The 57,671-nt window shown below is 36.0% G+C and carries 43 protein-coding genes and 1 tRNA gene (2 of these 44 cut by a window edge); 21 read left to right on the forward strand and 23 right to left on the reverse strand.

What is annotated here, in order from left to right; translation table 11 throughout:
* The 3 genes from ACFSTE_RS07600 to cdd all read right to left on the reverse strand — a co-directional run.
* Positions 1 to 987, reverse strand: the 5' portion of a protein-coding gene (locus tag ACFSTE_RS07600) for a FecR family protein (protein WP_378257255.1). 150 nt of this gene lie to the left of the window's left edge; only the first 987 of its 1,137 coding nucleotides appear in the window; it begins with the start codon at positions 985 to 987; the stop codon falls past the left edge of the window.
* 106 nt (positions 988 to 1,093) lie between these two features.
* Positions 1,094 to 1,675, reverse strand: coding sequence for an RNA polymerase sigma factor (locus ACFSTE_RS07605; RefSeq protein WP_176028610.1), 582 nt, complete (start codon positions 1,673 to 1,675; stop codon positions 1,094 to 1,096).
* A gap of 487 nt (positions 1,676 to 2,162) precedes the next feature.
* Positions 2,163 to 2,645: a cytidine deaminase gene (gene cdd / locus ACFSTE_RS07610; protein WP_176028611.1), complete on the reverse strand. Its 483-nt coding sequence runs from the start codon at positions 2,643 to 2,645 to the stop codon at positions 2,163 to 2,165.
* Positions 2,646 to 3,122: 477 nt separating this feature from the next.
* Here cdd and ACFSTE_RS07615 point away from each other — a divergent pair, with 477 nt between their 5' ends.
* Both ACFSTE_RS07615 and ACFSTE_RS07620 read left to right on the forward strand, forming a co-directional pair.
* Complete coding sequence (locus tag ACFSTE_RS07615; RefSeq protein WP_378257250.1) at positions 3,123 to 3,998, forward strand: alpha/beta fold hydrolase; 876 nt, start codon at positions 3,123 to 3,125, stop codon at positions 3,996 to 3,998.
* Between the two features lie 54 nt (positions 3,999 to 4,052).
* Positions 4,053 to 4,277, forward strand: coding sequence for a methyltransferase family protein (locus tag ACFSTE_RS07620; RefSeq protein ID WP_378257248.1), 225 nt, complete (start codon positions 4,053 to 4,055; stop codon positions 4,275 to 4,277).
* A gap of 105 nt (positions 4,278 to 4,382) precedes the next feature.
* Here ACFSTE_RS07620 and ACFSTE_RS07625 read toward each other — a convergent pair whose 3' ends face one another.
* Positions 4,383 to 5,015, reverse strand: coding sequence for a LysE family translocator (locus ACFSTE_RS07625; protein ID WP_176028614.1), 633 nt, complete (start codon positions 5,013 to 5,015; stop codon positions 4,383 to 4,385).
* 133 nt (positions 5,016 to 5,148) lie between these two features.
* Between ACFSTE_RS07625 and ACFSTE_RS07630 the strand changes: the two genes are divergently transcribed.
* Positions 5,149 to 5,634: an Lrp/AsnC family transcriptional regulator gene (locus tag ACFSTE_RS07630; protein WP_378298050.1), complete on the forward strand. Its 486-nt coding sequence runs from the start codon at positions 5,149 to 5,151 to the stop codon at positions 5,632 to 5,634.
* 67 nt (positions 5,635 to 5,701) lie between these two features.
* Here ACFSTE_RS07630 and ACFSTE_RS07635 read toward each other — a convergent pair whose 3' ends face one another.
* The 5 genes from ACFSTE_RS07635 to ACFSTE_RS07655 all read right to left on the reverse strand — a co-directional run bounded on the left by ACFSTE_RS07635 (position 5,702) and on the right by ACFSTE_RS07655 (position 15,011).
* Positions 5,702 to 10,606 (reverse strand): DNA repair ATPase, encoded by a 4,905-nt coding sequence (locus tag ACFSTE_RS07635; protein WP_378257243.1) that lies wholly within the window; start codon positions 10,604 to 10,606, stop codon positions 5,702 to 5,704.
* Between the two features lie 405 nt (positions 10,607 to 11,011).
* Positions 11,012 to 13,147 carry a flotillin family protein gene (locus ACFSTE_RS07640; protein WP_378257241.1) on the reverse strand — a complete coding sequence of 712 codons (2,136 nt, stop codon included), beginning with the start codon at positions 13,145 to 13,147 and terminating at the stop codon, positions 11,012 to 11,014.
* 16 nt (positions 13,148 to 13,163) lie between these two features.
* Positions 13,164 to 13,886 carry a hypothetical protein gene (locus ACFSTE_RS07645; RefSeq protein ID WP_254884121.1) on the reverse strand — a complete coding sequence of 241 codons (723 nt, stop codon included), beginning with the start codon at positions 13,884 to 13,886 and terminating at the stop codon, positions 13,164 to 13,166.
* Between the two features lie 12 nt (positions 13,887 to 13,898).
* Positions 13,899 to 14,612: a PspA/IM30 family protein gene (locus ACFSTE_RS07650; RefSeq protein ID WP_176028618.1), complete on the reverse strand. Its 714-nt coding sequence runs from the start codon at positions 14,610 to 14,612 to the stop codon at positions 13,899 to 13,901.
* 3 nt (positions 14,613 to 14,615) lie between these two features.
* Positions 14,616 to 15,011, reverse strand: coding sequence for a YbjN domain-containing protein (locus tag ACFSTE_RS07655; protein WP_176028619.1), 396 nt, complete (start codon positions 15,009 to 15,011; stop codon positions 14,616 to 14,618).
* 314 nt (positions 15,012 to 15,325) lie between these two features.
* Between ACFSTE_RS07655 and ACFSTE_RS07660 the strand changes: the two genes are divergently transcribed.
* Together ACFSTE_RS07660 and ACFSTE_RS07665 are read left to right on the forward strand one after the other, a co-directional pair.
* On the forward strand, positions 15,326 to 16,084 hold the full coding sequence (locus ACFSTE_RS07660) for a helix-turn-helix domain-containing protein (protein ID WP_176028620.1): 759 nt from the start codon (positions 15,326 to 15,328) through the stop codon (positions 16,082 to 16,084).
* Between the two features lie 241 nt (positions 16,085 to 16,325).
* Entirely contained in the window at positions 16,326 to 16,907 is a 582-nt protein-coding gene (locus ACFSTE_RS07665) for a hypothetical protein (RefSeq protein WP_378257238.1), read from the forward strand.
* 9 nt (positions 16,908 to 16,916) lie between these two features.
* Here ACFSTE_RS07665 and asnS read toward each other — a convergent pair whose 3' ends face one another.
* The 9 genes from asnS to rplM all read right to left on the reverse strand — a co-directional run bounded on the left by asnS (position 16,917) and on the right by rplM (position 28,497).
* Complete coding sequence (asnS, locus tag ACFSTE_RS07670; protein WP_378257236.1) at positions 16,917 to 18,359, reverse strand: asparagine--tRNA ligase; 1,443 nt, start codon at positions 18,357 to 18,359, stop codon at positions 16,917 to 16,919.
* A 561-nt stretch (positions 18,360 to 18,920) separates the two neighbouring features.
* On the reverse strand, positions 18,921 to 21,323 hold the full coding sequence (locus ACFSTE_RS07675; RefSeq protein ID WP_176028623.1) for an efflux RND transporter permease subunit: 2,403 nt from the start codon (positions 21,321 to 21,323) through the stop codon (positions 18,921 to 18,923).
* 83 nt (positions 21,324 to 21,406) lie between these two features.
* On the reverse strand, positions 21,407 to 23,848 hold the full coding sequence (locus ACFSTE_RS07680) for a DUF5686 family protein (RefSeq protein ID WP_378257234.1): 2,442 nt from the start codon (positions 23,846 to 23,848) through the stop codon (positions 21,407 to 21,409).
* A gap of 83 nt (positions 23,849 to 23,931) precedes the next feature.
* Entirely contained in the window at positions 23,932 to 24,495 is a 564-nt protein-coding gene (frr, locus tag ACFSTE_RS07685) for a ribosome recycling factor (protein WP_378257232.1), read from the reverse strand.
* Positions 24,496 to 24,543: 48 nt separating this feature from the next.
* Positions 24,544 to 25,251: a UMP kinase gene (gene pyrH / locus ACFSTE_RS07690; RefSeq protein ID WP_176028626.1), complete on the reverse strand. Its 708-nt coding sequence runs from the start codon at positions 25,249 to 25,251 to the stop codon at positions 24,544 to 24,546.
* 424 nt (positions 25,252 to 25,675) lie between these two features.
* Complete coding sequence (gene tsf, locus ACFSTE_RS07695) at positions 25,676 to 26,497, reverse strand: translation elongation factor Ts (RefSeq protein ID WP_176028627.1); 822 nt, start codon at positions 26,495 to 26,497, stop codon at positions 25,676 to 25,678.
* Positions 26,498 to 26,699: 202 nt separating this feature from the next.
* Positions 26,700 to 27,491, reverse strand: coding sequence for a 30S ribosomal protein S2 (rpsB, locus tag ACFSTE_RS07700; protein ID WP_176028628.1), 792 nt, complete (start codon positions 27,489 to 27,491; stop codon positions 26,700 to 26,702).
* Between the two features lie 164 nt (positions 27,492 to 27,655).
* A complete protein-coding gene (gene rpsI / locus ACFSTE_RS07705) occupies positions 27,656 to 28,042 on the reverse strand; it encodes a 30S ribosomal protein S9 (protein ID WP_176028629.1) in 387 nt (128 codons plus the stop codon).
* Complete coding sequence (gene rplM / locus ACFSTE_RS07710; protein ID WP_176028630.1) at positions 28,042 to 28,497, reverse strand: 50S ribosomal protein L13; 456 nt, start codon at positions 28,495 to 28,497, stop codon at positions 28,042 to 28,044. Before rplM ends, rpsI begins: the two co-directional genes overlap by 1 nt.
* 314 nt (positions 28,498 to 28,811) lie before the next feature.
* Between rplM and ACFSTE_RS07715 the strand changes: the two genes are divergently transcribed.
* Positions 28,812 to 30,008 (forward strand): serine hydrolase domain-containing protein, encoded by a 1,197-nt coding sequence (locus ACFSTE_RS07715; protein WP_378257228.1) that lies wholly within the window; start codon positions 28,812 to 28,814, stop codon positions 30,006 to 30,008.
* A gap of 79 nt (positions 30,009 to 30,087) precedes the next feature.
* Here the strand turns inward: ACFSTE_RS07715 and polA are convergent, their stop codons facing one another.
* Positions 30,088 to 32,898, reverse strand: a complete 2,811-nt coding sequence (gene polA / locus ACFSTE_RS07720; RefSeq protein WP_378257226.1) for a DNA polymerase I — start codon at positions 32,896 to 32,898, stop codon at positions 30,088 to 30,090.
* Positions 32,899 to 33,415: 517 nt separating this feature from the next.
* Between polA and ACFSTE_RS07725 the strand changes: the two genes are divergently transcribed.
* On the forward strand, positions 33,416 to 34,654 hold the full coding sequence (locus ACFSTE_RS07725) for a metallophosphoesterase (RefSeq protein WP_378257224.1): 1,239 nt from the start codon (positions 33,416 to 33,418) through the stop codon (positions 34,652 to 34,654).
* Between the two features lie 80 nt (positions 34,655 to 34,734).
* On the forward strand, positions 34,735 to 35,031 hold the full coding sequence (locus ACFSTE_RS07730; protein WP_176028634.1) for a thioredoxin family protein: 297 nt from the start codon (positions 34,735 to 34,737) through the stop codon (positions 35,029 to 35,031).
* Here ACFSTE_RS07730 and ACFSTE_RS07735 read toward each other — a convergent pair whose 3' ends face one another.
* Positions 35,032 to 35,673, reverse strand: a complete 642-nt coding sequence (locus tag ACFSTE_RS07735) for a polysaccharide deacetylase family protein (RefSeq protein ID WP_378257222.1) — start codon at positions 35,671 to 35,673, stop codon at positions 35,032 to 35,034.
* 92 nt (positions 35,674 to 35,765) lie between these two features.
* Entirely contained in the window at positions 35,766 to 39,077 is a 3,312-nt protein-coding gene (locus tag ACFSTE_RS07740; RefSeq protein ID WP_378257220.1) for a glycosyltransferase family 117 protein, read from the reverse strand.
* A gap of 196 nt (positions 39,078 to 39,273) precedes the next feature.
* Here ACFSTE_RS07740 and ACFSTE_RS07745 point away from each other — a divergent pair.
* Together ACFSTE_RS07745 and ACFSTE_RS07750 are read left to right on the forward strand one after the other, a co-directional pair.
* Positions 39,274 to 39,346 (forward strand) — tRNA-Gln (locus ACFSTE_RS07745).
* A 379-nt stretch (positions 39,347 to 39,725) separates the two neighbouring features.
* A complete protein-coding gene (locus ACFSTE_RS07750) occupies positions 39,726 to 41,051 on the forward strand; it encodes a DUF1028 domain-containing protein (RefSeq protein WP_378257218.1) in 1,326 nt (441 codons plus the stop codon).
* Between the two features lie 170 nt (positions 41,052 to 41,221).
* Here the strand turns inward: ACFSTE_RS07750 and ACFSTE_RS07755 are convergent, their stop codons facing one another.
* Positions 41,222 to 42,064, reverse strand: a complete 843-nt coding sequence (locus ACFSTE_RS07755) for a universal stress protein (protein WP_368660074.1) — start codon at positions 42,062 to 42,064, stop codon at positions 41,222 to 41,224.
* 188 nt (positions 42,065 to 42,252) lie between these two features.
* Here ACFSTE_RS07755 and rimP point away from each other — a divergent pair, with 188 nt between their 5' ends.
* Genes rimP through infB form a run of 3 tightly spaced genes read left to right on the forward strand, consistent with a single transcriptional unit; the run spans position 42,253 to position 46,913 of the window.
* Positions 42,253 to 42,717 (forward strand): ribosome assembly cofactor RimP, encoded by a 465-nt coding sequence (gene rimP / locus ACFSTE_RS07760; protein WP_378257216.1) that lies wholly within the window; start codon positions 42,253 to 42,255, stop codon positions 42,715 to 42,717.
* Between the two features lie 12 nt (positions 42,718 to 42,729).
* The gene (nusA, locus tag ACFSTE_RS07765) at positions 42,730 to 43,962 is read left to right on the forward strand and encodes a transcription termination factor NusA (protein ID WP_176028639.1); all 1,233 of its coding nucleotides are present in this window, start codon (positions 42,730 to 42,732) and stop codon (positions 43,960 to 43,962) included.
* A gap of 41 nt (positions 43,963 to 44,003) precedes the next feature.
* Positions 44,004 to 46,913, forward strand: coding sequence for a translation initiation factor IF-2 (gene infB / locus ACFSTE_RS07770; RefSeq protein WP_176028640.1), 2,910 nt, complete (start codon positions 44,004 to 44,006; stop codon positions 46,911 to 46,913).
* Between the two features lie 72 nt (positions 46,914 to 46,985).
* Here the strand turns inward: infB and ACFSTE_RS07775 are convergent, their stop codons facing one another.
* The gene (locus ACFSTE_RS07775) at positions 46,986 to 47,441 is read right to left on the reverse strand and encodes an SPOR domain-containing protein (RefSeq protein ID WP_378257213.1); all 456 of its coding nucleotides are present in this window, start codon (positions 47,439 to 47,441) and stop codon (positions 46,986 to 46,988) included.
* A gap of 222 nt (positions 47,442 to 47,663) precedes the next feature.
* On the opposite strand from ACFSTE_RS07775, the gene ACFSTE_RS07780 reads away from it, so the two are divergent.
* The 8 genes in view from ACFSTE_RS07780 to ACFSTE_RS07815 are tightly spaced (at most 57 nt apart) and all read left to right on the forward strand, a layout consistent with a single transcriptional unit that may run on beyond the window.
* On the forward strand, positions 47,664 to 48,986 hold the full coding sequence (locus tag ACFSTE_RS07780; protein ID WP_378257211.1) for a c-type cytochrome: 1,323 nt from the start codon (positions 47,664 to 47,666) through the stop codon (positions 48,984 to 48,986).
* Between the two features lie 57 nt (positions 48,987 to 49,043).
* Positions 49,044 to 52,160, forward strand: coding sequence for a TAT-variant-translocated molybdopterin oxidoreductase (locus tag ACFSTE_RS07785; RefSeq protein ID WP_378257210.1), 3,117 nt, complete (start codon positions 49,044 to 49,046; stop codon positions 52,158 to 52,160).
* 35 nt (positions 52,161 to 52,195) lie between these two features.
* Complete coding sequence (nrfD, locus tag ACFSTE_RS07790; protein ID WP_176028644.1) at positions 52,196 to 53,671, forward strand: NrfD/PsrC family molybdoenzyme membrane anchor subunit; 1,476 nt, start codon at positions 52,196 to 52,198, stop codon at positions 53,669 to 53,671.
* Positions 53,672 to 53,673: 2 nt separating this feature from the next.
* On the forward strand, positions 53,674 to 54,213 hold the full coding sequence (locus ACFSTE_RS07795) for a DUF3341 domain-containing protein (protein ID WP_176028645.1): 540 nt from the start codon (positions 53,674 to 53,676) through the stop codon (positions 54,211 to 54,213).
* A gap of 5 nt (positions 54,214 to 54,218) precedes the next feature.
* A complete protein-coding gene (locus ACFSTE_RS07800) occupies positions 54,219 to 54,893 on the forward strand; it encodes a c-type cytochrome (RefSeq protein WP_176028646.1) in 675 nt (224 codons plus the stop codon).
* A 28-nt stretch (positions 54,894 to 54,921) separates the two neighbouring features.
* The gene (locus tag ACFSTE_RS07805) at positions 54,922 to 56,295 is read left to right on the forward strand and encodes a quinol:cytochrome C oxidoreductase (RefSeq protein WP_378257207.1); all 1,374 of its coding nucleotides are present in this window, start codon (positions 54,922 to 54,924) and stop codon (positions 56,293 to 56,295) included.
* A gap of 32 nt (positions 56,296 to 56,327) precedes the next feature.
* The gene (locus ACFSTE_RS07810; protein ID WP_176028648.1) at positions 56,328 to 57,401 is read left to right on the forward strand and encodes a cytochrome c oxidase subunit II; all 1,074 of its coding nucleotides are present in this window, start codon (positions 56,328 to 56,330) and stop codon (positions 57,399 to 57,401) included.
* A gap of 43 nt (positions 57,402 to 57,444) precedes the next feature.
* Positions 57,445 to 57,671: the 5' portion of a cytochrome c oxidase subunit I gene (locus tag ACFSTE_RS07815; protein ID WP_176028649.1), read on the forward strand. Its footprint extends 1,600 nt past the window's final position; the window shows 227 of its 1,827 coding nt (coding positions 1-227); it begins with the start codon at positions 57,445 to 57,447; its stop codon lies off the right edge, out of view.

A 57,671-nucleotide genomic window follows, 5' to 3' on the forward strand; every position in this document is an offset into this window, starting at 1 on the left:
TATATCAAAATGCCTTTCTAGCGTCTCTGCAATGTGTATAAAAGACATTTTTTTAAAGACTAATTTTCCTTGTATCCATGCTATATAAGGTTGAACATCAACGCTGTCAACAATTATTTTTTTTGCGGTTTTATTCCAGCTTCCCTTTTGTCCAGGGGTAAGTTTAACACGGGTAGAAGAAATAGCCGTTTTTGGGGTATTGTATAATTCAATAGCTCCTTCTACTAAAACTGTTTGGATGTCAGGGGATGTCCCATAATGTGATACATTAAATTGAGTTCCAAGTACTTTTATGTGAATTTGGTTAGCGTCAACAATAAAAGGGCGGGAGGGATCTTTGACAACATCAAAATACGCTTCTCCCTGGATCGAAACATGTCTTGTTTCTTTGTCGGAAAACTGTGTCGGATAACTAATAGTACTTCCTGAGTTTAGTTTTACCTTTGTTCCATCAGATAAGACTAAGTTGAGACGTTTACCGAAAGGAATAGATAACTTGTTATATGCAGTATTGGTGGCTTTTTTATTTTTAAAATATTTTATTTCATTCCCTTTCTTTTCTCCAATGACATTGCCATCCGTATCCACTATCTTATGAATTCCATCTTCTGAAAGTGTTTCTATTTTCCCATTGTCAAGTGTAAGGGTGATATGGTCCCTTTTGCTAATTAGGCTATCAGTATTCGAAGAAGTTGCTAAATTGATAATGGTGTTTTTAAAAAAATATAGACTTCCTATCAAGCCTATGAAAACAGCAGCATATTTCAGAAGGTTATTTATGCGAATGCTATTTTCGTCCTGCTGTATTTGATTTTTTATTTTAGAATATATTCTTTTTTTTATTTCGTCTTCTGATTCGATCTGTTCATTCCATAAAGCTTTTTCCTGAAAACTTTCGTAATAGTCCATCAGGATTTGCTCCTCCTCAGGAGTTGCCTTTTTTGCGAGATATTTCTCTAGCAAGAATAAAAAATGTTTATCATCCATTTTTTAAATAGATTTCATAGTTTATTATGAGCGGTATAATAGAGTAGTGTTTAAAAAAAGAAAGTACCCCTACTTGAAACTTCTTTTTTTTTGAGAAAAGTGTAAATCAAAATGTTTGATGTAAGAGCCATAGAGTGATTGTAGAGTACCAGGTGTTTTTTTTAGAGGCTCTAATAATTTGTAGCGCTTTGGATATATGATTCTCTACGGTTTTTGTAGAAATGTTAAGTTTATGAGAAATCTCTTTATAACTCATCTGTTCTACACGACTTAACCGAAAAACATTTCGACATTTTTCGGGAAGGGACTCAATGATGGTATTGATTTGTTCAGATAATTCTTTGTGCAGTAATGCAGAATCAGTAGAAACATTTAGAGATCTGTTATCTAGTTTGTTGATGTATGGAAGGTGGATATATTTGTTGTTTTTCTTAAGCTGAGCAAAAACTTTATAACGAGTACAGGCGTATAAATACGATTTTAATGAAGTGGTTATTTCTATTTTTTTTCGGTTGTTCCATACGTCTACGAAAACTTCTTGAGTGATGTCCTCACAAAGCGCTTTATTCCGAAGAACATTATAAGAGGAACTGTATAGTAGTTTCCAATACCGATTATACAGTTCTGTCATTGCCGAAGCATCGTTTTGGCTTAAACGTTCAAGTAATAAAACATCGGAATTTGACATAAAATTGACTAAAAAGGGTGTAGTAAATATATAAAAAAATATATGCAAAGGTTATAGGAAAATAATTCAAGTGGATTATCCCAGTATTAATTTTATGGGGTTGTGTCTTATTTTTTATTTAATTTATTTGTAGTTGCTTATCTTTTTTTGAGAAAGATGAATTTCAGTTTTTAGAAGAATAACAATAAAAAAACAAAATAGGAATAGGTTGTGTTATTTATAGAATGAAGTTTAAATAAAGCAGTTTTTGAAGATAGGTAAATACAGGATTATATATGCCCGGTCCCTCTGATATCCAGAGGATGTGTCAGGAGATAATGAGGGATGCGCAATAAGGAGGTTTCCTCAATAAACCTAGCTGTAATATTCAGGGAACCTTGAAATTAATATTCTAAATTCTGCTATAACATCCGGAGAGCTGGTTGAGGTTGTCGATTTCTTTTACGAGAACCTCTTATTTGTTTATAAAGACATAGGAGATTTTCTGTTATACAAAAGAGCTGTCAAATGAAAAAGGTAATAAGGATATGATAGAATCCACTTTATACACTTCTCCTACGGCTCCCATAAACAAAATTTCGATAGCTGAGTTTTGATTGATTTCATATTCAGATAATGTCTGTCGGCAGGCTCCACATGGGCTAATAGGTTTATTCACTACATATGTCGAAGAACTGGCAACGATGGCTAGTTTTTTTATGGTTACTCCGGGAAAATCAGATCCTGCTTTCCAGATGGCAACACGTTCTGCGCACATGCCAGATGGATAGGCAGCATTTTCTTGGTTATTTCCCAGAATAATTTGACCATTTTCCAATAACAAAGCAGCACCTACTGAAAACTTGGAGTAAGGAGCATATGCTTTGTTTTTGGCTTCTATAGCGTTGTTCATTAATACTTGGTCTTCCTGCGGAAGCATATCAATATTCTTATAGATATAAGCTTCGGTAGTGTGTTTGATCTCTTTCATACGAATACGGGATAAGAGGTATTGGTTTTATATTGTTTTGGAAGGGCTTTTATATGTTGAAGCCTGTTTCCGATCATCATATTCTAAGGTGATTTATACCTGCAGAAATGACCTTGTTCCAATAAAAAACATCCGGTCGACACAAGTGTTCTTTTTAGAGCAAGGGAATAAAAATAACAAATAATAAGCTACTTTTTGCAAATTATTAGCAATTTTGCACAATCGTTTGTTCTGAGTGTTTGTTTTTTGCGTTTTTCTCTGATCAAAGTGCCGCTTTTTAGGAGGATGGATGTTTTTGGTTGAGGTTGCTTTTTTTATTTCTATCATCCCGATGTATAAATTATCAGAAAGAAAGTATACAATTGCAAATCATACTAAAAAGAGATGATATGACTTCATTTTTAATTAATTTATTGTTATTTCATAAAAAACCATAAGGTGTTTTTGTGCTTATAATTGTTGTAAAAACAGTAACATATGGGGAATACGATTAAGAAAGAAATTAAAATTGGGGAAAATATACTGGAATATAAAGAGGTTGGTCAGGGGATTCCAATGTTGTTTATTCATGGAGCATTTTCGAGTGGAAATACCTGGAGGAAGGTAATTCCTGCACTCGCGAGTCATTTTCGGTGTATCATTCCGGAATGGTCATTAGGGGGACATAAAATCCCGGTAACAAATAACATGAACCTTGATCCGGAGGGAGTTGCTGATATTATCTCAGCAGTATTGGAAGCACTTTCTATAAATAAAACTATCTTGATAGCTAATGATACAGGAGGAGCATATGCTCAGGTTTTTGCAGCACAATGTCCTCAAAAAGTAATTGCGCTTGTCTTGAGTAATTGCGAAGGGTTTGAAGTTTTTCCTCCTAAAAAGTTTGCATCACTAAAAACAATGGTGAAAGTTCCGGGATATATGTGGATTATGGCTAAGTTGTTTTCCTACAAACCATCGCTAAAATGGGATATGGCATTTGGGCTGTTATCGCATCAGTTGACAAAGGAAGAACTTTATGAATATTATGTAAAGAACTTTTCTGAAAATAAGCACATACGAGAAAATTTTAAACAATTGGCCTTGGGCTGGGATCCAAAATATACACTAAACGCGGCGGAAAAATTAAAAGATTTTAAAAAACCTGTGTTGCTGCTTTGGGGAATGGATGATACAGTATTATTTCCTGTTGAATTGGGTAAAAGGATAGCATCTATTTTCCCAAATGCTACTTTTATAGCAGTTGATAAGGCAATGACTTATGTTCAGGAAGATGATCCGGATACATTTATTGAAGGGATTCTATCCTTTACAAAAGAACACCAGCTGGAAAGAATATCTGAAGTTTTATAAGAGGGTTTATGACTAACGTTTTATTTATTGAGTATTCGTATTATGAGTATATGAGTGAAAGAAACACAGAGCAGTCTGTTTTTTGAAGAAAAACTTATTTACCGTTTTAGGAGAAAACCTATAAAGCAAAGTAGATATAGTATCTTTGAAGGAATACTTGGTGCGGTTCTATGGCCATGGGTAGTTCGTCAGATAGAAGAGAAAGATATGAAGAATAGGTTTGGAGATGAATATGAAGTATATAAGAAGAAAGTACGTTGTTGGATACCTAAAAGGTAAATTTCTTCAGAAATAATACGGGACGTTTATATCTTGATCATAGGATAAAGTATACGCATTGTATTTTTTGAGTTTTAGAAAGGGAAGTAACCTATTAGAGGGGGATTAAAAAAACGCAAGTTTACTTGCTAAAATGATAAAAACAACGGCTGTTACGAGGTCTAATTTCTTTTTTATAGACGGATTTTTTCTGATGCGATCAGATGCTTTGGAAGCAAAAAAGACAAGAGAAAAGCACCACAGCACTCCAGTTGTAATAAATGTGGCGCCAAGCAATACAAAAGGAAGAGCTTCTTTGGAATGACTAGTCGCTACAAATTGAGGTAAAAAGGCAAGAAAAAACAATGCAACTTTAGGGTTCAGCAGATTGGTGAGCACCCCTGAAAAGTAAATGTCTCGCCCTTCAGGAATAGGAGATGCAGATTGTACTGTTGTGGTTTTTGTTGTAAAGAATTCAGTATAGAGAATTTGTCCTCCTAAATACAGCATGTATAGGGCTCCTGCATATTTTATGATATCAAAAGCGACCGGAGATTGAGCAATTAATAATGAAATGCCAAAGGCGGTAAATATACAGTGAAACAACGCTCCGGTAGCTATGCCCATTACGGATAAAAAACCTGCTTTTTTACCTTGAGAAATACTTCTGCTCAAAATATACATAGTATCTGTTCCAGGAGTAATATTTAATAATATTCCTGATAGGATAAATACCTCATAATTAATAATACCGAACATATTTGTTTCTTTTTTTGATGATTATTGATTGCGTAAAATTAATTGTAGTAGCTGGTAAAACACCACGGAAAACATGGTTTTTGGTTTGTTATACAAAAAAAGCAAGCGTATTTTTGGAAAAAAACAATGGATTATGATTAAAGATGATTTGGATTGGAAAATACTGGAAGTGTTGCAGCAAAACTCCAGGACTCCCTATGCCGTGATAGGAAGAGAGATTGGGTTATCTGCCTCTGCGGTAGCAGAGCGGATTCAGCGTTTAGAAGATTCAGGAGTTATCGAAGGGTATGCCACAACGATTAACTTAAAAAAAGCAGGCTTACCCCTTTCGGCTTATATTTCTATTCAGGTACAAAAAACGAACCATGCTACTTTTGTTTCATATATAAAAGAGTTTCCCGAAGTAATTCAATGTAGTCGTGTTACAGGAAAGGATTGTCTGATAATGAAATGTGCCTTAAAGGATAGTAGTCATTTGGCGAATGTAATTGACCGGTTGGCCGTTTATGGAGATCCGACAACTTTGGTTGTTCTGTCTGAAGTGATCAGAAATGGAATGATTTGTAAAGAAATTATAGAATTGGCAGCAGCATTGGAGGCAGGTGATATGCCAGATTAATACATATGATGATATAAAAGCCCTTGTTATGAGCATAACAAGGGCTTTTTGTATAAGAGAAAGGAAATTATTTTTCTAACCCTTTTTTTAGTACGTCCTGTATCCCGGAGAGATGCTCACTGAATTGCATCATCTGAGCTAAGACTTGTGCCATCTCATTCTTATTACCAAAACCTTTGAGTTTATTGTTTTTTACAAAGGTCTCCTTGATGGTGTTCCATCGTGTTATTTCTTCTGTAGAAATAGTTTCTGTAAGCTCTTTGTATTTTAGAAGGTTAGCTTCTGCTGCACTTGTCAGGGTTTGAGATTCGCTCTCATAATGAGAAAGAAGTAGTGTTTCCAATTCTTTTTGGTTCATAATAGGTACTACTTTCGCGACGAGTTTGTTCATATCTCTATAAGAACCTTGTAATTTGAAAGAAGGCTCTGTACGGTAGGAGTCCTCCATAGCAGCAGATTTAATATACGTAGCATTCACCTGCATTACTGTGTTTCGGATGGTTACAACTTTTTCTAGTACAGCCAAATATTCTTCGGTTTCCTGTTTGGTGTAATTCCCCTGTAATTCGATTCCTTCTCTATTTCCGGTTTCTATGATTTCTACGAAACGATACAAATCCTCAAAGTTTTTATTACTTAGCTGATGTAATATCGGGTTGGAAGTCATCGCATTTTCTATTAAGCTAAGCTTAAACAAGGCGGCAGTATCTCCTATAATATCTCCCAGATTATAGATATCGGCTCTGTTTGCTAACATATCGGGAATCTGGAATTTCTCTCCACTTTCGGTATATGGGTTTCCAGCCATGATCACACAGAATTTTTTACTTCTGAGGTCATAGGTTTTTGGAACACCATTATATACCCCTTCTATTTTCCGGGTTCCGTCAGCCAGGGATATGAATTTTTGTAAAAACTCAGGATTACAGTGTTGAATATCGTCTAGATATAACATCACATTGTTCCCCATCTCGAAGGCGAGATTCAGTTTTTTTAATTCTTCTCTTGCGGCAGCATTAGTAGCGGCCATCGGATCTACAGAAGTTACCTCATGACCAATTGCAGGACCGTTTATTTTCATAAAGACGAGCCCTAAACGATTCGCCATATACTCCATTAAGGTTGTTTTTCCATATCCAGGAGGAGAGATGAGAAGCAACATTCCCATTCTATCAGTACGTTTACTATCTCCGATACTTCCTAATTGCTTGGAGAGGTTATCTCCAAAAAGAGGAAAATAAACCTGATCTATTAATTTGTTCCGGACAAAAGAAGAAAGAACTTTCGGCATAAACTCCGTTAGCTTTATATCTTCTTTTAACTGCTCCGTTACCTCATGTTTTGCTTTTCGATATGCTTCATATGAAGGTACTTCGATAGTTGCAAATTGCTGAAGTTTATTGCTGAAATGGTGATAATCGAATATAAATTGCCCTTCGATAACTGTCGGATGACTGCCTGTTAAGCCTTCGATTTTTTGTATAGGGCTTACATGAATGATATTGGTATTTGATTCATGTAAGTATAAAAACAGGCATACGACCTCGTGTGCATATTGTTCTTTTTCTGGGGTTGTCGTTTTGATAAAAGACGAGACCCACTGTAGAGCAAGCTGAATCCGGTCTGTGGCATGGGTTTGTGCAATGTCTTCGGGAATAGGCTCATGTAACTTTTGATATAGCTTAGAATACATGTCCTTTTTTTTCAGGGTGGTACAGAAAGCTTCGTAAAGCTCATGAGCTGTTTGACTATAACAAAAGAAATCATTGTTTTTTAGTTCGTCAAAAATGTAAGAAGCAACCATCTCCGGTTCGAATATGGTCATTTCATCTATAAGTGAAGTCAATAACAGACTTTCTTTTATGTCCTTAGTTAGCGAATGAATTACTGTTTTATATGCTTCACTATCCGGAAATATACGCAGTACTTCTCCCGAGGATTTGATGCGGTGGTTCCAGTATGTTTGTGCCTCTTCTGCTAGGTTGTTCCAATAATACTGTGCAAAAGCCCTGATTGTAGCAGGATATCGTAATAAACCGAGATCATGATCTTTGGTAATCAGTACTTTTAATATTTTGGCAGCATCTAAATCGTGTACTCCCTTTACATAGCCTTCGGCATAATTTTTACTGCTTTCTTCCCTTATCAGTCCTAATAAGCTTTCTTCTGACATGCTGAGTAACTGGTCCGCTGTACCGGTTTGTTGTTGCCTATAGATTTTATATGCTAAATAACAGGCACGGTAGATACTATTGTTTTCAGAAATGAGTTCCTGATCCCAATATTTTTTAGAATTCAATAAGATTTCATTCTGTATCTCCTGATAGAAGTCGGTTCCTGTCAGATGGTATTGTAATTGCTGATCTTTATATACAATGGTAAGGTCCAGCGGCTGTTTGTTTACACCAAATTTATGTTTCCCTAGTTTGATTACATTCTCTCCATCTTCATAGAGGTCTTGTTTGTCTTTTAACTTACGGGTAGCATCTTCTTTAGAAACTTTTAGAGCTGTTTCAATAGTTTCTGCTTTTCCGACATCATCAAGCTCTTTTAGCTGATCGATAATATCTCTTAGTTTGGCGATCATTAAATCAGAGGCAAAGTACCCATTGATATCTGTAACGCTACTAAAACTTAATGCCTTTTTGCTTACTCCTTTCAGGATTCGATTGGCAGCATTTTCTAAAGCAACGGCTTTTTTGTTTCTGGCTTCAATCAGGCTGTTTTTTCTAGCTTCAAAAGCATTATAGACTTCTTCTCGTTTTTCAATAATCTGAGTGATAAACTGATCAAAATCTGCAAATCGCCCTTCAAGATCTTCTAGTTGTACAGAAACTTTATTCATTAACTCATCCGTTTTTTCAGGTGTTTGTGCAATATCAAGATAATTGATAATACTCTGGTCTACCAGCTTTAATTGAGCAGCGAATTCTGCACTGGCTTCTCTACTTCCAAGAGATTTTATTGCATTTTTAATTCCTGCTTTTAATTGGTTAATTGTCGCAAAAATTAATGAGATATTATCGATGATTTTAGTAGAGTGAGCGGTATCTTCAATTTGTAAATTGGAGACGATATCAATAAGCATCTCTAAATCTGTGGCTATTTGATTGACGGCTTCTTCGAGTTTTTTTGCCTCAATAACCTTTTTGATAGTATCTAATTCGGCTTGTTTTTCTTCTACCCGTTGATGATAGGGAAGTAGTGCCTTATCATCTAATAAGAATTGTACACAGCGATGAGATATTTTTTCAGTTTGCTCTTCTATTGCGTTTTCCAGATCTGTAATAAAAGTTTTATCTACATATCGAATGTCATTAAGACTGATTACTTCTCCTCTCAGGGTTCTGAGTTGTGCTAGTATCTGTACAAAATCATCAATAGATCTAAAAGAACTGCTCTTTATCTTATTGAATACCTGATCGGCTTTTTCCTGTGTTTCCTTGGTGCTTTGTTTGGCAGTTTTGCGTAGTTGCACTACCTTATCGAATTCATCAATGGCTGCATTAGAGGCATTTTTGATTTCTTCTAAAGGAATATCCAGTCTACAGGTTTCTTCTTCGCGAATCCAATAATAGCTATCGATAATGTCCAGAGATGCTTGAGATACATCATTGTATAGACCATCGTAATTGTCTTCTTTGTTAAGCAAGGTGATTAGGGCATTACACTCTGCCATTGCTTTGACAATATCTTTATTACCGATTTTGTATAAAAGAGTGTCAGTATGTTCTGATGGAATGGCATCTCCTTGGATAAATGGAGTCTGCCATATTTGAATTACATGATGCTTGGTTTGCTCATCTTCTGTTTTGAAATAGCAGAGTTCTCCATGTTCTAACAGTGTAAATCCAGTACATACAATAGGAGTTTTGACTTCCTGTTCTATGACATTGTATGACATTAGTACATAATGCCCGTTTTCTTCTTCATAGAAAATATACAGAAAATCTTCTCCGTTAGGGGAACTTAGTTTTTTTTGAAATTTTAATTCAGAGATAGAAAGTCCGAATAATTTAAAAGCTCCTGATTGGAGATAATATCCATTAGGGAAAATGATTCCCTGATCATCAGGAAGGAGAATACAGGATTCCCCAATGCTTTCGATTTTCTTAACCTCTTGTATTTTGTGATTGTATACGAAATATCGAGGAGCTTCCTGAAAAGGTTTTATTTCCAGAGCGATGAGGTTTCCGAGGTCAGCGTATCTGAATTGCCCGTCGTCTAATGTCTGATCTACATGTACTACAGGTTCATCCAGGATTCCTTTGCCATCATCTGTATTATCTTCTATTTTTATGGTGAGATCTCCTCCGATCGTTTCTACAAAAACTTTGTCCATGATAGAAATATGGGAATGCGTTCCGTATCGGTGCATATCTCTGTTTACTTCTGTCCATTGAAAGTCATGTTGTGTAGGGAAGGTATACTCATGATCGCTTCGATTATCAATATAGGTTAAGGTTCCTTCATTGATCAGCCATTTAAATGTTTTAATGTCTGTTGTACTCTCACTTAATTGAAAGACCATGTGTAGGTAATTGCCTATGATGGCAAATTTGGAAAAAATGGTATTTCTATAATATTTGTAAAGATTGGTAAAATCATTAATGAAGAGTTCATCTTCAATGCTGGTCAGGGGTTGGGCTACAAAGTGATCTTCCTCGTAAGTGTAGATACTAAAAACATCTTGTAGTGTGATTTCAGTTCGTAGTCCAAAGTGTACGTTATAGCCGAATAAACAGTGATTTCCAATCGTAACAATATCTCTGGCGATACAGTTGTTTTCTGTATTGATTCTGTTATTGGCAATGAGTTTGGTTTCTACGCTTCCGAAAACATCTTTTCTCGCTGTGTTGAGTTCTTGCAGACGTTTTTGTAGTTCCGTTTTTTGAGATTGCAATCGCTTTTGAATAATCTCATAGGTTCCCCCGTCTAATGATAGATGCGTATTGTCTTTATTTTCTTCCATAATAGCAATTGCCGCTAGATGTTATCAAAATTAGTATAGAAGTGATGTTTGTCTTATCGGATGGTAATCGTTATAAGTGGGGTGTCACTTCTGGTTAGCTTATATGTTTGATCATATATTTAGTAAACTCCTCATTATATACGAATGATGTGTATATAAAAACAAGATGGAAACATGGATATATGCTTGTCTACCTGTTGTTTTTTGAGTACTTGTGTAGTGTACCCGCTTTTATCATACCAAGGACTTCTTTTTTAATATTGCTGTTTTGACTTTCCCCGTACCCCATCATCGGGAAAAGTTGTTGAAATCTGGATATCAGAAGTTAAAAAACATTGGTAAAGTTCACATAGGATTCTCTGGATGTATCCTTGTTTTTGTAGGGATACATCCAGAGAAGTTCTGTTATCTAAGCTTTTTATCTGATAACCCCATTCCTTTGGCAAGATTAAGCAGGTTGCTGAACAAGTCATTTTCTGACGGGTCATTTGATTTCTGCTTTAACGTTGTCAGTAGGTTAGCAATTGTCAGGTTCTTAATATCTTCTGTAGAGATATTGTATTTCGTAGCAAACTCTTTGACTTTGTCTAATAAGTTTCCTTTGATGTCATCGCTTCCCAGGATCGCATCTTTTACATCCTGAATGTTGTCTGAGTGTTGAACCAGTCTGTCGAATCCTTTGGCTTTGGTCACTTGTCCTATAATCTGATCAAAGAACATTGTCTCTCCTCCAACAATATCAATATTCGCTGCTTTAAGTGCTTCTGCGATTACGTGTGCTTGTGCATCGGCGATTTCTTTCTGGATATTGATTTGAGCAAGGTCTACTTTTAATTCTTTTTCTAATTTTAGTTTGAACTCTTCGTGCTCTTTTCCAACTCCGTCTAGTTTCTTCATCGCTTCGGCTTTTTGTTCGATTCCGGCAGCTTCTGCTAATGCGATTTCTTTATCTCCTTCTGCTTGTGCTAGTGCAATTTCTTTGTTTCCGGTCGCTTGTGCTAGTGCTTTTTCTCTGATTATTTCTGCTTCTGCGATTCCTTGAGATTTAAGTGCTTCTGCTTTGGCTTCTATTCCAGCCGCTTCTGCTTTGGCAGTTTTTTCGATAATGCTAGCTTCTACAATTCCTTGTCTTTCGTTAGCATCAGCCTTGGCATGCATCACTTGTGCTTCAGACATTCCGATGGTTGCTTCTTCTTTTGCTTGTGCTTCTGCTAATGTTTTTCTAGCTTCTGCTTCTTTCTCACTAGCTTCTTTCTGTGCCTGTGCTTCAATATTAATTTCTTCAGCTTTTTGTTTTGCTGCTTCTTTTTGAGCCTCAGCCTCTTTGATTGTTTTAATCAGTGCTTCTTCTGCTTCTGCCTGAGCAATCGTAATTTTTACTTGCTTTTCTCGATCAGCTCCCTTGAATGCCTGAATATCTTTCATATTCTCTTGTTCTTCAACTACTCCTTTTTCAAGCATTACTCGGTCTCTGATTACATCCTGAATGTTTTTCTTTTCTACTTCGACAACTTTTTCTTTTTCGATCTGTGCCAGTGTCACAATACGCTCTCTTTCGGTAGCTTCTAACATTCTGTCTTTTTCTACTCGTTCTGATTCAACGGCATTGGTACGTTGCTTGTTTTTCTCAGCGACAATTACCTGACGTTGTTTATTTTCTTCTGCAACCTGAACTTTTTCTTCGGTTGAGATTCGGGCAGTCTCAGATTTTAGACGCTCTTCTTCAGCGACTTTTAACATTTCAGCTTCTTCTCTTGCCTTGATGTTGGCAATTTCTCTTTTTTGCTGTTCTTCTTTTTCTGCTAACTGCTTGTCTAATTCCAGGATAGCTTCTCTGGCTTCTACATCTTGTTTGCGGATTACTTTTTCTTCATCTCTTTTGATGAGATTGGCTTTGATGTTTTGAGTAGCGGTTAGCTCTGTAATTTTCTTGATCCCTTCTGCATCGAGAATATTATCAGATTTAAGGAAACTAACTGGGGTTTGTTCTAAGTAATCAATAGCACAATCTTCTAGTGTATATCCGTTGAGGTCAGTTCCGATGATATCTACAATTTCATCTCTGAATTCACGTCTTGCTTCATATAATTCTGTAAACTGGAATTTTTTTCCAACTGTTTTTAATGCTTCAGAGAATTTTGCTTCGAATAAGTCTTCTAGGGTAGAGATGTGAGAAGCTCTTTCACAACCTATGGTTTGTGCTACTTTTTTAATGAACTCCACATCGTTGTTGACTCTGACGAAAAAAGCTACTTTGATGTCAGCTCTCATATTGTCTTTACATACCAATCCGTCATTTCCTAATCGTTCTATCTGGATTTTCTTAACAGAGATATCCATAATCTCTACTTTGTGAAATACAGGGACTACGTATAGTCCTCTGTCTGTGGCTACTTTGGTTCCCTTAAACCCGGTACGAACAAGTGCCTGCCCTTGTGGCACTTTTTTGTAAAACATTGCGATGATGGCAAAGTATACAATAATCAGAAATAGAATGAGCCCTAATCCAATTACAATGAATGGTAATATTTGTTCTAACATTTTTTGGTTTATTTATTTAGTCATTATATGATTGTACGAAATAGTGATTGTGATCTTCTGATTGTTTGATAATCAGTATTTTTTCCTTATAGTTTATTTGCTCCCCATGAAGTGATTTTATATATATTGTTATTGGATTTTTGTCAATTACAATTTCTGCGGTACCTAATTTACTTTCAGCAATAGTAGATTGTGATATTCCAGTTCTTCCTATTAGATCATAGGCTTCATCTCCATCCTGATTCAGGTTTTTAAAGAAACTCTTAAATGGAGTGGTAAAGAATTTTGTTAGCAGTAATGAGGGAACAATTCCTGCTAAGAAAATCACGTATCCCATACTGTGATCATAGGTATGCGTTATTGTTGTTGTTATTGTCGTACATAACCACCAGATAAATATCCAGGCAGAAAATGTAAACATGAAGGGAAGTCCGACAAAATTAAAATAAATTAATAATATTTGCCACCATTTTAGAGGTTTTCTCTTTTTGCCAATAACATCTTCTTTATTGATTTCTGTATTGGCAATATCTTCAAAATCCAGGTTTCCCCCTTCTATACTTGTGTCTGTATCGATTTCGAAATCCGTATCGATATCTGCGTCTATATCTACGTCGACATCCAGGTCAAAATCAATTCCAGAAATCATGGTAAATATCCAGTATATAACGAGAAGGAGCATTAACAGCGTTAATACCAGGTTTACAGGTGAAAATATGATGTTGAGAAAATTGTCCAAAGGTGTTCGTGTTTACTGGTTGTCTTTATTGAATCCTAATTGTTCTTTAAGTTTGGCTAAGTCATCTTCTGCATTGGCTTCGGTAAGGTCAATCGCTTTATCAATTTCTTCATCAATAGACTTTGATGTATTAGCAATATCTCCATATGCCTCTGCAAGTGCTTCTTCCTGTATTACTTTTTCTTTCATACGTTCTAACATACTAACAGTACTTGAGCTGTCAATTTCAGCCATTTGCTTGTTTAGGTTTTTGGTTGCTTTAGAAACCTTTACTCTGGCTTTTAATGTTTTTAGCTCGTTTTCGTATTTGCTGATAGTTTGTTTGATTTCCTGTACATTTTTTTCGAGTTGTGCTACAGACTTATCAAATTTTTCGGACTCTTCTTTAGTTCGAGATGCATGCTTACTTGATTCTTCTTTTTTGATCAAAGCTTCTTTAGCCAGCCGGTCTGCTTCTGTAGCTGCGATATCTCCGCTTTGTGCTTTTTTTAGAATTAACATGGCTTTTTGCTGATAATCTTGTGCCTTTACCAGGAATTCTTCGGTTTCATTTTTAGAACGAATAGCCAGGGCTTTTACCTGCGCCAACGCTTCCAGGCTTTTTTCCAGATCAGATTTCATATCTCTGATCCCTTGTTCGGTCATTTTTATAGGGTCTTCCATTTTATCAATTGCGGAATGCGCTTCTGCCTCCCCAATTTTGAATAATCGTTTGAAAAAGTTCATAGCTTAATATTTTGAAAAATTGATAATTTGCTCAGAGTATTCTCCTAAAAGAAGACTAAGTGAATTTAAGGAACCTTCCAGTTCATTAAGGTCTAAGTTTTCTACTTGTAGAGTGTCTCTGAAAATAACGCGCTCTCCAGTTTGGTCTAATACGAATGCCCCATGGACAATGTCTCGATTCTTTTGTAAGAGGCTTTTGTATACCTGTTCATTTTTGTTTTTAATATCAAAAACATGTTGCTCTATAATTAATATGGGAGTGGCAATCCCTAGGATAAGGTTACTAATACCTTCACTTTCTTTACTAATCATAATGATCCCGTCCCCTTGGTTCTCATGCGTGATGTTGTAGTTGAGTTCTAGTATATAATCCTTTACCTGTTGAAAGTGATTCTGCATAAATTTATGTTTGATTGATTATTTGTAGAATGTTTAGTATGTGTATCAATATTACAAAAAGTTACATAAATGTTCTGCGAGATCCATAGCCTTGTGTGCTAAAAGACATAATATGACAATCATTGGTTTTATTGTTTTTAATTAGTGATTTTGTTTTCATGCTAAAAATTTTAGTAACGTAGTAGCTTTTCCCCCGAAAAGAAATACAATAAGAAAGTATTTCTACTAAAATTAGCATTATTGAATTATATTAGCTAATATTGTTAGTGTAAAAGTACAATATTTTTTTGTATTTGCAAATAAAATTAGCAAAAATGTCATTTTTTGGAAAAAATATAAAGAAAATAAGAAGTGTTAAAGGATTAAGTCAGCAGGCTTTTGCAGAGATTTTTGACTTAAAAAGAGGTACTTTAGGGGCTTATGAAGAAGGAAGAAGTGAGCCTAAAATAGAAACCATTATTAAAATAGCTAATTATTTTAGCATCCAAATAGATGATTTATTGACCAGTGAGTTGACGGTTAATGAATTGTTAAAGTTTAAAGGAGATCTTACAACACAGGCAAAAGATATAAAAAGAGAACAATTTGCGATGGTCCCATGTATTACAGATGCTACTGCGAATGATTATATTTCTTTATTTGATAAGGAAAAATTTATAAATGAATTGCCAGTTCTTCAGTTGCCACTAAACCCCGAGAAAGAATTTAGAGGATATACAGTGTCTAATCTGGAGATGACCTCTCATGACGAAGGATTTTTTCCCAAAGATATTGTGATCGGAGAGAAGGTGCCTTCTTCGGTAATTAAGAAATTAAATAATGGAACCCTGGTCTTTGTGGTAGTAGAAGGAGAGATTGTTTTTAGAAGATTATACATTACTAAAAATAATGTGGTCTTGAGGGCTGATCATAAGAATATAGATGACCTGGAATTTTCTATTGGATCTATAGAGGAATTGTGGAGAATTCGCTATGCTTTTTTTAGACGTATTCCTGAGTTTTCTGATGGGGTAGAAGAAAAATTAATGATGATCGAACAGGAATTATTGAATATGAAGAAGAAGATGAAGTAACTATTTTATAAAATTTAGTTATGATAAAATAGTGATTATCAATTCAACTGAGATTTAGAATGCTGCTTTTATAATTACTTTTATAAATAATGTTTAATGAACAAGTATATGTTTGTTAGATGAATATAGAAAGAGATATAATGTATTAGTGAGTTAGGTAGGTTATTTTCTTTGGGTATTGATCTGTCTGTATATTATAAATGTATACTAACAGCTACACTGATATTTATAATAGTTAGTAATGATGAATATGTCAGAAACATATAATATCAGGTCAGTAAGTGTTCGGTCCAGACAAACAAAAATGAGATTATTAATGCCTTCTTCAATGGTAGAGATGTTTCAGCAATTTCTGAAAGAAACTATAGAGAATGAGGTGGTAGTGGTGAACACCAACATCAGTATGCAGATTTATTATTATTCAAAGAATGATTATAGCCATTTTATAAGAGAAAGTGTATTGCTATATGTGATGAAAAGAGTAGGAGGTACTGAATTGAAATTTCAGTACGGAAATGATAAGCAAGAGGTTTTTGAGCATTTTTCTGCCGCTATGTACAGCTTTGCAAAGTATCCTCAACTTTTTTTAGCCTATAGCAAGAAGATTTTATACATAAAGAAGAAGTATCCGGGGAGTCGTTTTATTATGCCAGTTTTAATTGATTTTTTCGAAGATGTTTTGCGTGTTTTGGGGGAGGCTAATAAGATACCGCATATCGATAAGATCAAGAGGGCGAAAAATAAATCTCAGAGTCCGGAAACTCAAGAAGATATTCTTAGGAGACTGGTCTCTGAGATTTTATTAAAAAAGCATAATAATTAATGCTGTGTATTAAAATTCCGCGCTTAGTGGTGTTCTGGGGTATGGAATTACGTCTCGAATATTGCTCATTCCTGTAACAAATAATACGAGTCGTTCGAAACCAAGACCGAAACCACTATGTGTACAGGTTCCAAACCTTCTGGTGTCTAAATACCACCATAAGTCTTCTTCCGGGATGTCTAATGCAGCCATTTTTTCCTGTAGAACTTCTAATCTTTCTTCTCTTTGAGAACCTCCTACAATTTCTCCAATCCCAGGGAATAGAATATCCATAGCTCGAACTGTTTTTCCGTCCTCGTTAAGTCGCATATAGAATGCCTTGATATTCGCTGGATAGTCAAAAAGTATCACCGGGCATTTAAAGTGCTTTTCTACCAGGTAGCGCTCATGCTCACTTTGTAAGTCAGCACCCCATTCTTCAATTGGGTACTTGAACTTTTTCTTTTTATTGGGTTTCGAATTTTTCAAGATTTCTATTGCCTCAGTGTAACTAACACGTTTAAAATTGTTATCTAATACAAATCGAAGCTTGTCTCTCAATAACATTTCTGAGCGCTCTGCCTGTGGCTTTTGTTTGTCCTCCTGAACCAAACGGTTTTCTAAAAAAGCTAAATCGTCCTGGCAGTTGTCCAATACGTATTGAATGACGTATTTTATAAAATCTTCTGCTAGATCCATGTTTCCGTCAAGATCACAGAAAGCGATTTCTGGTTCGATCATCCAAAACTCTGCCAGGTGACGAGAGGTGTTTGAATTTTCTGCTCTGAAAGTTGGTCCAAAAGTGTATATCTGTCCAAGACCTATTGCATACGTTTCTCCTTCTAACTGTCCAGAAACAGTTAGGTTGGTTTCTCTCCCAAAAAAGTCCTTGCTATGATCAATATTCCCATTTTCGTCCTTGGGAATATTATTTAGATCCATATTGGTCACTTTAAAAGCTTCTCCAGCACCTTCTGCATCACTTCCTGTTATTATTGGTGTGTGTACATAGTGAAAATCATTTTTCTGAAAATAGTCATGTACAGCGTACGATAATTTAGATCGTAGACGCATGATGGCACCAAATGTATTTGTACGTACTCTTAAATGAGCTTGTTCTCTCAGCTTTTCTAAACTATGGCGCTTAGGTGATAAGATGGTTTTTTTTACCTCTTCAGGATTGGCATCTCCTTCTATCTCTATTGCCGATACCTGGATTTCTACACGTTGTCCTTTTCCTTCACTTTCTACTAATGTCCCAGAAACAGCAATTGCAGCACCAATATTAATTCTATCCACTATTTCTTGATTAATTGTGTTGTCTTCAATAACACATTGGATATTATTTATAGTGGACCCGTCATTTACAGCTATGAATCGATCATTACGAAATGAACGTACCCATCCTTTTATGGTAACTGGCTGTAATAGTTGATCACTTTGTAGTACTTCTATTACTTTAGTGTGTTTCATTTGTATTTAGTTTTCTTTTTTATATCGTTTAATTTTTTACCCTATTGCATTCAGAAAGGTATAATTATTCCGAAGGGTAGAAATTAAGGTAGCAAATATAATTTTTTTAATCTGATTGTCATAAATAGATTGTGTAGTTAAAAAGGAATAAAGTGAGGTTTTATGATTCTCTAATTATGGATTCTATCTCGTGATTTGACGTTTTTTGGAAAGGTGATTCGATAAAAAAAGAGAATGTAAAAGAGAATTTCATACGAAAATGATAAAAAAAACGACTTTTTTGTAAAAGTCATACGCTTATAATGTCCTGAAAGTCAATATAATATAATTTTTTTAAAGTTTTTTTGACATTTTTTTAAAGCCAAATGTAAAAAAGGGGATTTTTCCCCCCTTCAAACTATTTTATTTATGGCGTGCTGCATTTATATTGCATATGCAATTGTGACGATAAGTGCATTAAGTTAAGTTAAGTTTAGTTAGGTAGGTTTTGGGGTAATCTATCTTACAAAAAGTCCCACCAAGTTCTTGGTGGGGCTTTCTTTTTTATAGAGATGTATTTTCTTATTTTTCTTTTTGTTCTGGTAGTTCTTCGTCATTGGCAATAATGCGAAGCTTCGGCTCTTTTAATGTTTTCTTATTGGCAATGCTTCTTTCTAGAGATAATAATAAAGAAGGGAGTAAAAGAAGGTTTGCAAGCATAGCAAATATTAGGGTGATGGAGATAAGTCCTCCCAGAGCTTTGGTTCCTCCAAAACTGGAAATCATAAATACGGAGAATCCAAAGAATAACACAGTAGATGTGTAAAACATACTGACTCCTGTTTCTCGTAAGGCTCCAAACACTGATTTGCGTATTCTCCAGTGATTTGACTTTAGTTCTTGTCGGTATTTTGCTAGGAAATGAATCGTATCATCTACTGAAATACCAAAAGCAATACTAAAGACAAGAATGGTCGAAGGTTTTATGGGAACTCCTAAGAATCCCATTAATCCTGCTGTCATTAATAATGGAAGTAGGTTGGGGATTAAGGAGATAATAATCATTTTAAACGAGCGGAACATCCAGGCCATAAATAAAGCGATAAGCAGAATGGCTAATCCTAAAGAAAAAACCAGATTCCATACAAGATAGGTGGTTCCTTTTTGAAATATTAATGCTTTTCCTGTGAAGGTAACATCATACCTGTCTTCTGGGAATATCTTTTTTATTTTAGGAGTAAGGTTAGCTTCGATTCGTTCCATTTCCTCTGTGCCAACATCTTTCATAAAAGTAGTAATTCTGGCATATTGTCCGGTAGAATCTATGTAGCTTTTCATGACTCCAGCTTTGGATTCAAAACTCTTTGCATAAGGTAGAATGAAATTCCGCTCCTGACTTGTTGGGATTTGATAATATTTTGGATTTCCATTATAAAATGCCTGCTTGGCATACTTAACCAAGTTAACAATCGAAATTGGTTTTGATAACTCAGGGGTTTCTTCGATAAGTTCACTGAGTTTCTCCATTCGTTTTAATGTTGGGAGTTTTAAAACTCCTTGCTTTCTTTTCGTATCAATGAGAATCTCCAGTGGCATGATACCATCAAATTCTTTTTCGAAAAATGTAATATCTTTAAAGAAAGGGGCTTCTTTTGGCATGTCTTCCAGTAAGCTTCCGGAAACTTTTATGGTGTAAATACCAATGATACTTCCTATAAGAATCATTACTGACCAGGCATATATGGTTATTCTTCGAGTTTTAACCATATGTTCCATCCAATCCACGAGTCTTTCGATCCATTGTTTTCCTAAATGCTTGAGATGCCTTTCTTTTGGTGGAGGCATATAGCTGTAGATCACAGTAATTACCAGTAAGCATAAAATAAATAAGGCAACAATATTCAAAGAAGCGACAATACCAAATTCTTTCAGAAGTTTACTCTCTGTTAAGGCAAAAGTGGCAAAACCGGCAGCGGTAGTGATGTTAGTCATCAGAGTGGCATTTCCTACCTTGGTGATAACACGTTGAAGGGACTTGGCTTTGTTTCCGTGTTTTTTGATTTCCTGTTGGTATTTATTAATAAGGAAAATACAGTTTGGAATCCCTATTACAATAACAAGAGGGGGAATAATGGCGGTTAGTACAGTTATTTCATATTTTAATAATCCCAGAATACCAAAAGCCCACATGACTCCAATGATAACTGTAGCCATGGATATAAAAGTAGCTCGGAAGGATCTGAAAAAGAAAAAGAAAATAACAGAGGTGACTAAAAGAGCACCAAGTATAAATATTTGTATCTCGTCCATGATGTTTTGAGAGTTCATGGTACGGATATATGACATTCCAGATACTTTAATGTCAATATTGTGTTTTTTTTCGAATGCTTCTACTTTAGGAACTAGTACTTTTTCGATAAAAACTTTTCGGATGCTGGTGTTTACAATTTCTTTTTTTAAATATAGAGCACTTTGTACTGTTTCTGAGTGCTTGCTATATACCAATCCCTGATAGAATGGAAGCTCGTTAAAAAGTTCGAATTTATATTCTGAAACCTGATCCTTGGTAAAGGTTGAGTCCTTGATAAATGGAGTGAGTTCGAATCGGGGAGGGTTGTCCTTTTTTTCTAACTTCTGCAGGTCTCCGATAGAAATAACCAGGTCTATCTCATCGTGTGTTTTGAAAGAATTGTTAAAGTTGTTCCATGCTTTTAATTTTTCTGGAGAAAAAAGAGAACTGTCATTAACAGCCATTACAATAAGATTTCCTTCTTCGCCGAATTTATCAAGGAATTTTTGATATTGTAAGTTGATTTCGTGGTCATCAGGTAATAAATTAGCTTCTGTAAAAGAAAACCTCATATGTTGCCATTGAAAACCAAGAAAGACTGTAATTCCTACAATTAGAATAATGATTGCCGGTCTGTTGCGGAGAATGATGCCTGCCAGTGCATTCCAAAACCCAAAACTTAATAACTTTGCCATGCTTTATTTTAGTTGTGCAAATGTAAGGATTTGAGCTTTTACTGTTAAGTGCTTTTAGGGAAATAATTATTTTTAATACTAAATTATAATTTAAGATAGAAGGTAAATTTAAAAGCGATGTTGTCTCCGAAATTAGGGAGGTGATATGCTCCGTACCTGTATGAAAAACTCAATCCAAAACCAGCGAACAATTTATTGATTTCGATTCCTGATTCTTGATATCCGTGTTTTAATGATTTGAATTCAATGCCTTGATGGTCTTCTATGTTGTCAACATCTCCGATAGCATAGCGATTGATAAATGATAGTTCTGGCTTAAGCCAGCTGGTAATTTTAAAAGGTTTGAGTGTATGACGAATTTGTAATGAAGCAAGTTTGTTGCTAAAAAATTCACTGAAATACATGGTTTCGAAGCTACTTCTGCCTGCGACAGAGAATCGTTGCATGATGGTTTCCTTAGTAGGTGCATTTGGGTATGCGTGATAGAGATGTGTGAGTGGAACATCTCCACTGGCTAAATTCCCTTCCAATAAGAAACTAGTGCTGGATTCGTTTAGCCTGTTGATGGTGTATTCCGCTTTGATGCCAAATTTGGCATATTGAAAGTCACTGTTCAGGACTCCCTTATATGCCTGAGTGTATTGTGCTGTGATTTTTGGGAACCCTTCCTGTACTTCTCTGTAGCCATCTGGTGTTTTGAGGAATTCGCTAAAGGGAGACCATCGTATCGCTATGGTTGATTCTGCAAGTTTGTATGAGGAATGGGCAATATTATTTTTTACATATCTGTAACCTCCTGTTTGATAAATATCTCCTAGAGATATTTGTGCTTCAGAGAGAAGTTTGGGAAGAATTTGATACTGTAGACTACTGCTCCAGGTTTGGTGTTTGTAATAAAAATCAATGTTAACAAGTCGGGGTTCAAAGAGGGAATAAACTCTTCTGTCTGTTAGGTATAAAAAGCTTCCTACTTCACTTAAGTCGTCTGTGTAATTGAAGTTTAACCAGGTTCTGGCGTCTTTGTTTAGTAAAATACCTGTTCCGACACCATACTTAAAAGCATTATCTCTGAATCCATAGGTTAGATATCCTTCTATCCTAAACCTTTTAGAGAGCTTTTCGTTGCTAAGCATTCCGATTCCGAGACGTAACCCTTCGTAATTGTTATACTTAATCGGATAAGTAAGGTCAAAATTTATAATGCTAAGTGGGTAATACCCTAAATTGAAATTTTGGATAACCCTGATCTTATGTTCGATATTTTGTTTTTTTACAATATCTGCGATAACAGGAAAAGAGTTTTCGTCTTTTTCGGTAATTTCACTAGTTCTGTATTGTTCCCAGTATGTGTCAGGTCTATTAGAAGCTTCTGGGTGGATTTCGATTGCTGCTCGTTTGGCAGAAAGTTGTATCGGGGGGTTTAGGGTAATGTCAAAATAATCAGTTTTTGAAATTAAAAACCCGTTGTTTTCTTTGCTTGTTTTTTTAGTGTTCCCTAATCTTCCAATAGAAATTCTTCCTCCAAAAAGGGCTACTTTCTGTCTCCCTTTTCCGGATTGAATGGAGACTTCCTGGTTTGAAGGAAACCAGAGATTTTGTTCTTCGTAGTAATGATAGTTATGAGTAGCCATTATATTGAGTTCGCCTCTTACTTCTGCTATTGCTTTTTGGATAGCCAGGGTCTCCATGTCCAGATATAAAACTCCTTCCAGGCTGGCCACACGTTTGGATCGTCTCGGTTGGAAAAGAATAACGTAGGCAGGTCTTTTTCCTTTAGTGGTGTCTAGGATTTTGAAATAGTAATTCTTAATAGCTCTTTTGGATAAGGGACCTGCGTATTTATTGTCTAATATGGTATAGTCTTCCTCGTACAATGTGTTGGATTGGATTTTGATACCTAGGACATTGTAGACGGGTTCTTCGAAACCTGTCATTCTGGTAGCGAGGATCGTTTCTTTTTCTCCTTTGTTTTTTAAGTATTGGTATTCGCTTATTTTTTCTGAAAGAAAAGAATGGGTTTCATTGAATATATGTTCAATATCTACATCGGCGGTATCTTTGCTTTCTAATTTTCCTTTATTTTTTCCTGTGATTTTGAATTTGTTATAGGTTTTGTAGCTGTAACTGTTCAATTTGCTTTTAGGGTTGTTTAGGGGGCGTTTTCGGATGGCTTTGCGAATAATTTTGGAAGCAATATTTCCATCGCTATCAATTTCTATTGGGTCGAGTTTCTCGGTTTTTGGAGTTAGGTAAAACTCAATTTTGTCAATATCTGCAGATGCAATTGTCAGGTTTTTGGTGATATACCCTATGTAGCTAACGGTGATTTTTAATGGTAGTTCCTGACAGTGAATCGAGAATTCTCCTGTAGAATCACTTAGTGCATAATCAGAATGATTGGTCTTTATAGTGGCAAAGGGAAGTGGGTTATTGGTGGATTGATCTATTATTTTTCCAGAGATATTTATTTGAGAACATAAAAGAAATGGGGTAAGAAAAGATAAACAAAGGAGTATGTTTCGCATTATCTGAATGAGTTCAAAAAGGGGTAATATACAAAAAAAAGCGCCTTGTCGTATATAGGCGCTTTTTTAAAGGTGTAATAGACTTATATTGTCATGATTTCTTTTTCTTTGATAGTAAGCATTTCATCTATTTTTTTGATAAAAGCATTGGTCAATTCCTGAATATCAATTTCAGTATTTTTGGCAAGGTCTTCAGATAATCCGTCCTTTTCCAGTTTTTTTACTTCATTATTGGCATTTTTTCGGTCATTTCTGATTCCCACTTTAGAATCTTCAGCTTCCATTTTGGCTTGTTTTACCAAATCTCTTCTGCGTTCTTCTGTTAATGGAGGAACGGTGATAATAACGCTTTCTCCATTGTTCATAGGGTTGAAACCAAGATTAGCAACTAGGATTCCTTTTTCGATTTCAGGAATTAAGGATTTTTCAAACGGTTGAACGCTGATTGTTCTTGCGTCAGGTGTGGTTACGTTTCCTACCTGATTTAGCGGAGTAGGAGCGCCGTAATATTCTACCATAACACCTCCTAGCATAGAAGGTGTTGCTTTACCAGCTCTAATGTTTAGAAGTTTCTTTTCTAAGTGTTGTATCGTGTTGTTCATGGATTCTTTGGTGGAATCGATGATAAAATTAATTTCTTCGTTCATTTTTTTAGTCTTTTCTTTTGATGGATCAAAAAATGAGTTAATTAGTACTTATAGGTTTACTTGAGTTCCTATGGTTTCTCCTGAAACCACCTTGAATAAATTACCTTCTTTGTTCATGTCGAATACTATGATAGGTAATTCATTTTCCTGACTTAGTGTAAAGGCGGTGGTGTCCATTACCTTTAATCCTTTTCTCAGGACATCATCAAAAGTAATAAAATCAAATTTAGTAGCGTCAGCATCTTTTTCTGGGTCAGCGGTATAGATACCATCAACTCTTGTTCCTTTAAGAATAACATCAGCATTAATTTCTATAGCTCTAAGAACAGCTGCAGAATCTGTAGTGAAGTAGGGGTTTCCTGTTCCTCCTCCAAAAATAACTACTCTCCCTTTTTCCAGGTGCCTGATAGCTTTTCTTCTGATAAAAGGTTCTGCTACTTCATTTATCTTTACAGCGGATTGTAGTCTGGTAGGGATTTCTGCATCCTCAAGGGCGCTCTGAAGAGCGAGTCCATTTATTACCGTTGCAAGCATTCCCATGTGATCCCCTTGTACCCGATCCATCCCTCTACTAGCTCCGGCAACCCCTCTAAAGATGTTACCTCCTCCGATTACAATGGCTACTTCGACGCCTTCTTTGGTTATTTGCTTAATCTCATCCGCGTATTCGGCTAGTCTTTTTGGGTCAATTCCATATTGACGATCTCCCATTAAAGCTTCTCCGGATAGTTTGAGTAATATTCTTTTGTATTTCATAGTGTGCTTGAACTGTGCTGCAAATATAATGATATTCTTAATTTACAAAATAGTTTGGATAGGAAAGAATGTTCTATATGTAGATTGTGATATTTTTTTTGATAGAAGTATAAAAAAAGGGGAATTTTCCCCTGCTCAAGCTATTGATTGGTATGTTTCTTTGTTATAAGTTTGTACCAGGAAAACAAAAAATGCTAGGTTGAAAACGGAGCGTTTTTAAGAAGGTTTCTTTTGTTGATTTAATGATGTTTTAAAGGGAATTATGAAGAACTAATTGGGGAGTTTGTTCTTTGTGAAGATCTTTTTGGAATGACAAAAAATCTGGAAGGGAATAAAATTAAAGATGCTCTTGTCATGTAAACGAGAAAAGAAAAAGCCGCTTCGATTAGAAGCGGCTTTTGTATTTTGTAAATGTATTTGATGCTTATCCTAAAGCTACTCTTTCAAAAGCAACAACAGATACATCTCCTAGTGTTTTTACATAATCAGCAACGCTCTTTTTGTTATCTTTAATGAAAGCTTGATTTACAAGAGTGTTGTCTTTAAAGAAACGCTTGATTTTTCCTTTGGCAATGTTGTCAAGCATTTCTTCTGGCTTTCCTTCTTGACGTAATTGATCTTTAGCGATTTCTATTTCTTTTTCGATTACAGATGGGTCTACTCCGTCTTCGTTTAAGGCTACTGGATTCATAGCGGCTGCTTGCATTGCTACATCTTTAGCGACAACATCAGCACCGTCAGCACTAGCAGAAAGACCTGTAAGTACTCCGATTTTGTTTCCAGCGTGGATGTAAGAACCAACTAAAGGAGCTTCAAGAATTCTGAAATCACCGATTTCTATTTTTTCTCCAATAACTCCGGTTTGTTCTGTTAATTTATCCTGAACAGAGATTCCGTTAAAATCTTTGCCTAATAAATCTTCTTTAGAAGAAGAAGTTAAAGCTAATTCAGCAAGTTCATGAGCTAATGAAACGAAAGAATCATTCTTTCCTACGAAGTCAGTTTCACAGTTTAGAGAAACAATAACTCCTTTGGTTCTACTTTCGTTTACTTTTGCGATAACAGCACCTTCTGTAGAGTCTCTGTCTGCTCTATTGGCAGCTACTTTTTGTCCTTTTTTTCTAAGAAGTTCAATTGCTTTGTCAAAATCTCCGTCAGCTTCAACAAGTGCTTTTTTGCAGTCCATCATTCCGGCACCTGTAGCTTTACGTAATTTATTTACTTCTGCGGCTGTAATCTTTGCCATATCTGTTAATTTTTATGTGGTTGTGTTAAAAGACAAGTCGTTTAGTGCTACTGTGAAGTAAAGAACTAAACGACTCATCGATTTTCTTAATAAAGGTATTGCTTTTAGGTCTAACTAATGTTTTCTTAGTATTTAGAAGACTTTAAATAAAGCTTAACCTTTGTTGGTTTTACTGGTTAAAACAGTCACCTAATGAATGTTTTTATTCTTCCTCTTGCGTATCACCTTCTGTTGCTACGGCTGCAGGAGCAGGTTTTGCTTCTGCCTTCTTAGCAGGTTGTGCTTTTGGAGCTTCTTTTGCTGCTTTTCTTTCACTTAAACCTTCTGAAATAGCGTCTGTAACATATGTCATTACTTTATCGATAGACTTAGAAGCATCATCATTAGCAGGGATTACATACTCTACCTGACGTGGATCAGAGTTTGTATCAACCATTGCGAAAATTGGAATGTTTAATTTTTGAGCTTCTTTTACTGCGATATGCTCGCGAGTAATATCTACAACAAATAAAGCACCAGGAAGACGAGTCATATCAGAGATAGAACCAAGGTTCTTTTCTAATTTAGCTCTTAAACGATCTACCTGAAGACGCTCTTTTTTAGATAAGGTGTTGAATGTACCGTCTTTCTTCATTCTATCGATTGAAGCCATTTTCTTTACGGCTTTACGGATAGTAACAAAGTTAGTAAGCATTCCTCCAGGCCATCTTTCTGTGATATATGGCTGGTTGGCTTTGCTTGCTTTTTCAGCAACGATTTCTTTTGCTTGTTTTTTGGTAGCAACAAAAAGGATTTTTCTACCAGAAGCTGCAATTTTCTTAAGCGCTTCACTGGCTTCGTCTATTTTTGCAGCAGTTTTATATAAGTTTATGATGTGGATGCCATTACGCTCCATGTAGATGTATGGAGCCATGTTTGGGTCCCATCTTCTTGTAAGGTGTCCAAAGTGTACACCTGCATCAAGTAATTCTTTTACTTCGATATTGTTTGCCATCTTTGTAATAGTTTACGTTCTGTTGAATTAGCAATGAATAAGTGGCTATCGCTTTGATATGGCCTCATTCATTTAGATGCTAAACTAATCCTGAATAAATAGTGTTCTTTCTGAATAAAGAATCTGTAAATATCAGGTAACAACAAATACTGTTTTTTAATGAATTAACGTTTAGAGAACTGGAATTTCTTACGAGCTTTCTTCTGTCCGAATTTCTTACGCTCTACCATTCTTGGATCTCTGGTTAGTAATCCTTCTGGTTTAAGGATTGATTTGTTTTCTTCGTCTAATTCGCACATCGCTCTTGAAATAGCTAGACGAATAGCTTCAGCCTGACCAGTTATTCCTCCTCCGTATACATTAACGTTAATGTCAAAGTTCTCTTCATTGCTAGTAAGAGCAAGAGGCTGATTTACTTTGTACTGTAACGTAGCAGTGGTGAAATAATCGTTAAGCTCTTTTTTGTTAACCGTAATATTACCAGAACCTTCCTTAAGGTAAATACGAGCTACAGCGGTCTTTCTACGACCAATTTTGTGAATAACTTCCATTACTTAAATTCGTTTAAGTTAACAGTTTTAGGCTGCTGAGCGTCTTGGTTGTGAGTTGCTCCTGCATATACCTTTAAATTGCGGAATAATGCTGCTCCTAACTTGTTTTTAGGTAGCATTCCTTTTACCGCTTTTTCGATTAAACGCTCTGGGTTTTTTTCAAATAATTCCTGAGCAGTAAGACTTCTTTGCCCTCCAGGGTATCCAGTGTGACGGATGTATGATTTATCAGTCCACTTTTTTCCTGACAAGTTGATTTTTTCGGCATTTGTAATAATGATATTATCACCGCAATCAACGTGTGGGGTAAAATTAGGTTTGTGTTTACCTCTTAGTAATTTTGCTACTACAGAAGATAGACGTCCTAAAGTCTGTCCTTCAGCATCTATATGTAACCATTCTTTGGTAACGGTTGCCTTATTGGCAGATACTGTTTTGTAACTTAATGTGTCCACACTAATTAAATTTAATAATTAAACATTCCTTTCCCTGTGTATAAAACAGGGGTGCAAATTTACAATTATAAATTTATATAGCAAATAGGTGAGGGATATTATTTTAATTGACTGATTCGATGAGGATCAGCATTTTGATGTCACTGTATCTTTTTAATAAAAAATCATTCTTATTTTTTTACATTATTTTCTGTGTTTTGCCTTTGAGATGGTTATAAATCCTATTTTTGGGATTTATAAAAAAATAGCTATTCGTTTTTTATTGTTTTTAGAATGATTTCAAAGCGAATGGCAATGTTAATGAGTTGTAGTATATGAATAAAATTAGTCTTGTCTTAGTTTTTTTGTTTTTGTTTCAGAGTTGTAAAAAAGAGCAGTCAAATACTATTTCGGAAGGAAATAAACTGAATGAGACAATTGTATCAAAAGAAGATGATTCTCTCAAAACTTTTTTAAAGCATTATGAAAAGTTCTTTAAGGCTAATTTTAACCCTTCCGAATGTCCGGGAGCGGCATTGGTTATTGTTAAAGATTCGACAGTGCTGTTTAAGAAAGGATTTGGGGTAAAAAATATGCATACTCAGGATGCTGTGGATGAGAATACAGTTTTTAGAATAGCGAGTTTGTCTAAAGGGGTAACTGCTGTCTTGGCTGGAAATATGGTAGATCAGGGGGAATTGGAATGGAGGCAAAAAGTAAAAGAATCTGTAAGTCAATTTGACCTGAGAGATAAACAACAAGCAAATAGATTACGGGTAGAACATCTTCTATCTCACACTGGTGGATTTTATAAGTATACCAATACTAGATTGATTCATAAAGGACTTCCGCTGAATCGAATTGTAGCTGCCTTTCGAAGTACCGGAGTAATAACCAGAGAAGGGACAGACTATGCATATCAGAATGCAGCTTTTTCGATTGTAGAAAAAGTGATGGAAAAAGCAACGGGAAAAAGATTTGATAAGCTTCTTAAAGAACGTTTGTTTGTACCATTGGGGATGCATAATGCGTCTTCCAGTTATGAGGAAATTAAAGCTAACTCTAATGTAGCGTTGCCGCACAAATGGAATCATTATTCTAAAAAATACAATCTGGCTAAGCTTCATAAGAACTATTATAATGTAGCTGCTGCAGGAGGGATTAATGCTTCTATTTCGGATATGGGAGAATATTTAATAGCCTTGCTCGGTCATCGACCAGATGTTGTATCAAAAAAGAGCCTGAAAGAAATTTTTAGACCTGTTATCTGTACCAGTGATGCGGATACATATGTGAATTTATGGGAAGGAGTGACGGATTCTTTTTATGCCAAAGGCTGGAGGGTTCTGGAGTATAATGGAAGAACAATTATGTATCATGGCGGGAATGTAAACCAGTATAAAGGACAATTGTTAATTGATCCTGAAAATGGAATTGCTGTTTGTGCCTTGTTTAATGGTCCAAATACATATAATGGGGCAGTGATTCCAACATTTCTTAATTATTATGATTTTTATAAAGAGATAAAATAAATAGCTAATTTGTATTGCTGCCAGGTAGTATAAAACAAAAAGCTCTGATTTTTTCAGAGCTTTTTGTTTGTTTAGTATTTTAATGTGCTTCTAGCCAGTTTTCACCAGTTCCCAGTTCTACATCAAGAGGGACTTCGAGGGTGTAGGCATTTTCCATTTCGGACTGAATGATCGATTTGATGCTTTCTAATTCAGGTTTGTAAACATCAAAAACCAATTCATCATGAACCTGTAAAAGCATTTTGGTTTTAAAATTACCATCGGTTAGTTTTTTGTGTATGTTGATCATGGCAATTTTTATAATATCTGCTGCACTTCCTTGTATAGGAGCGTTAACAGCATTTCGCTCTGCAGCACCTCTGACAACAGCATTGGCAGAGTTAATGTCTTTTAGATAACGGCGCCTTCCCAGAACGGTCTGTACATATCCGTTCTCTCTAGCGAAATCTACTTGTTCACTAATGTAATTTCTCAATTTGGGATATGTCTTATAATAGGTGTCGATTAGTTCTTTCGCTTCGCTTCGGGATAAATCTGTTTGGTTGCTTAATCCGAATGCAGATACACCATAAATAATCCCAAAATTTACAGTCTTTGCATTACTTCGTTGTTCCCGGCTTACTTCTTCGATAGGAACATTAAATACTTTTGCAGCAGTAGAAGCGTGAATGTCTTCCCCGTTTTTAAAAGCGCTAATCATTGTTTCTTCTTTGCTTAGTGCGGCAATAATCCTCAATTCTATCTGAGAGTAATCGGCAGCTAGTAAAATATGATCTTTATCTCTTGGAATAAATGCTTTTCGCACTTGCCTTCCTCTTTCAGTTCTGATAGGAATGTTTTGTAGGTTAGGGTTGTTGGAGCTTAGTCTTCCTGTTGCAGCTACAGTTTGCATATAGTCAGTATGAACTCTTCCTGTAGTTGTATTAACCTGATTAGGGAGTGCATCTATATAGGTACTTTTTAGTTTAGATAGCCCTCTGTATTCTAGTATGTTTCTGATGATTTCATGGTCCTTGGATAGATAGGATAAGACATCTTCAGAGGTGCTGTATTGACCTGTTTTTGTTTTTTTTGGTTTATCGACAAGTTTTAGCTTTTCGAATAAAATGACACCTAGTTGTTTTGGAGAAGCAATGTTGAATTCTTCTCCTGCTTTTTCGTATATTTTTTGCTTTAGAGTATCGATATCGTTTTCCAGTTCCGTAGAGAGAGAAGAGAGAAAATCCTTATCCAGATTAATTCCTTCGATTTCCATAGCTCCTAAGACCCTTAGTAGGGGGATTTCAATATCTTCAAATAGTGATAGAATATTCGCTTCATTGAGTTCCGGTGTAAAATGCTCTTTTAGCTGGAATGTTATATCTGCATCTTCCACGGCATATTCGGTTTGTTTTTCTACGGGAACGTCTCTGAAAGATAATTGGTTTTTCCCTTTTTTTCCGATAAGTTCAGTTATAGAGACCGGTGTGTAGTTTAGGTATGTTTCTGATAACACATCCATGTTATGTCTCATATCAGGATTAATAAGATAATGAGCGAGCATGGTGTCGAATAAAATACCTTTTACTGTTATATTGTATTTGGATAATACCTTGATATCATATTTGAGGTTCTGTCCTATTTTAATAATGGCTTCTGATTCGAAGAAAGGACGAAGAGTTTCAATGAGGATCTGTGCTTCATTTTGATCTTCGGGAAAGGGAATGTAAAATCCTTTGCCTTTTTCCCAAGAAAAAGCGATTCCTACCAATTCGGCGGTAAGAGAATCTAATCCTGTTGTTTCCGTATCAAAACATACTTGTTCTTGTTTCAGTAGATTTTGTATGAATAATTTGGTAGCCATTCCAGGAGCAATACTTTGGTAAAAATGCTCCGTGTTTTCTATGGTCTTTCTGGAAGAGAAAGAGGCTGTTTTATCCTCTTGTTCTTCATTGCTTCCAAATAGAGAAAATTGTCCGGCTCCTGCAGCTTTATTGGTTGTATTAGTGTTTGTTTTTGTGTTATCGTTTCCAAAAAAGATTTTTAGAAACTGATCTTTGAGTCGTCTGAATTCCAGCTCTTCGAATATCTCTTGTACCTTGTCAGAGTCTGGTTCAGATAGCTTACAGGCTTCTGCGTTAAAGGTTACATCGCAATCGGTAATAATGGTTGCCAGTTTTTTGGATAACAATCCCAACTCTTGATTGGCTTCGACTTTTTCTTTCATCTTTCCTTTGAGCTGGTCAGTATTTTCAAAAAGCGCTTCCATGGAACCGAATTGTGCAATAAACTTACGAGCTGTTTTGTCTCCTACTCCGGGGAGACCAGGAATATTGTCAACCGCATCTCCCATCATGCCCAGATAATCGATAACTTGTTCAGGTCTTTCTACGTCGAACTTTTTCTGAACTTCGGGAATTCCCCATATTTCAATTCCATTTCCCATTCTGGCAGGGCGATACATAAAAATGTTTTCAGAAACCAATTGTGCATAATCTTTATCAGGGGTTACCATATAAGTTTGATACCCTTCCTTTTCAGCTTGTTTTGCCAGTGTACCAATCAGGTCATCTGCCTCAACGCCTTCTAGTTCTATAATAGGAATGTTCAATGCTTTTAATATCTCCTGAATAATAGGAACGGCAATTTTTATAGCTTCAGGGGTTTCGTCTCTATTGGCTTTGTATTCTTCGAAGATTTCCAGTCGGTCTTTACTTCCTCCTTTGTCAAATGCTACGGCAAGATGATCTGGTTTTTCTCTTTTAATCACATCAAAGAGAGAATTTGTAAAACCTAAAATGGCAGAGGTGTCCTGTCCCTTGGAATTAATTCTGGGGTTTTTGATTAAGGCATAATATCCTCTAAAGATCAAAGCGTATGCGTCGAGAAGAAAAAGACGGTTTTGTGACATAAGTTTCTGTTATTGTTGTGGTTGAACAATGTGATTTCTCTGTACTAAGATGATAGTATTAGTATAGATAAGGAGTCAAAACTACAAAGTTATTTTCTATTTATTTGTATGATGTGAAACAAAAAAAGGAGTTTGATATTGTATGGATCGAGTTAGAAGGTATGGGATAGCTGATTAGCATAAAAAAGCTACAGGAATAGAAAAAAGAAATGCCGTCATAAAAGACGGCATTTCGCCCCAAAATAAAATTGATAACAGTGTTATCAATTACTGTTTATATCGTAGTTGTTTTACTGAAAAAACATTCTTTTAGTATTGTGTAAGTGCACTATATCAGCAAATTTACAAATAAATAAAGTTAGATAAGAAATAAAATGTTAACATTTCGGTGGTTGTTTAAGGATAATTAGGACTTTTATTTGTCAAAAATGAAGTTATCGTTAATTTTTACTTAAAAATAGAATAATAATTAAAATGAACAATAGTTTTGTTAATTGGAATATATCAGGGGAAAAATATGCGTTGGGTATTATTAATAAGTTTATTGTCATTAATTGAATTTTATGCTTTTCAAGCTGTTAAAACGGTGATTAAAAGCAAGTCTTTTCATTGGGGTTATTTGCTTGTTTCAGTGGTGTTATTGTGTTATGTGTTGTTTGTCTTTTATTCTTATGACAGAAGCATAGGACCTACTAAGTCAACTTTGAGAGCAGGAGGGATGTTACTTGTAGTGTTGGTTCCTAAACTGGTTATTATTGTATTTCTGTTGGGAGAGGATATTATTAGAGGGGTAGTTGCCGCTGGGACGTATCTGATGAATTTTTTTGCTGAGAAAAAATCTGTAGACTACCTTCCGGGAAGAAGAAAGTTTGTGAGCCAGATTGCTCTTGGGATTGCAGCAATTCCTTTAATAGGTTTTTTACATGGGATTTTTAAGGGGAAATACAATTTTAAAGTACTAAAATATACGCTCTACTTTGATGATCTTCCGGATGCGTTTCATGGATTCAGGGTAGCACAGATATCGGATATTCATTCTGGTAGTTTTGATGATGAAAAGAAAATAGCGTATGCGGTAGAGCTTATCAATGAACAGGAAATGGATGTGTTGTTTTTTACGGGTGATATCGTTAATACCATGGCGAAAGAAATGGATCCCTGGATTTCAGTTTTTAAAAATATTAAAATCCCTGCCTATGGGAAATATTCTATTTTGGGGAATCATGATTATGGAGAATATGTAAGCTGGGAAACAAAAGAGGCTAAAGCAGCCAATTTTGAAGCAATAAAGAATATACATGATCAGATTGATTTTAAGCTTCTTCTTAATGAGAGTGTTTTTCTGGAGAAAGGGGAAGATAAAATTGCTGTGATTGGAGTAGAAAACTGGGGGCATAACTTTAAGCAGGCTGGAGACCTGAAAAAAGCATCAGAGAAGGTAAATGCTGATGATTTTAAGATATTATTGAGTCATGATCCGTCGCATTGGGAACACGAGGTGAAAAAACATCAGGAACATTATCATTTAACCTTAAGTGGACATACACATGGATTTCAGTTTGGAATTGAGATCCCTGGATTTATGAAATGGAGTCCGGTTCAATATGTGTATAAACAATGGGCGGGAATGTATCAAGAGTATGGTCGTTATCTGAATGTCAATAGAGGGTTTGGTTTTCATGCTTTTCCGGGAAGAGTTGGAATCTGGCCTGAAATATCAATAATAGAGCTAAGAAAAAAGGGCGAAACTTCTTAATTATTAGAAAGTAGTATATTTACAATGAATTAGAAAGTGAATTTTGTAAAGGCACTTTCGGAAAATTAAAAATAAATGTCATGTCAAAGTTTGGAGATTTAATTAGTTTAAACATTCCTATTTTGCTCGATTTTTATACAGATTGGAATGAGCCTTCCAAGGCGATGCATCCAGTGCTTAGAGATGTTGCTGCTGCGATAGGAGATAGAGGAAAGGTTATAAAAATTGATGTGGATAAAAATGAAGAACTAGCAACTGCTTTACGGGTTAAAGGACTTCCTACATTAATGATTTATAAAGGAGGTGAAATGGTCTGGAGGCAAAGTGGGGAGCAGGATGCGAATACCCTGATTGGTATCATGAAAGAGTTTACGTAATTAGGTGATGCTATTAAACGTATATCCATTTTTATGAAAATGTGCCAACACCTTAGGTAATGCATATTTCATGTTATTAGCAGCTTTTAAGCTGTCGTGAAAAACAACAATACTTCCTTCCTCTGTGTGTTTGATAGTTTTTAAAGAGCACACTTCTCTATCTATTGAAGCTTCCCAGTCTTTCGATAATACATCCCAAAGAATAATCTTATATCCCATCTTTTTGATAGCTCTATAGGTTTTTAGTGTGATCTGCCCATGAGGAGGACGAAAAAGTTTTGGTTGTTGCATTCTTTTGCAGTGTGAGTTTATTTGCTTTTCACATAAGATGATATTATTTACATAGGTGTCTGTCGGGGTCTTCCATGCTTGTAGATGGTTCATAGTGTGATTGCCAATGCTGTGTCCTTCAGATAGAATTCTTTTGAATACTGAAGGGTGTTTATTGATGTTGTCTCCGATGCAAAAGAAAGTCGCACGAGCATTGTATTTCTTTAGCTCATCTAGAACAAATTCTGTAACATCAGGAATTGGTCCATCGTCAAAGGTGAGATGAATGTGCTTCTTGTGTGTGTTAGAATAATCCCATATACATCCCGGAAAGATTTTTTTGATGATTTTAGGAGTTTTATAAGGGATCATTGATAAATGCTATTTGTAGTTATTGTAAGATACTAAAAAAGCGCTTTCTATATCTTTGAAAGCGCTTGGTGTTATTTGTTATGATTAAATACTTATTGAGCATTAGGGATAGAATCTATGCTATCCTGAATGTCTGATTCTTTTTTGAATTCCTTTTTTAGATCTTCTTCTTGCTTTCTTATAGCCTCTTCTTCGTCATAGCTTCTGTCTCCTTTGTATAGTTTAGAGAACATTCGGAGGTAGCTATTGAATTCTTCTGCCTTTTCTTCGATCCAGTCTTTATCCTGGTTTTCAATTAAAAGATCCACAACAGCTCTGTATCGTTCAACGTTAATTAAGATTTCTTCTCCGTAATTGTGCTGTTCTAATAAGGTTAAGTTAGAGAAATAGGTAAGTTGCTCCTGATATTTTTTAGCAATTTTCACCCAAAGAGCCCTAGCTTTTTCTTTTTCTCCTACTTTGTAATATCCGGAGACATAAGGTTCTAATAACGTATAATATTCATAGTATTCAATCGGAAGTTTTTCCATTCCTAAATCAAGAATTTCTTTCGCTTTTTTCATGTCACCTTCCTGAATTAGCGCTTCTACCAATCGAGCGAGGTTACTACGGTAAGTAATCGAATTTTTTCTTGTTTCCGGATCGTGGTATATATCTGGACTTTCACTATTTCCCCATTCCCAGCTTTTTACATTGTTATACATGGTCTTCGTATGAATTCTTCCCATTTCGAAGGGTAATCTAGGGTCTACTTTTGTTTTAATAGGAACTAGTTTATAAGTTAGACCATCCAATTGTAGATAGTCTTTCATCCACAGATAATCATCATCTCCAAAACTACCTCCAGTAAAATAAATAGGACGTTCCCAGTTGTTGTTGGCAATAATGTCAAGCATCATAAGGCGATTTTTGTATAGTACCTCTCCTTTGAGATGAATATCGATATAAGGAACTATTTGGTCTGCATCTTCTGGAGCTACAATACCGTTCCTTAAAACGGCTTCTTTGTCAACAGGAATTCGTATGTGTTTGGTCGGGAATGTATTTACGGTTACCCCACTAGCCAGATCACCCTGAGTTCTCGGGTCGTCACTTTGTATCCATCGCATCCAGTTTTTGATCAACATAGTGTCCTTAGTAATTTCTTGATGGAATATGGCATCGTTATTACCATGTGCATAGAATTTATGATCCAATTGAGAAGGGATAGGCTTACTGTCGTAGGCAGCTCTTTTCATTTGGTCAATATACCAGTCAGTTGCAAAAAGGCTGGTGTTGACAGTGCGTACATCTGTTCTGTATCCCTCAATCTCTTGTGCATACCAAAGAGCAAAAGTATCATTGTCCCCAATGGTGAAAATAATAGCGTCTTTTTGACAGGACTGGAGATACATTTTTGCCATTGACTGAGCGGTATATCTGTTGGATCTGTCGTGGTCATCCCAGTTTTCGGAAGCTAATAAAGTTGGAACTGCTAATAGACAAATTACAGTTGTTATAGGAGCAGATAACTTTGGAGATATAGCTTCTTTTAGTAAATCAAATAAGGCATAAACTCCAAATCCAATCCACATAGCAAAGACATAAAAAGATCCTACCAAAGCATAATCTCTTTCTCTTGGTTCAAATGGGCGTTCATTGAGATAAATTTTTAAAGCCAACCCGGTGAAAAGAAAGAATACAAGGAGTATCCAGAAATTCTTTTTGTCTTTTTGTGCCTGAAATATAAGTCCGAGTAGCCCTAAAATAAGTGGCAAAAAATAATAAGTATTTCTCGCTTTGTTTTTTAGTGCGTCAGAAGGGAGGTTTTCCTGTGATCCTAGACGTGTTTCATCGATGAATTTAATTCCGCTTAACCAGTTCCCATCCAAATTCGTCATTTTACCCTGAACATCATTTTGCCTACCAACGAAATTCCACATAAAATATCTCCAGTACATATAACCCATTTGATAGTCTATTAAATAGTGAATATTACTAAGTAAGGTGGGTTTTTGAACATTGATATATTCTCCAAAGGATTGTAAAAACTTATGGTAATCGTCATAATCAATATTTCCTCTGGCATAATCTCTTCTGAACTCAGTTATAACGTCGATCAACTCTTTTTTGCCTTGATATTCAGGTTTTATAGTGAACTTCAAAGGTCCTGTATACTCCATGTAGTTCGAAATGTGCTCCGTACTCCACATTCTGGGTAAAAATGCTTTGTGCCTGTTATCTAGGTTTTGTCTTGATTTTTTATAATTCTTATTAACGATTATATACTTTCCTTTTTTTGTGTCCTTTTCGTATTTAGGTTTTCCTTCTTTATAAGGTTCATCTTCGTCCAACCCGGCATAGATTTCTGAAAATTGAGGACCGTAGAATAAATGAGTTTCAGGATATTGCTCCAAGTTGTAATAGGCTAATAACTCTCGGGCATTATTAGGATTGTTTTCATTGATAACGGTTCCTGCATTAGCACGTATAGGAAGCATGATCCAGGAAGAGAATCCGACTAAAATAAACAAGATACACAGTAACAAAGTATTTAATTGAGCGTATTCTTTTTTTCTGGTGAATTTTAACCCAAAATAAAAGGCTGTGGAAATCAGTAGTGCCGCAATAATTGTTCCTGAGTTAAAAGGAAGGTTAATGCTATTCACAAAAAAGACTTCTAAAGCTCCGAAGAATTTTAAGGTGCTGGGGAGTAGTAATTTGAAAATAAAAAGTAAAACCGCAACAACAATAATATTGGCAGTTATAAAACTTTTCAAGGTTACTTTGTAATTTTTAAAATAGTATAAAAGCCCAATAGCAGGAATGGATAGTAATCCCATAAAGTGAACCCCAAATGAAAGCCCGACGATTAGCGAAATTAATATAAGCCACCGGTTACCTCTTGGCTTGTGCATGTCGCGTTCCCATAATAATCCAAGATAAAAAAGAATGGATAGAATACAGGTAGCCATTGCATATACTTCGGCTTCAACGGCATTAAACCAGAAACTATCGGTAAAAGTAAAGGAAAGTGATCCTACTAACGCAGCTCCTAAAACTGCTATTCCTTTGCTTTGAGAAAATTCCTCTTCTGAAGAAAGAATAAGTTTTCTGAGTAAAATAGTGATAGACCAGAACATGAATAAAATAGCGAAAGCACTTGCTACAGCAGAGGTCATATTAACAACCAAAGCGATCTGAGTAGGGTCAGAAGCAAAAATGGAAGCAAAGGCACCAATCATTTGAAAAAGCGGAGCTCCGGGTGGATGACCGACTTGTAATTTGGAAGAAGTAGCAATATATTCTCCTGCATCCCAAAAACTGGATGTGGGTTCTACGGTTAATGAGTAGGTGAGTAATGCAATAGCAAAAACGACCCATCCTAAAATTTTATTCCACTTTGTAAAGTTGAATGTGTTCATAATGATCTATCAGTTATATAACGTGTGGCGAATTTAATAATAAAATGCGGTTTTGAATTATTTAATAAACGGATTAAAAAGGTTTATGTTTCAAAAACAGTCAAATGGAGAGAGAAAGAAAAAAAAATCTATTTTTTTTATGAAAAAGTTTGGAGAGATGAAAGAAAGTTTTAAATTTGCACCCGCAATCACGCATTGGTCTATGGTGTAACTGGCAACACGTCTGGTTTTGGTCCAGAAGAGTCTAGGTTCGAGCCCTAGTAGACCAACAAAAAAGGGAAGCAATTATGCTTCCCTTTTTTTATTTGTGTAAGTTTTAAGATGTACTTGTAGTTCTGAGGAGGTAAAGAAAGTTTCCTTCGGTTAGAGAGGAAGATAGCGCAATAAAGAAAAAAGACATCAGTAGGGTGTGGGGTGTTTCTCTGTAGTGAGTAGGATGTGGTTGCAATACTTTAAGGTTTGAAAAGCAAAGAAGGCTGGTTTTTGGATTGTTTCTTTTTGATAGTCAGTGATATAAAGATGCTGTAATTTAACAAGAGCTTTACGTTTTTTAACAAAATGCTATCGTAATGAGGAAAGGGTTTTTAGTTATTTTGTTTCAGGATGTTAGGTCCAGAATACATAGTAACGTCTTAAAACCAATTCATTATGAGATATATAAATAATTATTTTTTTCTGTTGTGCTTTGCTTTGCTATTGCCAATGACGCTAATTGCGCAACATACTTTTTCTATTGTAGCAGTAGATCCGGAAACAGGTGAAATCGGAAGTGCAGGGGCTACCTGTATTAGTGCTGAAGATGGTGCGATAACTGTAAGTGATATTGTGTTAGGAGTAGGGGCGATCAATACGCAGGCATTATGGACACCGTCTAATCAACGAGCAGCTACTAAGCGTATGAAAGCAGGAGATTCTCCTGAGCAAATTATTCAATGGATGGTGCAACATGGAGAGGTTCCGGATAATGCGCAATATGTTGTTGTTGATTTAAATGGAGGGGCACCGAGAACAGCTGGATATACTGGGGTTAAGGTATTTGATGAAAAGTTACATCTTACGGGACCTAATTATGCGATAGCTGGGAATATCTTGCTTTCTAAAGAGGTTATCAGGGATATGGAAACTGCTTTTTTACAAACCGAAGGGAGTTTAGCAGACAAATTAATGGCAGCCTTGCAAGGGGCTAAAAGACCCGGGGCTGATTCCAGGTGTTTGCGGGATGGAGTGAGTTCGGGTTCTGCGTATATACGGGTGGCTGATCCGTCAGATACCAATAATGAACACGGAAAGCTTTCTCTTGATTTGAATGTGTGGATTACAACAAATGTTTTTGAGCCCATTGATGCTTTGCAAAAAGAATATGATAATTTGGGTCAATGTGTGGAGGTGTCACTTGCTTTAAAAACAGATAACTATCCGACAGAAACATCTTGGGAAATACAAGATAAGGATCGAAAAGTGGTAGCTTCGGGAGGACCTTATAATAAAGAACTTATTACAGTAAAAAAATGCCTTCCATCAGGAGAGTACACTTTTGTTATTAAGGATACATATGGAGATGGGATTTGTTGTAGGTATGGCAACGGATATTATAAATTGACATCAGGAGGAAGAACCTTGGCTTCAGGAGGTAGTTTCAGATATTCGGAGCAGACTCCATTTAGTTTGCAAAATTTAAAAAACTTAACGTTGGATATGAAGAATGAGGTTTTTGTTAAAGATGGAGGAGCTCAGATTGCGATATATCCGAATCCTGCAGATGATATAGTTGTGATCAAGTCTGATGGTCAATTTATTTCTTCTTATGAAATACATGATGTTTTTGGTAAGCTTATAGAAAAAGGCAGCAATGGTATAAAAACGCCTAATACAACTATTTATCTCGATGTAAAAAAGTATCTCTCAGGAATGTATTTTGTTACGATCTATGATGATAAGCAGCAAAAAGAAGTAAATCAACTAATAGTAAAATAATCAGAAGTAGAGATTGTTTAATGTGGTGGGAGGAAAAACAATTAATTCTGATAGATCAGTCTGGAAACTGATTATAGTGGTGTAAAACAAAACAGGAAAGTAATTTTACTTTCCTGTTTTGTTTATTTAGCTTATACAGCTAAGCAAAGTACGTTGCTTAGGTGTTTTTTTTAGTTCGCTGGAATCCTGAATGTAATAACTGGTCTTTTGGCATGATTGACCATGTCTTCGCTAATGCTTCCGTTTACAAAATGTGATATTCCTGTTCTGCCATGAGTTCCCATTCCGATAATCCCGGCTTTAATGGTGTTGGCAAAATTCATAATACCTTTTTCTATAGTTTCATCATTGTAGATGTTTAAGGTGTAATCTTCAATGGGTAATGTGCTGAGTAAACTATTCATCTTATGTTCGATATAGTGAGTAGTTCTAAATTTGCTGGAAGTGTTAATCCATACCAGATTAAAGGTAGCATCTATTTCTTTGGAGAAGTTATATGCGGCCAGTAAAGTTAATTTGTCTTCTTCTTCAAAGCTGGAAGCGTATACGAAATTTTTAATATTAAAGAGGTCGCATTCATTTTTGATAACCAAAACTGGAATTTTTGAAAAACGCACTATTTTTTCAGAATTAGAACCAATAAACAGTTCTTTTACGCCAGATGCTCCGTTGGATCCCATGATGATAAGATCAATATCATTGTTGGTACAAGTATCGGAAACGCCCTTTTGCATGCCTTCAAAACTTACGGTTTCTTTAACGGTAATACCTTCTAGGTAGTCCTTGTCTTTGTACTCTTCATACTTGAGATGCGTTTGCTGCATAAACAAGATGGCAGGTGGTGCCGGAGCAGAGTTACCTGATATGACTAGGTCATTAGAGTAGTCTGGTAGATCGATGATGTGTAATAAATAAATCTCTGCATTGTTCTTTTTGGCTACCTGAGCAGCTACTTTTAGTGCACTTTCTGCTTGAGGGGAAAAATCTGTGGGTACAAGTATTCTTTCTATCATAATCGTAGGTTTTAAATTGTTAATAAATAAAAGCGTTGAAAGTTTAGCGGGTAGCTTGGGTCTTTTAAATATACGAATAAATTGATTGTCAATGTCTTTTTTTATCTAAAAAAATATTCGTATATTTGCAGCGTTTAACGAGAAATTAAGAGGTGAGGGGGCGAAAAGTCCCCTCTTTTTATCTATCTATGTCATTAAAAGAAAAAGTTGAAGGATTTTTACTCGAAGGACTTAAAGAGAATCCTAAGTTGTTTTTGATTAACTGGACTATAAGTCCTGCAAATCATATCGAGGTTATTATAGATGGTGATGAGGGGGTGAAAGTAGAAGATTGCATTTCGATAAGCAGATCAATAGAACATAATTTAGATAGAGAAGAAGAAGATTTTTCTTTGCAGGTTATGTCAGCAGGGGTTTCTGAAGGGTTGTCGCATATTCGACAATATAAAAAGAATATTGGAAGAAAGCTTTCCGTGAAAACCAATGAAGAGACTGTTGAAGGAGAGTTGATCTCAGTGACAGATGAATCAGTGTTACTGCGCTGGAAAGCAAGAGAGCCTAAACCTGTTGGAAAAGGAAAAGTAACCGTTACCAAAGAAGCATCTCTTTGTTTTGAAGATATACAAGAAGCAAAAGTTATGATAACATTTTAATTATAAACTGAAATGGAAAATATTGCATTAATAGAATCATTTTCAGAATTCAAAGATGATAAGTTAATAGATCGCGTGACGTTGATGGCGATTTTGGAAGATGTATTTAGAAATGCCTTGAAGAAGAAATTTGGTAGTGATGATAATTTTGATATTATCATAAATCCTGATAAAGGGGATTTAGAGATATGGAGAAATAGGATAGTGGTAGATGATGGGGAAGTAGAAGATAGTAATCAGGAAATATCACTTTCTCAGGCAAGAAAAATTGAGCCTGATTTTGAAGTAGGAGAAGATGTGTCTGAAGAGGTGAAGTTAATTGATCTGGGAAGACGTTCTATTTTGGCATTACGTCAGAACTTGATCTCTAAAATACATGAGCATGACAATACAAATGTATATAAGCAGTTTAAAGAACTAGAAGGAGAGATCTATACCGCAGAAGTTCATCACATACGCCATCGGGCAATTATTTTATTGGATGATGAAGGAAATGAGGTGATTCTACCTAAAGATAGACAGATTCCGTCTGATTTTTTTAGAAAAGGAGATAATGTAAGAGGGGTCATCGAAGCAGTAGAATTAAAAGGTAATAAGCCTTCTATAATTATGTCTAGAACTTCTCCGCTATTTTTAGAGAAGTTGTTTGAATCAGAGATTCCTGAAGTTTTTGATGGATTGATTTCTGTAAAGAAAGTAGTGAGGATTCCAGGAGAAAAGGCAAAAGTAGCAGTGGATTCTTATGATGATAGAATTGACCCTGTAGGAGCTTGTGTGGGAATGAAAGGTTCTCGAATCCATGGAATTGTTCGTGAATTAGGAAATGAAAATATTGATGTAATTAATTACACTAATAATGTTCAGTTGTATATTACAAGAGCATTAAGCCCGGCAAAAGTTACCTCTATAAAGATTAGTGAGGATAATACAAGGGCTCAGGTTATGTTGCGTCCAGAGGAAGTTTCAAAAGCAATTGGACGAGGAGGGCATAACATACGTCTGGCAGGTCAGTTGACAGGTTTTGAGATAGATGTCTTTAGAGAAGGAGTAGAGGAAGATGTGGAATTGACAGAGTTTAGTGATGAAATAGATTCTTGGATTATAGAAGAATTTGCGAAAATTGGATTAGACACGGCAAAGAGTATCTTAGAGCAGGATGTATCTGATTTGATTAAGCGTACAGATCTTGAAGAAGAGACAATAACAGAGGTTATTCGAATTTTAAAGTCTGAATTTGAAGATTAATAAACACAATTAATTTATATTTGGCAAAATAATTGGCATTTATGGCTGAAGCAAAAACAATGAGATTAAATAAAGTATTACGCGAATTCAACATCTCGCTTGATCGGGCTGTGGACTTTTTGAGTTCCAAAGGTCATGAGATAGATGCGCGTCCTACTACCAAAATTTCTTCGGAGATTTACAAGTTGCTTTTTGATGAATTTCAAACTGATAAAAGTAAAAAAGTAGCTTCTAAAGAAGTTGGAGAAGAAAAAAGAAAAGAGAAGGAAGCGCTGCGTGTGCAGATTGAAAATGAGCAGGAAGAAAAGCGGAAACGTGCAGAAGCTCGTGATGTTGTTAAAGCTAAAGCGCATTTAAGTGGTCCAAAACAAGTAGGAAAGATTGATTTGGCGAAGAAAGAAGAAGTTGCTAAGCAGCCCGAAGCAACGAATGAGAAATCTTCTGAAAAAGTAGAAAGTAAAACAGAGGAGCCTGAAGTGAAAGAAGAAAAACCTTCTTCTGAAACAGTACAGCATCAAGATAAGTCTGAACGTAAAGACAGCGCTAAGGTTTCTAAGGAAGATAAAAAAACGACTACTCCGGAAAGAGTGTCGAATCGTCCTGAAAAAAGAGGAATTAAATTGGCAAAATTAGCTCCAATCGAATTAGAAAAGAAGAAGGCGGAAAAAGCAACGGAACCACAAGCCGCTGCAAAAACTAAGCAAACGCCTCAGGAACCGGTGGTTCCTGCTGAACCTGAAAAAGTAAAGACGAAGTATCAGAAACTAGATGGTCCTAATTTTACAGGTCAGAAAATTGACTTAACCAAATTTCAGAAACCGGCAAAGAAGAAGGAAGAGAAATCTGATAATAAGTCTAATGACGCGAATAAAAAACGTCGAAGAAGAATCAGTAAAGAAGGAGCTGGATCCGGAGGAGGAGCAAACAGATCTAATAACCAAGGAGGAAACCGAGGAGGAAATAATAACCGAGGAGGAAATAATAACCGTGGTAAAGGTGGGTCCCGAGGAGGGAATCACAGAAGACCTCCTGTGGTTAAGGAAGAGCCAAGTGAAGAAGAAGTACAAAAACAAGTAAGAGAGACTCTGGAAAAACTTCAGGGGAAATCTAATAAGTCTAAAGCGGCTAAATACCGAAGAGATAAGCGAGATCAGCACCGTCAGAAGATGGAGGATGATGTAGCACAACAAGAACAAGAGAATAAGACACTTAAAGTTACTGAGTTTGTAACAGTTTCTGAGGTGGCTACGATGATGGATGTGCCTACAACCAAGGTGATATCTACCTGTATGTCATTAGGAATTATGGTGACAATGAATCAGCGACTAGATGCAGAAACCTTGTCAATTGTAGCTGATGAATTTGGATATGAAGTTGATTTTGTAACATCGGATCTTGAAGAGTCTATCGAAGATATCGTTGATAATCCTGAAGATTTGGTGGTGAGAGCACCGATTGTAACGGTAATGGGACATGTTGATCATGGTAAGACTTCGCTCTTGGATTACATTCGTGAGGAAAATGTAATTGCTGGAGAGAGTGGTGGAATAACCCAGCATATCGGAGCGTATGGAGTACAGTTAGAAAATGGACAGAAAATTGCCTTTTTAGATACACCAGGTCACGAAGCGTTTACAGCGATGCGTGCACGTGGAGCTCAGGTAACAGATTTGGCGATTATCGTGATTGCAGCAGATGATGATGTGATGCCACAAACGAAAGAAGCGATAAGTCATGCTCAGGCTGCTGGAGTTCCAATAATCTTTGCGATTAATAAGGTGGATAAGCCAACAGCAAATCCTGATAAGATTAAGGAAAAACTAGCTGCTATGAATCTTTTAGTAGAAGACTGGGGAGGTAAAATTCAATCCCATGATATCTCAGCTAAAACCGGATTAGGAGTGAAAGAGCTGCTGGAAAAAGTATTGCTTGAAGCTGAAATATTAGAACTTAAAGCAAATCCAAAACGTTCTGCTAGTGGAACAGTGGTAGAAGCCTTCCTTGATAAAGGAAGAGGATATGTTTCTACTATTCTGGTTCAGACAGGTACACTTAGAATCGGAGATTATGTATTGGCAGGAAAAAATAGTGGTAAGATTAAGGCTATGCAGGATGAAAGAGGGAATAATGTCAAGGAGGCAGGACCTTCTACTCCAATCTCTATCCTGGGGCTGGATGGTGCACCACAGGCAGGTGATAAATTCAATGTATTGGAAGATGAGAGAGAGGCAAAAGATATTGCTGCTAAGAGGGCTCAATTACATAGAGAACAATCTGTAAGAACTCAAAGACATATAACACTTGATGAAATCGGAAGAAGGATTGCGTTAGGAGACTTCAAGGAGTTGAATATAATCTTAAAAGGAGATGTGGATGGTTCTGTTGAAGCATTGACGGATTCGTTCCAGAAATTGTCTACAGAAGAGATTCATATCAATATTATTCATAAAGCTGTAGGTGCTATTACAGAAAGTGATGTGCTGCTAGCCTCGGCTTCTGATGCGATTATTGTAGGGTTTAATGTTAGACCTGCAGGAAATGCAAGAGCAGTAGCGGATAAGGAAGAAATTGATATCCGTACATATTCTATCATTTATGATGCGATCAATGATCTTAAGGATGCAATGGAAGGAATGTTATCTCCTGTTATGAAAGAGGAGGTTACAGGTACTGCGGAAATCAGAGAAACCTTTAAAATTTCTAAAGTAGGTACTATTGCAGGGTGTATGGTTCAAAATGGAAAAATATACCGAAACTCAGGAATTCGCCTTATTAGAGAAGGGGTTGTTGTGTATACCGGAGAGCTGTCTTCTCTGAAGCGATTTAAAGATGATGTAAAAGAAGTAGGAAAAGGATACGATTGTGGTCTTCAGATCAAGAACTATAATGATATCAAGATTAATGATGTTATTGAGGCCTATACAGAAGTAGCAGTGAAGAAGAAACTTTAAAAATATAATAACAAGTATAAAAAAAAGCCGATAAGTAAATTATCGGCTTTTTTGTGTTATATGTTGGATTTATTATTTCTTTTCAGGTTTAAAAATAAAGGCATTTGGAAACTTCTCATGAATCTCTTTTAGAGCTCTGTCTGCTTCAAGACGACTTCTGTAGTTTCCGATCCATACCTTGTAGTTTGGAGTTTCCCATTGTATGGAAGGTTCCCATTTAGAGAAAGCTTCGTCAGCAGCTTTTAAAATCGAATTTGCTTTGTTTAAATTCCCGTAGTATAACTGTATTTTATATCGATCACTAAACTCTCCTTCTTTTGCCATGCTGGATTTGATGTTTAGTAGTCTTTTTATTCTAGGGTCTTGATTGATTTTTACTTGTGGATTTGTTTGGTTTTCAGTGCTAATTCCCTCTTCATTGGTGGCTTCTAGTTTGTTTTCGTAATCATTTTGGGCATGTGCGAATGTGGAATACGCTAGACAAAGACCGAAGAAAAGAATACTACTTTTTTTATTTAAAATTCTCATTACAAATAGATTTGATACAAAGGTAAAGTTTAATGACTCAAAATCCTTGAAAAATATTATTTAGAATAGATATAAATTAATATTTAACGGTTCGCTAACATTTCTAAAATCGACTTATTGTAGTACTTTTGTCGTCGAATTAATCGGTTCTGTTTTTAATGCGATTTGTTGCATTAAAGAAAAAACCGTGCCAACAATTTAGATGATAATTCTACTTATAATATGAGACAGGTGAAATACCGTAATTCAGCCTCTAGAATCCTTGTCCTAGGAACAGTTTATTTATTAACTTTCTTAAATCCTGTTTTTGCACAGGATGGTGCAGCTGGTGATGCCGCTGTCACAACGCAAGAAGCATCCGGCGGTGATGTTGCGAAGGGTGAGGAATTGTTTAAATCTTTATGTGCGGCATGTCATAAGCGTTATAAAAAAATGACAGGGCCAGCGTTGTTTGGAGTGACAGATAAGCATAGTACAGAGTGGTTGTATTCTTGGATTAAGAATAGTTCCGCTTTAATTGCATCAGGAGATGCAGCTGCTATCGCTGTGTTCGAAGAGTATAATAAAACTCCAATGAACTCATTCCCTCAATTGTCTAATAAGGATATTGATGATATTCTGGCATATGTGATGGTGCCAAAAGCAGATCCGCCAAAAACTGCAGGAGTAGCTCCGGTTGATGGAGGAGGATCCGGAAATAACGGTGGCGTTTCTACAGATGTGTTGTTGGGAGCTTTAGTGTTAGTTTTCTTAATGCTGGTAGTGTTCCTTTACATGGTAAACAGTACCTTGAAGAAATTTGCTGTAGCGAATGGAATTGAATTGCCAAAAGAAGGAAAGACACCGATTTGGAAAGCATTTGTAAAGAATCAGTTTTTAGTAATTGTTACTACAATATTATTATTGTTATCATCTGCTTATTTTGTGTATGGATTCCTAATGCAGGTAGGGGTAGACCAAGGTTATATGCCGGTTCAGCCAATACACTATTCGCATAAGATTCATGCTGGAGATAATAAAATTGAGTGTAAGTATTGTCACTCTTCTGCTAGAGTAAGTAAAACTTCAGGGATACCATCGTTGAATGTATGTATGAACTGTCATAAGTCAATTAGTGAAGTGGCAGAAAGTACAGCGACAGCAGAACACTCAAAAGAGTTCTACGATGGAGAAATTCAGAAATTATATAAAGCGGTTGGATGGGATGCTGAGAACCAAAAATACACTGGGGAAACTTCTCCTGTAAAATGGGTTCGTATTCATAACCTACCAGATTTTGCATACTTTAACCATTCACAGCACGTAACTGTTGCAGGGATTGAGTGTCAAAAATGTCACGGTCCTGTAGAAGAAATGGAAGTAATGTATCAGCATGCTCCTTTGACAATGGGATGGTGTATAAACTGTCATAGAGAAACAAACGTGAAGTTAGAAGGAAATGAGTACTATGCGAAGATTCACGAAGAGTTGTCTAAAAAGTATGGAGTTGAGAAGTTAACAGCTGCTCAGATGGGTGGTCTGGAATGTGGAAAATGTCATTATTAAAAGCAGAGTGAAATCTGTTAGGTTGTAAATTAGTAAAGAAGTTAATATCAGTTATATATGTCATCAAACAAGAAATACTGGAAAAGTGTTGAGGAGCTAGACCAAAATAGCTCTATTGTTGAGACGCTAAAACAAAACGAATTCGTTCAGGAAATTCCTACGGATGAGTTTTTAGGAGATGAGCAATCTCTGGAGAATTCTTCGACTTCTCGTCGTGATTTTCTTAAGTATTTAGGTTTTAGTACCGCAGCAGCTACCTTAGCAGCTTGTGAAGGACCAGTTAAGAAATCTATTCCTTATGTAGTGCAGCCGGACAGTATTGTTCCGGGAGTAGCAAACTTTTATGCAACTACAGTAGCGAATGGTTTTGATTTTGCAAGTGTTTTAATCAAAACGAGAGAAGGACGCCCTATCAGGGTAGAGAAGAATACGATGTCTAAATCAGGTTTAGGAGCAAATGCAAGAGTGCAGGCATCAGTTCTTTCTTTATACGATAGTACAAGATTGAAAGGTCCTAAAGCAGCAGGAAAAGATATTAGCTGGGATGCTTTAGATAAAGAAGTTTCTGCTAAGCTGAATAGCTTAGGAGGAAAACAAATTGTTTTATTGACGCAAACTTTTGCGAGTCCGTCAACTACTAAGTTGATCGGAGAGTTTAAGGCAAAGTATGGAAATGTATCACATGTAGTATATGATGCGATTTCAGAAAATGCGGCACTAGAAGCGTATAAAGCAGTGTATGGGAAACGTGCACTTGTAGATTATGATTTTGGTAAAGTTGATACTATTGTAAGTGTTGGAGCAGATTTCCTTGGCGATTGGCAAGGGGGTGGATATGATGAAGGATATGCTGCCGGACGTATTCCAAAAAATGGTAAAATGTCTAAGCATATTCAGTTCGAGTCTAATATGTCTCTGACTGGAGCTAATGCGGATAATCGTATTCCTGTTACACCAACTCAGCAAAAACAAGTATTAGCTTCTTTATATGCATATGTAACCGGAACAAGTTCTAAAACTACATTGAGTCCTGAGCTTAATGAACAGGTAGTAAAAGCAGCTAAACATATTAAGAAAGCAGGAAGAAACGCAGTAGTAGTTTCAGGGATACAAGATGTAGATGCTCAATTATTAGTTATTGCAATTAATAAAGCTATTCATAGTAAAGCTGTAGCAGAACACAGAGCAAGAAAAATACGTCAGGGAGATAGCAAAGCGGTAGCTCAACTCGTAAAAGATATGAATGCCGGGAAAATTGGAGCTATCTTAATAGCAGGGGTAGATCCTGTGTATTCTTTGCCAAACGCTGCAGAATTCAAGGCAGGTCTGGAAAAAGTTGATTTATCAGTGGCATTTTCAATGCACAATGATGCAACTGCAGAGAAATGTCAGTATGTAGCAACGACTCCTCATTACTTAGAATCTTGGGGAGATGTAGAGTTAAAAGAAGGAAGTTATGCGCTTACGCAACCAACTATTCGTCCGTTGTTTGATACAAGACAGTTTCAGGAAACACTTCTGAAATGGACAGGTAATGCGGAAGATTATAATAAATATATAAAAAATGCATGGACAGGAATTTTAGGAGGTACTTCATGGAATCAAGCATTGCATGATGGTATTTTAGTAAAACCTGTTTTAGCTAAAAAGGAATTAGAAGAAGCAATAGAGGCACAGGAAGGTGATGAAGTAGAAGCGCCTGCTGTAGTAACTCCGGATTTTGGTGGAGCAGCAAAAAGACTATTAGCTTCTGAGTCGAATGGATTCGAACTTACGTTATATACTAAGACTGGATTAGGAGACGGACAACAAGCGAGTAACCCTTGGTTACAAGAGTTACCAGATCCTATCTCCAGAGTATCATGGGATAACTACCTTACAGTTTCAAGAGTTGATGCAGAAGCATTAGGATTAGAAAACTATAATGTAGCAAACGGTGCATTAAATGGTAGTTATGCCAAAGTTACAGTAAATGGAGTATCTGTAGTAGCGCCAGTATTGATCCAACCAGGACAGGCCAAAGGATCTGTAGGTCTTGCCTTGGGGTATGGAAAAACTGCTGCCATGAAAGATACTATGAAGGTTGGAGTTAATGCTTATGCATTATATCACAATCTGGATGCAGTACAGCAAGTGTCTATAGAAAAAGTGGACGGAGATCATGAGTTTGCTTGTGTACAGCTTCATAATACATTAATGGGGCGTGGAGATATCATTAAAGAAACGACTTTAGAAGTATTTAATACAAAAGATAAAAATGTTTGGAATTCAGTTCCTGTTGTAAGTAAAGATCATATTGAGTTTGAAGTAACTTCTCCTGAAGTTGATCTTTGGGATGAGTTTGATAGATCTGTAGGACATCATTTTAATCTTTCTATTGACTTAAATGCATGTACGGGATGTGGAGCTTGTGTGATTGCGTGTCATGCAGAGAACAACGTTCCTGTAGTAGGAAAGTCAGAGGTAAGAAGATCAAGAGATATGCACTGGCTTCGAATTGACCGTTACTATTCTTCTCAGGATAGTTTTATCGGAGATAGTGAGAAGAAAAATAATATCTCAGGATTAGGAAGTTCTCTTTCTGAATTTGGAGAGATGGAAAATCCTGCAGATAACCCGCAGGTGGCATTCCAACCTGTAATGTGTCAACATTGTGATCATGCACCTTGTGAGACAGTATGTCCGGTAGCAGCTACATCACACGGTAGACAGGGACAAAATCATATGGCATATAACCGTTGTGTAGGTACAAGATATTGTGCGAACAACTGTCCATATAAAGTGCGTAGATTTAACTGGTTCTTGTATAGCAATAATGATGAGTTTGATTACAATATGAATGATGATTTAGGACGTATGGTTCTTAATCCGGATGTTGTAGTGCGTACAAGAGGGGTGATGGAGAAATGTTCTTTCTGTATTCAGTCTACTCAGGCAATTATCTTAAAAGCAAAAAGAGAAGGAAGACCAGTGGCAGCAGGAGAGTTTAATGATTCTTGTGCATGTTCGGCAGCTTGTTCTTCTGGAGCGATGCGTTTTGGAGATGTGAATGAAGAAGGAAGTGTTATTGCAGATTTGGTAAAAGACGATAGAGCATACCACTTGTTAGAACACGTTGGTGTTAAACCAAATGTTGTGTATCAAACGAAAGTAAGAAACACTACAGAAGCTTAAATAAATAAAGAATAAATTCAATTATATAAAGGATTATGTCTCATTACGAAGCACCTATAAGAAAACCTTTAGTTACCGGGGATAAAACATATCATGAGGTAACAGAGGATGTGGTAGCAGCAGTTGAAGGAAAAGCGAATAAATCTTGGTGGATAGTATTTTCTATCTCATTAGCAGCTTTCCTTTGGGGTATAGGTTGTATTATCTATACCGTATCTACAGGTATCGGAACCTGGGGGTTGAACAAGACCGTTGGTTGGTCTTGGGATATTACTAACTTTGTTTGGTGGGTAGGTATTGGTCACGCAGGAACACTGATCTCTGCAGTACTCCTACTTTTCCGTCAGAAATGGAGAATGGGAATTAACCGCTCTGCAGAAGCGATGACAATTTTTGCAGTATTTCAGGCAGGGTTATTCCCGATTATTCACATGGGGCGTCCTTGGTTGGGATATTGGGTATTACCGATACCAAACCAATTCGGATCTTTGTGGGTAAACTTTAACTCACCACTACTTTGGGATGTATTTGCAATTTCGACATACTTATCTGTATCTCTTGTCTTTTGGTGGACAGGATTATTGCCTGATTTTGCAATGATTAGAGACAGAGCAGTAACTCCTTTTAATAAAAAGATATATGGTATCTTATCATTCGGATGGAGTGGTAAGGCAAAAGACTGGCAACGTTTTGAAGAGGTGTCTCTTGTATTAGCCGGTTTAGCAACACCTTTAGTACTTTCAGTACATACTATTGTATCGTTTGACTTTGCTACCTCTGTTATTCCTGGGTGGCATACAACTATCTTCCCTCCGTATTTCGTTGCAGGAGCGATTTTCTCAGGATTCGCCATGGTAAATACGCTGTTGATTATGATGAGGAAGGTGTCTAAACTAGAAGACTACATTACTTTACAACATATAGAATTAATGAATATTGTAATTATGATTACAGGTTCTATTGTTGGGGTAGCTTATATAACTGAGTTGTTTGTAGCTTGGTATTCAGGAGTTGAATACGAACAGTACGCATTCCTTAACCGTGCTACGGGACCTTACTGGTGGGCATATTGGGCAATGATGACTTGTAATGTATTTTCTCCACAGTTTATGTGGTTCCCTAAATTGAGAAGAAGTATCATGTTTTCATTCTTTATCTCTATTGTGGTAAACATAGGAATGTGGTTTGAGCGATTTGTAATTATTGTAACATCACTTCACAGAGATTACTTACCGTCTTCATGGACGATGTTCTCTCCAACGTTTGTAGATATAGGAGTATTTATTGGTACAATCGGATTCTTCTTTGTGTTATTCTTGCTATATGCTCGTACCTTCCCGGTAGTAGCACAGGCGGAAGTAAAATCGATTTTGAAGTCTTCAGGAAGTAAGTATAGAAAATATATGGATGAAGGACGTGATTTTAGAGAAGATTTACCAAAAGTAGAAGTGAAGATAATCAGAGAAGATCTTTCTGATGATAATACAGCTGAAAATTTAAAAAATAACTAAGGATGGCATCAAAAGTTATACAAGCATTTTATACGGATGATGATGTGTTAATGGACGCAGTGAAGAAAGTTCGTAAAGAACATCATCATATAGAAGAAGTGTTTACTCCTTTCCCTGTTCACGGTTTGGATAAAGCGATGGGACTACCACATACAAGACTTGCAATTACTGCTTTTATGTATGGATGTCTGGGATTAACAGTGGCAATCACTATGATGAATTTTATCATGATTGAGGATTGGCCACAGAATATCGGAGGAAAACCAAGTTTTAGTTTTATAGAAAACATGCCATCTTTTGTGCCAGTAATGTTCGAGCTTACAGTATTTTTCTCCGCTCACTTAATGGTAATCACATTCTATATGAGAAGTAGAATATGGCCATTCAAAGAAGCAGAAAATCCAGATGTAAGAACTACTGATGACCATTTTTTAATGGAAGTGAGTGCTACCAGTGAAAATGTAGATGAATTGATCGGAATGTTGGCAGAAACTGGAGCTACAGAAATAAAAGTTAAAGATAAGCAAGGAGATAACCATTAGTAATAATGAAGAATACTATAAAAATATTAGCCCTGGCAATACTGGTAAGTAGTATTGTTTCTTGTAAAAACGAAAAGAGTCCTAACTATGTCTTCATGCCTAATATGTATGAGTCTGTGGGCTATGAAACTTACGGGGATTATGAAATTTTCGAAGATGGTCAGGAAGCAATGTTGCCTGTAGAAGGAACAGTTCCAAGAGGATGGATGCCTTATGATTATGAAAACTCTCCAGCTGGATATAAGCAGGCAAAAGATAGCTTGAAAAATCCACTTCGTTATACAGAAGAAAATCTGGAAAAAGGAAAAGAACTATATACGATTTACTGTGCAATATGTCATGGTGATAAAGGAAAAGGAAAAGGGACGTTAGTTAAAAGAGATAAAATTTTAGGAGTTCCGAGTTATGATGATATTGGAAGAGCTATTACGGAAGGTAGTATATATCACGTAATGTATTACGGAATTAACTCTATGGGATCTTATGCTTCTCAAACAAGCGAGCACGAACGTTGGCAAATAGTTCAGTATGTTCAGAAGTTGAAAGCTGATTTGGAAGGAAAAACTCCAAGATTGGATAAAGAAGAAGGTAAGAAACCAGAAGTACATGAAGAGAAAGTTGCTCTTCATGATGCGTCAGCTGAAGATCACAAGAAACCAGCACAAGAAGTGCACCATTAAAATTAAAGAATAACGATATATTAAAGATATGTATACGCTACCAAATAAGTTAAAACTATTTTCTCTCATTCTTGTTGTTGTGGGACTTATAGGGCTAATAGCTGGATTTGCTACTACACCAAGTTCAATAGAAGAAGTTAAAGAACAGCTGGCAGCACATGACGCTCATGGTGGTGGTCATGGAAATGCTCATGAAGTAAAGAATTCACATGCTGAGTCAGCAGGTCATGGAGAAGGACATGAAACAAAAAGTCACGGTGAAGAGGCTGGACATGGTGATGCACACGGTGGAGATGCTCATTATGAGCATGTTTTACATCAGTTACAAAATAAGCCTTGGGCTTCTTTGTATATAGCCGCGTTCTTTTTCTTTATGATTTCACTAGGAGTGTTAGCATTTTATGCAATTCAAATAGCTGCACAAGCAGGCTGGTCTCCGGTTTTATTCAGAGTAATGGAAGCTATTACAGCATATTTAGTGCCTGGAGGGATTATAATGTTTGTAATTTTAGCGCTATCAGGATTCCATGTTAATCACTTATTTGTTTGGGCAGACCCTGAAGTGGTAGCACATGATAAGCTGATTCAGGGGAAATCTGGATGGTTGAACTCTTGGGGGTTCATTATCAGAGCAGCATTGTTTTTAGCTGGGTGGATGTTATATCGTCATTTTGCAGTTAAATTTTCAAGAAAACAAGATGAAGATACTACAGGAAATAAATGGTATAAGAAAAGCTTTAAAATTTCTGCTGCCTTTTTAGTATTCTTTATTTATACAGAATCAATGATGTCATGGGATTGGATTATGAGTTTTGATCCTCACTGGTTCAGTACATTATTTGGATGGTATGTTTTTGCTGGATTATTTGTTTCAGGAATTACTACAATCGCAATGATTACTATCTTTCTTAAATCAAGAGGATACTTAGAATTTGTTAATAATAGCCATATTCATGATTTGGCAAAATTCATGTTTGGTATTAGTATATTTTGGACATATTTATGGTTCTCTCAGTTCTTGTTAATATGGTTCTCTAATATTCCAGAAGAGGTAACCTATTACATAACTCGTATAGATGATTATAAATTACCTTTCTTCGGTATGGTAGCAATGAACTTTATTTTCCCATTGTTGGTATTGATGAATAGTGACTTCAAACGAGTTAACTGGTTTGTAGTGATGGCGGGAGTAATTATTTTATCAGGGCATTATTTAGATGTTTATAATATGGTTATGCCGGCAACAGTAGGTGCGTCTTGGTTTATTGGTTTAAGCGAGATTAGCGCAGTACTATTGTTTTTGGGAGTATTCCTGTACGTGGTATTTAGTGCATTGACAAAAGCACCATTATTAGCAAAAGGAAATCCTTTTATTGAGGAAAGTAAGCACTTCCATTATTAAAATAAAATCGTTTAAAAAGAAGATAGATAAAAATGACTGTATTCTTAACCTTAGTAGTTATAGCTCTTTTCGGGATCTCTTTATGGCAAATGTCAAAGCTGATGAATTTGGCCAGAGGTAAGGAGGGTGCTACAGAAATTGCCAATGATAAAGATAATGATACACAAGGTAAGTTGATGCTTGCGTTTGTAGGATTTATATACTTATTAACCATATATTGTTTTACTAATTATTATACTTATTTCTTACCTGAGTCTGCTTCAGAGCATGGAAAAGATTATGATACTCTGATGATGATATCAGTAGTGTTAATTATGATTGTTTTGATTCTTACTCAAGGATTATTGCATTACTTTGCATATAAATACAGAGGTAAAGAAGGTAATAAAGCATTGTACTTCGCAGATAATGACAAACTGGAATTTATATGGACTATTATTCCTGTAATAGTGTTAGCTGGTTTGATTATTTATGGGTTATTTACCTGGACTGATATTATGAATTTTGATGAAGAAGAAGGAGATCCTTTAATTGTAGAATTATATGGGTATCAGTTTGGATGGAGAGCTCGTTATGCAGGAGAAGATAATGTGTTAGGTAAGGCAAATGTTCGTTTTATAGAAGGAGTGAACACTTTAGGGTTAGATGTTTCTGATAGCTATGGAATGGATGATAAGGTTGCAAGTGAACTTCACTTACCAGTGAATAGAAGAGTGATCTTTAAGATGAGATCTCAGGATATTCTTCACTCTGCATATATGCCATTCTTTAGAGCTCAAATGAATGTAGTTCCAGGAATGATCACCGAGTTTTCGTACATTCCTACAGTAACTTCGGAAGAGATGAGAAATAGTGAGTTTATGGTAGAGAAAGTAGCTACGATAAATAAAATCAGAAAAGAAAAGAGTAAGAAATTAGTTGCCGCAGGAGATGAAGCTTTAGAAGAGTATAAATTTGATTATTACCTATTGTGTAATAAGATTTGTGGTACTTCTCATTATAATATGCAAATGAAGATTGTTGTAGAGTCAGAAGAAGATTATAAGGAGTGGATTAAAACACAAAAGACGTTTAAGGAGCAAATGTCTGCACAGGCATCTAATTAGTATTGAAATTTAGTATATTATTATAAAAAAAATATAGAGAGATATGTCAGCAATAGCACACGGAGAAGATCACGCACACGGACATGCTCATGACGATCACGGTCATCATAAGGAAACTTTTATTACTAAATATATATTTAGTATTGATCATAAAATGATTGCAAAACAGTATTTGGTTACTGGTTTGATCATGGGTATTATCGGTATTGCAATGTCTATTTTATTTAGATTGCAATTAGCATGGCCTGATCATAAATTTACTGTGTATGA

The organism is Aquimarina hainanensis, assembly GCF_042684685.1.
Classification (GTDB): Bacteria; Bacteroidota; Bacteroidia; order Flavobacteriales; family Flavobacteriaceae; genus Aquimarina; species Aquimarina hainanensis.

Excerpts from the sequence above, each read along its gene's own strand:
- ACFSTE_RS07605 (WP_176028610.1), bottom strand. The coding sequence starts at position 1,675 with ATGTCAAATTCCGATGTTTTATTACTTGAACGTTTAAGCCAAAACGAT.
- cdd (WP_176028611.1), bottom strand. The coding sequence starts at position 2,645 with ATGAAAGAGATCAAACACACTACCGAAGCTTATATCTATAAGAATATT.
- ACFSTE_RS07615 (WP_378257250.1), top strand. The coding sequence starts at position 3,123 with ATGGGGAATACGATTAAGAAAGAAATTAAAATTGGGGAAAATATACTG.
- ACFSTE_RS07625 (WP_176028614.1), bottom strand. The coding sequence starts at position 5,015 with ATGTTCGGTATTATTAATTATGAGGTATTTATCCTATCAGGAATATTA.
- ACFSTE_RS07630 (WP_378298050.1), top strand. The coding sequence starts at position 5,149 with ATGATTAAAGATGATTTGGATTGGAAAATACTGGAAGTGTTGCAGCAA.
- ACFSTE_RS07635 (WP_378257243.1), bottom strand. The coding sequence starts at position 10,606 with ATGGAAGAAAATAAAGACAATACGCATCTATCATTAGACGGGGGAACC.
- ACFSTE_RS07640 (WP_378257241.1), bottom strand. The coding sequence starts at position 13,147 with ATGTTAGAACAAATATTACCATTCATTGTAATTGGATTAGGGCTCATT.
- ACFSTE_RS07650 (WP_176028618.1), bottom strand. The coding sequence starts at position 14,612 with ATGAACTTTTTCAAACGATTATTCAAAATTGGGGAGGCAGAAGCGCAT.
- ACFSTE_RS07655 (WP_176028619.1), bottom strand. The coding sequence starts at position 15,011 with ATGCAGAATCACTTTCAACAGGTAAAGGATTATATACTAGAACTCAAC.
- ACFSTE_RS07660 (WP_176028620.1), top strand. The coding sequence starts at position 15,326 with ATGTCATTTTTTGGAAAAAATATAAAGAAAATAAGAAGTGTTAAAGGA.
- ACFSTE_RS07665 (WP_378257238.1), top strand. The coding sequence starts at position 16,326 with ATGATGAATATGTCAGAAACATATAATATCAGGTCAGTAAGTGTTCGG.
- asnS (WP_378257236.1), bottom strand. The coding sequence starts at position 18,359 with ATGAAACACACTAAAGTAATAGAAGTACTACAAAGTGATCAACTATTA.
- ACFSTE_RS07675 (WP_176028623.1), bottom strand. The coding sequence starts at position 21,323 with ATGGCAAAGTTATTAAGTTTTGGGTTTTGGAATGCACTGGCAGGCATC.
- ACFSTE_RS07680 (WP_378257234.1), bottom strand. The coding sequence starts at position 23,848 with ATGCGAAACATACTCCTTTGTTTATCTTTTCTTACCCCATTTCTTTTA.
- frr (WP_378257232.1), bottom strand. The coding sequence starts at position 24,495 with ATGAACGAAGAAATTAATTTTATCATCGATTCCACCAAAGAATCCATG.
- pyrH (WP_176028626.1), bottom strand. The coding sequence starts at position 25,251 with ATGAAATACAAAAGAATATTACTCAAACTATCCGGAGAAGCTTTAATG.
- tsf (WP_176028627.1), bottom strand. The coding sequence starts at position 26,497 with ATGGCAAAGATTACAGCCGCAGAAGTAAATAAATTACGTAAAGCTACA.
- rpsB (WP_176028628.1), bottom strand. The coding sequence starts at position 27,491 with ATGGCAAACAATATCGAAGTAAAAGAATTACTTGATGCAGGTGTACAC.
- rpsI (WP_176028629.1), bottom strand. The coding sequence starts at position 28,042 with ATGGAAGTTATTCACAAAATTGGTCGTAGAAAGACCGCTGTAGCTCGT.
- ACFSTE_RS07715 (WP_378257228.1), top strand. The coding sequence starts at position 28,812 with ATGAATAAAATTAGTCTTGTCTTAGTTTTTTTGTTTTTGTTTCAGAGT.
- polA (WP_378257226.1), bottom strand. The coding sequence starts at position 32,898 with ATGTCACAAAACCGTCTTTTTCTTCTCGACGCATACGCTTTGATCTTT.
- ACFSTE_RS07725 (WP_378257224.1), top strand. The coding sequence starts at position 33,416 with ATGCGTTGGGTATTATTAATAAGTTTATTGTCATTAATTGAATTTTAT.
- ACFSTE_RS07730 (WP_176028634.1), top strand. The coding sequence starts at position 34,735 with ATGTCAAAGTTTGGAGATTTAATTAGTTTAAACATTCCTATTTTGCTC.
- ACFSTE_RS07735 (WP_378257222.1), bottom strand. The coding sequence starts at position 35,673 with ATGATCCCTTATAAAACTCCTAAAATCATCAAAAAAATCTTTCCGGGA.
- ACFSTE_RS07740 (WP_378257220.1), bottom strand. The coding sequence starts at position 39,077 with ATGAACACATTCAACTTTACAAAGTGGAATAAAATTTTAGGATGGGTC.
- ACFSTE_RS07750 (WP_378257218.1), top strand. The coding sequence starts at position 39,726 with ATGAGATATATAAATAATTATTTTTTTCTGTTGTGCTTTGCTTTGCTA.
- ACFSTE_RS07755 (WP_368660074.1), bottom strand. The coding sequence starts at position 42,064 with ATGATAGAAAGAATACTTGTACCCACAGATTTTTCCCCTCAAGCAGAA.
- rimP (WP_378257216.1), top strand. The coding sequence starts at position 42,253 with ATGTCATTAAAAGAAAAAGTTGAAGGATTTTTACTCGAAGGACTTAAA.
- nusA (WP_176028639.1), top strand. The coding sequence starts at position 42,730 with ATGGAAAATATTGCATTAATAGAATCATTTTCAGAATTCAAAGATGAT.
- infB (WP_176028640.1), top strand. The coding sequence starts at position 44,004 with ATGGCTGAAGCAAAAACAATGAGATTAAATAAAGTATTACGCGAATTC.
- ACFSTE_RS07775 (WP_378257213.1), bottom strand. The coding sequence starts at position 47,441 with ATGAGAATTTTAAATAAAAAAAGTAGTATTCTTTTCTTCGGTCTTTGT.
- ACFSTE_RS07780 (WP_378257211.1), top strand. The coding sequence starts at position 47,664 with ATGAGACAGGTGAAATACCGTAATTCAGCCTCTAGAATCCTTGTCCTA.
- ACFSTE_RS07785 (WP_378257210.1), top strand. The coding sequence starts at position 49,044 with ATGTCATCAAACAAGAAATACTGGAAAAGTGTTGAGGAGCTAGACCAA.
- nrfD (WP_176028644.1), top strand. The coding sequence starts at position 52,196 with ATGTCTCATTACGAAGCACCTATAAGAAAACCTTTAGTTACCGGGGAT.
- ACFSTE_RS07795 (WP_176028645.1), top strand. The coding sequence starts at position 53,674 with ATGGCATCAAAAGTTATACAAGCATTTTATACGGATGATGATGTGTTA.
- ACFSTE_RS07800 (WP_176028646.1), top strand. The coding sequence starts at position 54,219 with ATGAAGAATACTATAAAAATATTAGCCCTGGCAATACTGGTAAGTAGT.
- ACFSTE_RS07805 (WP_378257207.1), top strand. The coding sequence starts at position 54,922 with ATGTATACGCTACCAAATAAGTTAAAACTATTTTCTCTCATTCTTGTT.
- ACFSTE_RS07810 (WP_176028648.1), top strand. The coding sequence starts at position 56,328 with ATGACTGTATTCTTAACCTTAGTAGTTATAGCTCTTTTCGGGATCTCT.